At 70.6% G+C, this 55,188-nt stretch carries 50 protein-coding genes (1 of these 50 only partly in view); 18 read left to right on the top strand and 32 right to left on the bottom strand.

Annotated features, from left to right (window positions below; genetic code table 11):
* Together O9Y01_RS14580 and O9Y01_RS14575 are read right to left on the bottom strand one after the other, a co-directional pair.
* Nucleotides 1–127: the beginning of a PEP-CTERM sorting domain-containing protein gene (locus O9Y01_RS14580; RefSeq protein ID WP_269632330.1), read on the bottom strand. 500 nt of this gene lie to the left of the window's left edge; 127 of the gene's 627 nt are visible here — the first part of the coding sequence; it begins with the start codon at nt 125–127; its stop codon lies beyond the left edge, outside the window.
* Between the two features lie 244 nt (nt 128–371).
* A complete protein-coding gene (locus O9Y01_RS14575) occupies nt 372–926 on the bottom strand; it encodes a 2OG-Fe(II) oxygenase (protein WP_269632329.1) in 555 nt (184 codons plus the stop codon).
* A gap of 203 nt (nt 927–1,129) precedes the next feature.
* Here O9Y01_RS14575 and O9Y01_RS14570 point away from each other — a divergent pair, with 203 nt between their 5' ends.
* A complete protein-coding gene (locus O9Y01_RS14570) occupies nt 1,130–1,504 on the top strand; it encodes a putative quinol monooxygenase (RefSeq protein ID WP_269632328.1) in 375 nt (124 codons plus the stop codon).
* Nucleotides 1,505–1,546: 42 nt separating this feature from the next.
* Here the strand turns inward: O9Y01_RS14570 and O9Y01_RS14565 are convergent, their stop codons facing one another.
* The 12 genes from O9Y01_RS14565 to O9Y01_RS14510 all read right to left on the bottom strand — a co-directional run bounded on the left by O9Y01_RS14565 (nt 1,547) and on the right by O9Y01_RS14510 (nt 12,663).
* Nucleotides 1,547–2,017 (bottom strand): hypothetical protein, encoded by a 471-nt coding sequence (locus O9Y01_RS14565; protein WP_269632327.1) that lies wholly within the window; start codon nt 2,015–2,017, stop codon nt 1,547–1,549.
* An 11-nt stretch (nt 2,018–2,028) separates the two neighbouring features.
* On the bottom strand, nt 2,029–2,478 hold the full coding sequence (locus O9Y01_RS14560; protein WP_269632326.1) for a hypothetical protein: 450 nt from the start codon (nt 2,476–2,478) through the stop codon (nt 2,029–2,031).
* Nucleotides 2,475–2,927: a DUF3592 domain-containing protein gene (locus tag O9Y01_RS14555; RefSeq protein ID WP_269632325.1), complete on the bottom strand. Its 453-nt coding sequence runs from the start codon at nt 2,925–2,927 to the stop codon at nt 2,475–2,477. The genes O9Y01_RS14560 and O9Y01_RS14555 overlap by 4 nt, the downstream gene beginning before the upstream one ends.
* 107 nt (nt 2,928–3,034) lie before the next feature.
* A complete protein-coding gene (gene glcF / locus O9Y01_RS14550) occupies nt 3,035–4,300 on the bottom strand; it encodes a glycolate oxidase subunit GlcF (RefSeq protein ID WP_269632324.1) in 1,266 nt (421 codons plus the stop codon).
* A gap of 12 nt (nt 4,301–4,312) precedes the next feature.
* A complete protein-coding gene (glcE, locus tag O9Y01_RS14545) occupies nt 4,313–5,440 on the bottom strand; it encodes a glycolate oxidase subunit GlcE (protein ID WP_269632323.1) in 1,128 nt (375 codons plus the stop codon).
* Complete coding sequence (locus O9Y01_RS14540) at nt 5,441–6,940, bottom strand: FAD-linked oxidase C-terminal domain-containing protein (protein ID WP_269632322.1); 1,500 nt, start codon at nt 6,938–6,940, stop codon at nt 5,441–5,443.
* 73 nt (nt 6,941–7,013) lie between these two features.
* Nucleotides 7,014–8,672, bottom strand: a complete 1,659-nt coding sequence (locus tag O9Y01_RS14535; RefSeq protein ID WP_269632321.1) for an L-lactate permease — start codon at nt 8,670–8,672, stop codon at nt 7,014–7,016.
* A 207-nt stretch (nt 8,673–8,879) separates the two neighbouring features.
* Nucleotides 8,880–9,458 (bottom strand): hypothetical protein, encoded by a 579-nt coding sequence (locus tag O9Y01_RS14530; RefSeq protein WP_269632320.1) that lies wholly within the window; start codon nt 9,456–9,458, stop codon nt 8,880–8,882.
* A 19-nt stretch (nt 9,459–9,477) separates the two neighbouring features.
* Nucleotides 9,478–10,359 carry a LysR substrate-binding domain-containing protein gene (locus O9Y01_RS14525; protein ID WP_269632319.1) on the bottom strand — a complete coding sequence of 294 codons (882 nt, stop codon included), beginning with the start codon at nt 10,357–10,359 and terminating at the stop codon, nt 9,478–9,480.
* Between the two features lie 54 nt (nt 10,360–10,413).
* Nucleotides 10,414–11,169 (bottom strand): PhaM family polyhydroxyalkanoate granule multifunctional regulatory protein, encoded by a 756-nt coding sequence (locus O9Y01_RS14520; RefSeq protein ID WP_269632318.1) that lies wholly within the window; start codon nt 11,167–11,169, stop codon nt 10,414–10,416.
* Between the two features lie 55 nt (nt 11,170–11,224).
* Nucleotides 11,225–12,187 (bottom strand): TraB/GumN family protein, encoded by a 963-nt coding sequence (locus O9Y01_RS14515; RefSeq protein ID WP_269632317.1) that lies wholly within the window; start codon nt 12,185–12,187, stop codon nt 11,225–11,227.
* A complete protein-coding gene (locus O9Y01_RS14510) occupies nt 12,184–12,663 on the bottom strand; it encodes a retropepsin-like aspartic protease family protein (RefSeq protein WP_269632316.1) in 480 nt (159 codons plus the stop codon). Before O9Y01_RS14510 ends, O9Y01_RS14515 begins: the two co-directional genes overlap by 4 nt.
* Before the next feature lie 165 nt (nt 12,664–12,828).
* Between O9Y01_RS14510 and O9Y01_RS14505 the strand changes: the two genes are divergently transcribed.
* Nucleotides 12,829–13,239, top strand: a complete 411-nt coding sequence (locus O9Y01_RS14505) for a VOC family protein (RefSeq protein ID WP_269632315.1) — start codon at nt 12,829–12,831, stop codon at nt 13,237–13,239.
* Nucleotides 13,240–13,312: 73 nt separating this feature from the next.
* Here O9Y01_RS14505 and infA read toward each other — a convergent pair whose 3' ends face one another.
* The 4 genes from infA to O9Y01_RS14485 all read right to left on the bottom strand — a co-directional run bounded on the left by infA (nt 13,313) and on the right by O9Y01_RS14485 (nt 18,964).
* Nucleotides 13,313–13,573 carry a translation initiation factor IF-1 gene (gene infA / locus O9Y01_RS14500; RefSeq protein WP_269632314.1) on the bottom strand — a complete coding sequence of 87 codons (261 nt, stop codon included), beginning with the start codon at nt 13,571–13,573 and terminating at the stop codon, nt 13,313–13,315.
* Between the two features lie 552 nt (nt 13,574–14,125).
* A complete protein-coding gene (locus O9Y01_RS14495; protein ID WP_269632313.1) occupies nt 14,126–15,616 on the bottom strand; it encodes a DUF3999 family protein in 1,491 nt (496 codons plus the stop codon).
* On the bottom strand, nt 15,613–18,531 hold the full coding sequence (locus tag O9Y01_RS14490; protein WP_269632312.1) for a DUF2339 domain-containing protein: 2,919 nt from the start codon (nt 18,529–18,531) through the stop codon (nt 15,613–15,615). Before O9Y01_RS14490 ends, O9Y01_RS14495 begins: the two co-directional genes overlap by 4 nt.
* An 85-nt stretch (nt 18,532–18,616) precedes the next feature.
* Nucleotides 18,617–18,964, bottom strand: coding sequence for an antibiotic biosynthesis monooxygenase family protein (locus tag O9Y01_RS14485; RefSeq protein WP_269632311.1), 348 nt, complete (start codon nt 18,962–18,964; stop codon nt 18,617–18,619).
* 130 nt (nt 18,965–19,094) lie between these two features.
* Here O9Y01_RS14485 and O9Y01_RS14480 point away from each other — a divergent pair, with 130 nt between their 5' ends.
* Complete coding sequence (locus tag O9Y01_RS14480) at nt 19,095–19,553, top strand: nuclear transport factor 2 family protein (RefSeq protein ID WP_269632310.1); 459 nt, start codon at nt 19,095–19,097, stop codon at nt 19,551–19,553.
* Between the two features lie 21 nt (nt 19,554–19,574).
* On the opposite strand, the gene O9Y01_RS14475 is transcribed toward O9Y01_RS14480, so the two are convergent.
* From O9Y01_RS14475 to O9Y01_RS14460, 4 genes are all read right to left on the bottom strand, one after another.
* A complete protein-coding gene (locus O9Y01_RS14475; protein ID WP_269632309.1) occupies nt 19,575–19,946 on the bottom strand; it encodes a hypothetical protein in 372 nt (123 codons plus the stop codon).
* A gap of 81 nt (nt 19,947–20,027) precedes the next feature.
* On the bottom strand, nt 20,028–22,325 hold the full coding sequence (locus O9Y01_RS14470) for an ATP-binding protein (protein ID WP_269632308.1): 2,298 nt from the start codon (nt 22,323–22,325) through the stop codon (nt 20,028–20,030).
* 187 nt (nt 22,326–22,512) lie between these two features.
* Entirely contained in the window at nt 22,513–22,794 is a 282-nt protein-coding gene (locus O9Y01_RS14465) for a BTH_I0359 family protein (protein WP_269632307.1), read from the bottom strand.
* Between the two features lie 151 nt (nt 22,795–22,945).
* A complete protein-coding gene (locus tag O9Y01_RS14460) occupies nt 22,946–23,956 on the bottom strand; it encodes a hypothetical protein (RefSeq protein ID WP_269632306.1) in 1,011 nt (336 codons plus the stop codon).
* Between the two features lie 35 nt (nt 23,957–23,991).
* Here O9Y01_RS14460 and O9Y01_RS14455 point away from each other — a divergent pair, with 35 nt between their 5' ends.
* From O9Y01_RS14455 to O9Y01_RS14445, 3 genes are read left to right on the top strand one after another with little or no spacing between them, the layout of a single operon-like run.
* On the top strand, nt 23,992–25,080 hold the full coding sequence (locus O9Y01_RS14455; RefSeq protein WP_269632305.1) for a fumarylacetoacetate hydrolase family protein: 1,089 nt from the start codon (nt 23,992–23,994) through the stop codon (nt 25,078–25,080).
* Complete coding sequence (locus tag O9Y01_RS14450; protein ID WP_269632304.1) at nt 25,077–26,048, top strand: nucleoside hydrolase; 972 nt, start codon at nt 25,077–25,079, stop codon at nt 26,046–26,048. Before O9Y01_RS14455 ends, O9Y01_RS14450 begins: the two co-directional genes overlap by 4 nt.
* Nucleotides 26,048–26,686 carry a pyridoxamine 5'-phosphate oxidase family protein gene (locus tag O9Y01_RS14445; protein ID WP_269632303.1) on the top strand — a complete coding sequence of 213 codons (639 nt, stop codon included), beginning with the start codon at nt 26,048–26,050 and terminating at the stop codon, nt 26,684–26,686. Before O9Y01_RS14450 ends, O9Y01_RS14445 begins: the two co-directional genes overlap by 1 nt.
* 9 nt (nt 26,687–26,695) lie before the next feature.
* Here O9Y01_RS14445 and O9Y01_RS14440 read toward each other — a convergent pair whose 3' ends face one another.
* The gene (locus tag O9Y01_RS14440; protein ID WP_269632302.1) at nt 26,696–28,048 is read right to left on the bottom strand and encodes a hypothetical protein; all 1,353 of its coding nucleotides are present in this window, start codon (nt 28,046–28,048) and stop codon (nt 26,696–26,698) included.
* 230 nt (nt 28,049–28,278) lie between these two features.
* On the opposite strand from O9Y01_RS14440, the gene O9Y01_RS14435 reads away from it, so the two are divergent.
* Nucleotides 28,279–29,337: a homocysteine S-methyltransferase family protein gene (locus O9Y01_RS14435; protein ID WP_269632301.1), complete on the top strand. Its 1,059-nt coding sequence runs from the start codon at nt 28,279–28,281 to the stop codon at nt 29,335–29,337.
* A complete protein-coding gene (locus tag O9Y01_RS14430; protein WP_269632300.1) occupies nt 29,334–29,639 on the top strand; it encodes a hypothetical protein in 306 nt (101 codons plus the stop codon). The genes O9Y01_RS14435 and O9Y01_RS14430 overlap by 4 nt, the downstream gene beginning before the upstream one ends.
* Nucleotides 29,640–29,686: 47 nt before the next feature.
* Here the strand turns inward: O9Y01_RS14430 and O9Y01_RS14425 are convergent, their stop codons facing one another.
* The gene (locus tag O9Y01_RS14425) at nt 29,687–30,886 is read right to left on the bottom strand and encodes an HD-GYP domain-containing protein (protein WP_269632299.1); all 1,200 of its coding nucleotides are present in this window, start codon (nt 30,884–30,886) and stop codon (nt 29,687–29,689) included.
* A gap of 73 nt (nt 30,887–30,959) precedes the next feature.
* On the opposite strand from O9Y01_RS14425, the gene metH reads away from it, so the two are divergent.
* Both metH and O9Y01_RS14415 read left to right on the top strand, forming a co-directional pair.
* Nucleotides 30,960–33,914, top strand: coding sequence for a methionine synthase (gene metH / locus O9Y01_RS14420; RefSeq protein WP_269632298.1), 2,955 nt, complete (start codon nt 30,960–30,962; stop codon nt 33,912–33,914).
* A gap of 133 nt (nt 33,915–34,047) precedes the next feature.
* Complete coding sequence (locus O9Y01_RS14415) at nt 34,048–34,656, top strand: glycine zipper 2TM domain-containing protein (protein ID WP_269632297.1); 609 nt, start codon at nt 34,048–34,050, stop codon at nt 34,654–34,656.
* Nucleotides 34,657–34,740: 84 nt separating this feature from the next.
* On the opposite strand, the gene O9Y01_RS14410 is transcribed toward O9Y01_RS14415, so the two are convergent.
* The 4 genes from O9Y01_RS14410 to O9Y01_RS14395 form a co-directional block, all read right to left on the bottom strand.
* A complete protein-coding gene (locus O9Y01_RS14410; protein WP_269632296.1) occupies nt 34,741–35,562 on the bottom strand; it encodes an SPFH domain-containing protein in 822 nt (273 codons plus the stop codon).
* 9 nt (nt 35,563–35,571) lie between these two features.
* Nucleotides 35,572–35,754 (bottom strand): hypothetical protein, encoded by a 183-nt coding sequence (locus O9Y01_RS14405; RefSeq protein WP_269632294.1) that lies wholly within the window; start codon nt 35,752–35,754, stop codon nt 35,572–35,574.
* Nucleotides 35,755–35,896: 142 nt separating this feature from the next.
* On the bottom strand, nt 35,897–36,940 hold the full coding sequence (locus tag O9Y01_RS14400; protein ID WP_269632293.1) for a Gfo/Idh/MocA family protein: 1,044 nt from the start codon (nt 36,938–36,940) through the stop codon (nt 35,897–35,899).
* A gap of 181 nt (nt 36,941–37,121) precedes the next feature.
* Entirely contained in the window at nt 37,122–38,642 is a 1,521-nt protein-coding gene (locus O9Y01_RS14395; protein ID WP_269632292.1) for a YifB family Mg chelatase-like AAA ATPase, read from the bottom strand.
* A gap of 288 nt (nt 38,643–38,930) precedes the next feature.
* Between O9Y01_RS14395 and O9Y01_RS14390 the strand changes: the two genes are divergently transcribed.
* The 3 genes from O9Y01_RS14390 (at nt 38,931) to O9Y01_RS14380 (ending at nt 41,694) form a co-directional block, all read left to right on the top strand.
* Complete coding sequence (locus tag O9Y01_RS14390) at nt 38,931–39,647, top strand: TorF family putative porin (protein WP_269632291.1); 717 nt, start codon at nt 38,931–38,933, stop codon at nt 39,645–39,647.
* Nucleotides 39,648–39,670: 23 nt separating this feature from the next.
* Nucleotides 39,671–40,009, top strand: coding sequence for a P-II family nitrogen regulator (glnK, locus tag O9Y01_RS14385; protein ID WP_269632290.1), 339 nt, complete (start codon nt 39,671–39,673; stop codon nt 40,007–40,009).
* 155 nt (nt 40,010–40,164) lie between these two features.
* A complete protein-coding gene (locus tag O9Y01_RS14380; protein WP_269632289.1) occupies nt 40,165–41,694 on the top strand; it encodes an ammonium transporter in 1,530 nt (509 codons plus the stop codon).
* A gap of 81 nt (nt 41,695–41,775) precedes the next feature.
* Here the strand turns inward: O9Y01_RS14380 and O9Y01_RS14375 are convergent, their stop codons facing one another.
* Both O9Y01_RS14375 and O9Y01_RS14370 read right to left on the bottom strand, forming a co-directional pair.
* Nucleotides 41,776–43,452 (bottom strand): WD40/YVTN/BNR-like repeat-containing protein, encoded by a 1,677-nt coding sequence (locus tag O9Y01_RS14375; protein ID WP_269632288.1) that lies wholly within the window; start codon nt 43,450–43,452, stop codon nt 41,776–41,778.
* Between the two features lie 98 nt (nt 43,453–43,550).
* Nucleotides 43,551–43,922 (bottom strand): response regulator transcription factor, encoded by a 372-nt coding sequence (locus tag O9Y01_RS14370; protein WP_269632286.1) that lies wholly within the window; start codon nt 43,920–43,922, stop codon nt 43,551–43,553.
* A 159-nt stretch (nt 43,923–44,081) separates the two neighbouring features.
* On the opposite strand from O9Y01_RS14370, the gene gshA reads away from it, so the two are divergent.
* Both gshA and O9Y01_RS14360 read left to right on the top strand, forming a co-directional pair.
* Nucleotides 44,082–45,377, top strand: a complete 1,296-nt coding sequence (gshA, locus tag O9Y01_RS14365; RefSeq protein ID WP_269632285.1) for a glutamate--cysteine ligase — start codon at nt 44,082–44,084, stop codon at nt 45,375–45,377.
* Nucleotides 45,378–45,553: 176 nt separating this feature from the next.
* The gene (locus tag O9Y01_RS14360; RefSeq protein WP_269632542.1) at nt 45,554–47,392 is read left to right on the top strand and encodes a potassium transporter Kup; all 1,839 of its coding nucleotides are present in this window, start codon (nt 45,554–45,556) and stop codon (nt 47,390–47,392) included.
* A gap of 18 nt (nt 47,393–47,410) precedes the next feature.
* On the opposite strand, the gene O9Y01_RS14355 is transcribed toward O9Y01_RS14360, so the two are convergent.
* Entirely contained in the window at nt 47,411–49,774 is a 2,364-nt protein-coding gene (locus tag O9Y01_RS14355; protein ID WP_269632284.1) for an ATP-binding protein, read from the bottom strand.
* A 140-nt stretch (nt 49,775–49,914) separates the two neighbouring features.
* On the opposite strand from O9Y01_RS14355, the gene O9Y01_RS14350 reads away from it, so the two are divergent.
* The 3 genes from O9Y01_RS14350 (at nt 49,915) to O9Y01_RS14340 (ending at nt 53,667) form a co-directional block, all read left to right on the top strand.
* The gene (locus O9Y01_RS14350) at nt 49,915–51,069 is read left to right on the top strand and encodes a benzoate/H(+) symporter BenE family transporter (RefSeq protein WP_269632283.1); all 1,155 of its coding nucleotides are present in this window, start codon (nt 49,915–49,917) and stop codon (nt 51,067–51,069) included.
* A 49-nt stretch (nt 51,070–51,118) separates the two neighbouring features.
* Nucleotides 51,119–52,105 (top strand): glutathione synthase, encoded by a 987-nt coding sequence (gene gshB / locus O9Y01_RS14345; RefSeq protein WP_269632282.1) that lies wholly within the window; start codon nt 51,119–51,121, stop codon nt 52,103–52,105.
* Nucleotides 52,106–52,347: 242 nt separating this feature from the next.
* Nucleotides 52,348–53,667 (top strand): chitinase, encoded by a 1,320-nt coding sequence (locus O9Y01_RS14340; RefSeq protein WP_269632281.1) that lies wholly within the window; start codon nt 52,348–52,350, stop codon nt 53,665–53,667.
* A gap of 75 nt (nt 53,668–53,742) precedes the next feature.
* On the opposite strand, the gene O9Y01_RS14335 is transcribed toward O9Y01_RS14340, so the two are convergent.
* Nucleotides 53,743–55,137, bottom strand: coding sequence for a cytochrome P450 (locus O9Y01_RS14335; RefSeq protein ID WP_269632280.1), 1,395 nt, complete (start codon nt 55,135–55,137; stop codon nt 53,743–53,745).
* Between the last annotated feature and the right edge of the window lie 51 nt (nt 55,138–55,188).

Below are 55,188 nucleotides of genomic sequence, written 5' to 3'. Positions count from 1 at the left end.
CGATCTGATCGCTGTCGGCGGTCACGCCTTCAAAGCCCATGACCACCGGTGCGGCGCTCGCGAAGGTCGGTACCGCGCCGAGCGCGATGAGGGCTGCGGTGCTGAGGGTTGCAGTGAACTTGCGCATGAGATTCCCCTGATGTCGTGATGGCAGGCCGGAAGGGGCCCCGGGGACGATCAGCAAGGTCCGCGCCAGGAGCGGGCTTCCCGTGACACATCAATCACTTAGTATTTCCGCGGCCGGCAAGGCGCCTCGGAGTGTCAAGGCGGCCGACGGTCGGGGCTCCAGCGCTTGATCCGAAGCTGCGTCGAAGGAGTACTGGACGTGAGCCGCTGCGTGCCGGTCGCTGGGCTCGCCTGCCGCCGTCCTCTTAGGTCGCGTCACCCGCGTCATACAGCACGTCGGTGCGCAGGACGTACTTGAGGCCCGAACGCACCGCTGCCCCCTGGTGGCGCAAGCGGTGGGGAAAGCCCAGCGCCATGCCCCGGACCGGCTTCACCGACTCCCATCCGAACTCCGTGCTGCCCCCCTCGAAGTCGTCGTTGAGGTAGACCATGAAGGTCAGGACGCTCTCGCGGCTGGGGCTCAGCCGCACGGTGCCATCGAGGTGCCAGGTGAACTGCTGGTCCCTGTCATAGCGGTAGTAGCGGAAGCGCTCATTGAACCCGCTGAGCTGCCAGCCATCGAGGACCGCCGGCAGCAGGGGCCTGGCGCGTGAGAAGAGGTGATGTGCGAGGTCGGCGTCATCAAAGACGACCCGGTCATTGTTCCGGGCTTCCTTGTGCAGGCGGTCGCCGTCATCGGTCCGGACCGCCGCCTCTGAATAGCCCATGCGTTCGCTGCGCGAGATGTAGTGGGCGCATTCCTCGGGTGACAGAAAGTCGGCAATGGTGAAGACGCCGGCGCCGAGTCGGTGGAGGTTCATGGGACGGATGGACAGTGACGTTGGCGGGCCATGCTAGCCCAGAGGCATTTGGCATGCCATCCGTCACCGGTGCCGGCGGTCGCCCATCCGACCCTGCGGGGCGCGATGCACCCGGTCTCCCTGCTTGCAGGATGGGAGTGATGGACCCTGACGCAAACGTGCAGAATGCGCTGACCCATTTCGCGTGACGACGAGGAGACACGATGTTCAAGGACGACACCGACTGCACGATCGCCCCCTACTTCAAGATTCATGAGGGCAAGGTCCCGGCATTCAAGGCCTTGAGCCGGCAGCTGGTGGAGATCACCCGCCAGGAGCCTGGGTGCCGGCACTACGCCTTCTCCTTCAGCGGCCTGGACGCCCACTGCCGCGAGGGCTACGTCAACGCGGAGGCCTTGCTCGCGCACCTTCAGAACGTGGGGGAGCTGCTCGGCCAGTTGCTCCAGGTGGCTGAGCTCGTGCGGCTCGAGGTGCACGCCCCGGCGGATGAAGTCGAGAAGCTGCGCGGGCCGATGTCGGCACTGGAGCCGCAGTTCTTCGTCCTGGAGCCGGGCATCCGGCGCGCGGCAATCGGCTGAGTGCCGGCCCGGGCAGGCAAGACCTGACCCCGTGATGCCGGCTCAGGAATCGTCGCGGCCGAATCGCTGCTCGTCCGGCACGCGCCAGGGCCGGCGGTACAGCAGCCGGCCGAGAACGACCAGCATCAGCGCGAACAGTGCGAGGCGGGTCTGGTGCGGCGGCAGCAGGAACTGCGCGGCCATGGCCAGCACGATGAACGCCACCGACTCCCGGGCGGCCACCTTCGGGTAGCGGCGGTCCAGCAGCCGCGCCTGGCAGTGCGGGCAGCGCAGCGCCTGGGACTGGGGCACATACCAGCGGGCCTTGGGCGGCACCAGGGTGAAGTCCGGCCGCGCAAAGGCCTGGCTGCAGGCGGGGCAGCGGTACCTGCCGCGCCGGTGGTCCGCGTCCGGCACGGCGAGCTCGGCCTCGCAGGGCGCACAGACGGCTTCGGGCGAGGGCAGCAGGCGGCCGCAGCGCTCGCAGCGGCAGGCCAGGGAGGCGGCGTCGGGCGGGGGCGGCGGGGGCGTCATGGCATCGAATGCTAAGGCCTCGAGGGCGCGCGCTCCGGCTTGCCTTGCGAAGGGTCCGGGAGCGTGCGGTACTTGCGCCGCCAGGCCTGCAGGGACAGCGGCTGCTCGCTGGCGGCATCGTCGACGAGGATGTCGCCGCTGCCCAGGTGCACCAGGAACACGGTCCACAAGCCCAGGCGGTCGCCCATGTCCAGGTAGACCGAGACCGACCAGTAGCCGCGCCCTCCGAACCGCACCTCGCCGTCCATGGGCATGCCGAAGACGGCGGGCCGCTGATGGCTTGCGGCCCAGGCCCGGTAGTCGGGCAGCCGTTCGACGAGCGCGCTTGCCTGCCCGTAGGCGCGCGACCCTGCCGCCTTGGCGTCGCAGGCCGGCGCTGCCTGCGCCCCGCAGGCGCACGCAAGGACGAGCAGGGCCGCCGCCAGCCACTGGCTGGGGGCGGGCCGGGGTCGCGGCCTCATCCTGCCTGGCGTCTTGCGTACAGCCGTCCCAGCACGAGCAGGACCACGCCGCCGATCAGGAGATAGCGGCCGCTGGCCTTGCGCGCCTCGGGGGGATCGTCGTTGGCATCGGCGAGCACGAGCGGGTCCTCCGGCAGGTAGCGGACCGTCAGCGTCCGGGGCGCCACCTGCCGTTCCATGGCGTGACCCCGCGCCGGGGGAACGCCGACCTGGGTCCTGATCTCGCGCCCCCGTGACGTCCTGAAGCTGACCTGGGCCGTGTACTCCCCGTCCTTCTGAAGCCATCTGCGTTCGTGCGAGCTCAGGGCGATGACCTTGGCCTCGGCCTCCTCACCGTGCTGGCGCAAGGCCTCGTATTTGCTGGCGCTGCGATGGCCGGACACCATCAGAGCGGCGCCGGACAGGATCAGGCCTGCCGCGAAGAGGCGGCTGGCGAAGATGCGGAACATGGAAAGGCCCTCCCAGGGCGAGATCTTGTTGTCGTGAATCGGCGGCGCGATGGTACTGCAGCGGCCGGTCGGGAGCGCTCAGGGGGCGCCCCGGGGAGGGGGCCGAATCAGGCCGGGTTCAGCGCTTCGTCCAGCACTTCCACCCAGTGCCGCACGGGCTGCGGGGTCCCCGACTGCAGATGCTGGATGCAGCCGATATTGCCCGACACCGTGCAGTCCGCCTGCAGCGGCGCCAGGGCGGCGAGCTTGCGGTCGCGCAGCTGGTGGGAGAGCTGGGGCTGCAGCAGGGAGTAGGTCCCGGCAGAGCCACAGCACAGATGGCTTTCGGTGCGCGAGACCTGGATGTCGAAGCCGAGCGCGCGCATCAGGGCCTCCACGCCGCCCTTGAGCTGCTGGCCGTGCTGCAGGGTGCAGGGCGGGTGGTAGGCCAGGCGCGGGCGCTGGGGGGCCGCCGCCTGGGCGCGCTCCAGGGCCTGCTGCAGGGCGCTGACTTCGGGGGCCAGCAGCTCGCTGATGTCCTTGCACAGGGCGCTGATGCGGGCGGCGCGCTCGGCATAGGCCGGGTCGTGGGCCAGCAGGCGGCCGTAGTCCTTGACCATCACGCCGCAGCCGGAGGCGTTCATCACCAGGGCCTCGACCGGCGCGCTGCCGCCCAGGCCCTCGACCAGGGGCCACCAGGCGTCGACGTTGCGGCGCATGTCGTCCAGGCCGCCCGCCTCGTCATGCAGATGGGCGCGGATGGCGCCGCAGCACCCAGCGTCATCGGCCACCATGGTCTGGATGCCGATGGCGTCCAGCACGCGGGCGGTGGCGGCGTTGATGTTGGGCATCAGCGAGGGCTGCACGCAGCCCATCAGCATCAGCATCCTGCGGGGCTGCGTGCGGGTGGGCCACTGGTGGGCGCGCGGGCCGGCCTTGGGCGGCAGCTTCTCGCGCAGGGCCGCCGGCACCAGCGGACGCAGGGCCTGGCCCAGCTTCGCGGCCGCCGGGAAGACGGGCGAGGTCAAGCCCTCACGCAGCAGCCAGTGCACGGCACGCTCGGTGGCAGGCCGGGGCACCTTGCGCTCGACGATCTCGCGGCCGATCTCCAGCAGCTGCCCGTACTGCACGCCCGAGGGGCAGGTGCTCTCGCAATTGCGGCAGGTGAGGCAGCGGTCCAGATGCTCTTGCGTGGCACGGGTGGGCTCGGCGCCCTCCAGCACCTGCTTGATCAGGTAGATGCGGCCGCGCGGGCCGTCCAGCTCGTCGCCCAGCAGCTGGTAGGTGGGGCAGGTGGCGGTGCAGAAGCCGCAGTGCACGCAGCGCCGCAGGATGGCCTCGGCCGCCTCGCCGGCGGCGGTGTTGAGGAACTCGGGGGCGAGGCGGGTCTGCATGGCAAGAGGGGGTCAGAAGTCGGGGTAGAGCCGGCCGCGGTTGAAGATGCCGGAGGGGTCGAAGGCAGTCTTGAGATCGCGGTGGATGCGGGCCAGCGGCGCGCTCAGGGGGCTGAACACGCCCTCGGACTTGTCCAGCGCGCGGAACAGCGTGGCGTGGCCGCCGGCCTGGGCCGCGAGCTCGCGCAGCTGCGCCGCGGGCAGGGGCGTGGTGACCCAGCGCTGGGCGCCGCCCCATTCGATCATCTGCTCGCCGGGGATGCGCAGGCTGGGCGCCGTCTGCGGCAGCGAGAGCCGCCAGAGCTTGGCACCGCCCTGCACCGCACGGCAGGCGCCGACGAAGAACTCGTCGCTGTGGTCGCGCAGGCCGCGCCAGAAGCCGGAGGCCAGGTCCTCGGGGATCAGTTCGCCGCCCAGTTCGCGCCGGGCCGCGGCCACGGCGCGCTCGGCGCCGGCCAGCTCCAGCACCAGGGCGCCGTCCCAGGCGGCGCTCGCGCGCAGGGGCAAAGGGCGGCCGGACCAGCGGTTCATCTGCTGCAGGGCTTCGGCCTCGGGCATGTCGAAGCGCAGGGTGCAGCGCGCCACCGGCAGGGGCAGCACCTTGAGCGAGACCTCGGCGATCACGCCCAGCACGCCCAGGCCGCCGCACATGAGGCGGGGCAGGTCGTAGCCGGCCACGTTCTTCATCACCGTGCCGCCGAAGCTCAGCAGCTCGCCGCGGCCGTTGACCATGGTCAGGCCCAGCACGTGGTCCCGCAACGAGCCCTGCGTGGCGCGCGAGGGGCCGGAGAGGCCCGCCGCCACCATGCCGCCCACGGTGCCGCGGCCGTCGAAGCGGGGGGGCTCGAAGGCCAGGTGCTGGCCCTGGGCGGCCAGCTGCGCTTCCAGCTCGGCCAGCGGCGTCGCGGCCTTGGCCGTCACCACCAGCTCGGTGGGTTCATAGGCGCTGATGCCGCTGAGGCCGGGCAGCTCGCCCAGGTCCAGCAGCTCGCCCCGGGCCTCGCCGCCATAGAACTGCTTGCTGCCCTGGCCCCGGATCTGCAAGACCTGACCCCGGGCCGCGGCCTCGCGGATGCGGGCCTGCAGCAGGCCCAGGTCGGCCGGCGCGATGCGGGGGGAGGGCGTGGCTTGTGCGCTCATTCAGAACCTCGGCAGATCGGGGAAGGCCAGCAGGCCCTTACGGACGTGCATCTTGCCGTATTCCGCACATCGGGCATGGCTGGGGATGAGCTTGCCGGGGTTGAGCAGGCCTTGCGGGTCGAAGGCGGCCTTGAAGTCGCGCATCTGCTGCAGCTCCTCGGGGCTGAACTGCACGCACATGGACGAGAGCTTCTCGATGCCCACGCCATGCTCGCCGGTGATGGTGCCGCCCAGGGCCACGCTGGTCTCCAGGATCTCCGCGCCGAAGCGCTCGCAGCGGTCCAGCTGGTCCGGGTCGTTGGCATCGAAGAGGATGAGCGGGTGCAGGTTGCCGTCGCCCGCATGGAAGACGTTGGCGCAGCGCAGGCCGTACTTCTTCTCCATCTCGGCGATGGCCAGGAGGATGTCCGCCAGGCGCTTGCGCGGAATGGTCGAGTCCATGCACATGTAGTCCGGGCTCAGGCGGCCGGAGGCGGGGAAGGCGTTCTTGCGGCCGCTCCAGAAGCGCAGGCGCTGGGCCTCGTCGGCGCTCACTGAAATCTGCGTGGCGCCGCTGGCGCGCAGCACGGCGCTCATGCGCTCGATCTCCTCCTCGACCTCATCCGGCGTGCCGTCGCTCTCGCACAGCAGGATGGCCTCGGCCGTGAGGTCGTAGCCGGCGTGGACGAAGTCCTCGACCGCGGCGGTCATGGGCTTGTCCATCATCTCCAGGCCCGCGGGGATGATGCCGGCGGCGATGAGGTCGGCCACGGCCTGGCCGGCCTTGCGGATGTCGTCGAAGCTGGCCATGATGCAGCGCGCCAGCACCGGGCGCGGCAGCAGACGCACCGTCACCTCGGTCACCACGGCCAGCATGCCTTCGCTGCCGACCACGGCGGGCAGCAGGTCAAGACCTGGCACGTCCAGGGCCTCGGAGCCGAACACGACGGCCTCGCCGCGCACGGTGAAGCCCTTGACCCGCAGCACGTTGTGCAGGGTCAGGCCGTACTTCAGGCAGTGCACGCCGCCAGAGTTCTCGGCGATGTTGCCGCCGATGGTGCAGGCGATCTGGCTGCTGGGGTCGGGCGCGTAGTAGAGGCCCAGGGGCGCGGCGGCCTCCGAGATCGCCAGGTTGCGCACGCCGCACTGCACGCGGGCGGTGCGGGCGAGGGGGTCGATGTCCAGGATCTCGTTGAGCCGGGCCAGCGAGAGCACCAGGCCGTCCGGATGCGGCAGGGCGCCGCCCGAGAGGCCGGTGCCGGCGCCGCGCGCCACCACGGGGATCTCCAGCTCCAGGCAGCAGCGCAGCACCGCGGCCACCTGCGCCTCGGTCTCGGGCAGGGCCACGGCCAGTGGGCGGGCGCGGTAGGCGGAGAGGCCATCGCACTCGTAGGGCGTGGTCTCTTCCGCCTGCCACAGGAGGGCATGGGCGGGCAGCAGGCCGCGCAGGGCCTGCACCAGGCGGTGCTGGCGCTGGCTGCGCTCGGCCGGGGTGAGCGGGGCGGCGTCGTTCGCGTTCATGGCGTGGGCTTCATGCAAGGGGCGGGGCTCAGCGTCTCACTGTAGCCCCGCCGCGGGTCGCGCGCGGGCCGGCTTACCTCACCAGCCAGGTGAAGGGCGGCACATAGGCCTGCAGGGTCACGAAGATCCCCACCAGGCAGGCCAGGGCGATGCTGTGGAAGAAGACATAGCGCAGGATGTCGCCCTCGTGGTTGAACCAGCGGGTGGCCGTGGAGGCCACGACGATGGACTGCGCATCGATCATCTTGCCCATCACGCCGCCGGAGCTGTTGGCCGCGCCCATGAGGTTGGGATTCAGGCCCAGCTGCTCGGCCGCCACCTTCTGCATGCCGCCGAAGAGCACGTTGGAGGCGGTGTCCGAGCCGGTCAGCGCCACGCCCAGCCAGCCCATCAGGGTGCCGAAGAAGGGGTAGAGCACGCCGGTGCCGGCGAAGGCCAGGCCCAGGGTGGTGTCCAGGCCGCTGTAGCGCGTCAGCGTGCCCAGGGCCAGCATCAGCACGATGGTCAGCAGCGAGGTGCGCACCAGCCACACCGTCTTGAAGAAGGTGCGGACCAGGGCCGGGAGGCCGTAGCCCATCAGCAGGCCGCCGATGATCGCCGCCACCAGGATGCCGGTGCCGGTGGAGGACAGCAGGTTGAAGACGTACTCGGCGGCCTCGCTGTGCGGCGTGGGCACGACGGGGGCGACCTTCTGCACCATCTTGTGCAGGCCCTCGATGACGAACTTGGGCGCGAAGATGCCGTTGAGCCAGGTCTTGGTCACCGGCAGGCCCCAGGCGAACACGAAGACGGTCAGGATCACCCACGGCGTCCAGGCCTTGACCACGGCGCCGCGCGGGTGCACCTGCGGCTTCTGCGGCGGCAGGGCGGTGCCGCCGTCCTTCTCATGGCCCTTCAGCGAGACCGAGGTCCACAGATTCTTGGGCTGCCAGATGCGCAGGAAGCCCACCAGGCAGGTCATGGAGACCATGGCGGCGATCACGTCCACCAGCTCGGGGCCGATGAAGTTGCTGACCAGGTACTGCGGGATGGCGAAGGAGACGCCGGTCACCAGGATGGCGGGCCAGATCTCCATCATGGCCTTGCGGCCGGCGAAGGCCCAGATCAGCCAGAAGGGCACCAGCATGGAGAAGAAGGGCAGCTGGCGGCCGATCATGCCGGAGACGGCCATCAGGTCGTAGCCATGCACCTTGGCCAGCGTGATCACCGGCGTGCCGAGCGCACCGTAGGCGACGGGCGCGGTGTTGGCGATCAGCGAGAGGCCGGAGGCGGCCAGCGGCGAGAACCCGAGGCCGATCAGGATGGCCGCCGTCACCGCCACCGGCGTGCCGAAGCCGGCTGCGCCCTCGAAGAAGGCGCCGAAGGCGAAGGCGATCAGCAGCAGCTGCAGCCGCCTGTCCTGCGTGATGCCGGCGATGGAGTCCTGCAGCACCTTGAAGCTGCCGTTCTGCTCGGTCAGCTGGTGCAGGAAGATGATGTTCAGCACGATCCAGCCGATGGGCAGCAGGCCGGTGAGCCCGCCCAGCAGCGCCGCCCGCGTGGCCATGCCCGCCGGCATGCCGAAGGCCAGGATGGCGATCAGCAGCGCACTGGCCAGGCCGGCCGCCGCGGCCACATGGGCCTTGAGGTGGAACACGCCCAGGCCCAGCAGCATGACGACCACCGGAACGGCGGCCACCAGCGTGCTGAGCAGCATGTTGTCGAAGGGGTTGTAGACCTGTTGCCAGACCATGGTTGTCTCCAGTCGCTCTTTTGATCGGCCCTTGGATGAGCCGCTGGGGAGCGATGGTGCGGGGGCATGGGCGGGCGCTGCGTGAATCCTCGCGGGCGGGGCTTTGAGGAATTTTCAAAAGGGGCGACGGACACAGGGTAGATCCGGGGGCAGATCGCGACGCGGTGTCAGGGTGATGTCAAGCGAAGGACGCTGCGTCCCCGGGCCTCAAGGCGTGTCTTGCAGTCCTCGCCCGTCAGAGAACTGATGCTCCAGGGACAGGACCGGCTCCCGGCGCCCGTGCCCGTCCAGGAGGAAGGCGCGGATCTCCGTGGCCCACGCCATGGGGCAAGCCGTGGTGCGGCTGAAACGGGCGAAACTGGCGTCGCAGCGTCCGAGCGTGAGCGTGGGGAAGCGCTTGCCGCTGCGATGCTCGATGCTGACCAGCGGCCACTCGTAGACCCCTTCCGCACCGTCCGGATTGGCGTTGAGATAGCCACCGGCAAGGGTGACGGTGAAGTCGCCGCAGGTCTTGACCAGCGTGTCGGAGGCCCCTCGGAACGGGCTGCCGTCGGCGCTGGTCTGCCGGGTTCTGTGGATGAGCGGGCTGACGTCCACTCGTTCTACCTGCTGCCCGCGGGCCCGTGCCGCCTTCAGCCTGGCATCGGCCTGCGCGTCCACCCTGCTGACGGTGACCGTGGAGCTGGGGGCGTCGCAAACGTAGATCAGCTCCGAAAAGGCGTCGTCCGCACAAGCCGGCAGTGCCGCGGCGAGCAAGGAGGCGATGAAGCAGCGGGTCAGGCGCATGAGGGCGTGTGCGTGACGATCAGCCCAGCGCCTTGAACAACCAGTCCGCAAACGCCGCGCACTCCCAGCGCTCCATGGTCCCCTGCTTCCAGCACAGGTAGTGGTGGAAGGGCGAGGGCACGGTGCGGGGCGAGAGGCGCAGCAGGCGGCCGCTGTCCAGCCAGGTCAGGCCCAGCTTCATGCGCATCAGGGCCACGCCGAAGCCGGCCGCCGCGGCGTCCAGCACCAGGCCGACGTCGTTGAACTGCGCGCCGGTGCGGGGCTCGTCCAGGTGGATGCCGTGGGCCTCGAACCAGGTGCTCCAGGGATCCAGCGGGCTGCGGATGAGGCGGGCGCGGCGGATGTCCTCGGCGCTGTCGAAGCCCTCGAAGGGACCGAACTCGTGCAGGTACTCGGGGCTGCAGACGGGAGTGAGCTCGTCGCTGAGGATGCGGCGGTACTCGAGGCCGGGATAGTCGCCGGTGCCGTAGCGGATTTCGAGGTCGGCATCCTCGGACTTGGTGTTGGTCAGCGGGATGGCCACCTGCATCACCAGCTCGATCTCCGGATAGGCATGGCGGAACAGGGCCAGGCGCGGCAGCAGGATCTGGCGCGAGAAGGTGGGCGTCACCGCCAGGCGCAAACGGGCGGACTGCAGGCCGGGGCCGTCCGGGCGGGGGATCTGCTGCAGGGCCTTGAGCCCCTGGCGCACCGAGGGCAGGTAGCGCTGGCCTTCATCGGAGGGGCTGAAGTCCCGGCCGAAGAGCTTGAAGCCCAGCTGCGACTCCAGCTGGCGGATGCGGTGGCTGACGGCGCTGGGCGTCACGCTCAGTTCCTCGGCCGCCAGGCTCACGCTGCGCAGCCGCGCCACGGCCTCGAAGGCCAGCAGGCTCTGGATGGGCGGGATGCGGGGGGCGGCCATGCGCGGCGTGGGGGAGGCTGGCGCAAACAGTCTCGGGACGGCCGGGCCGGCCCCTCAGCGCACGCTGCCGCGCTTGCGGGCCGGGGCCTTGCGCGTGGACGCCTTCACGGCGGCCTTCAACGCGGGCTTGGTGGCCGCGTTCGCGGCAGCCCCGGCGGCGGCACCGGCCGCCGCGCCGGCCGCGGCGGCTGCGCTCTTGGCCACGTTCAGGGGCATGGCGGCGGCTTTCTTGATCGTCTCGCCCGCTGCGTCGAAGCTCTGCTTGACCATGGCGCCGGCCAGGTTCTTCGCGGCATCGGTCGCGCCGTCCTTCATGGCCTGGGTGGCCAGCTGTGTGAACTGGTTGCTGAGCGCCGACCACCACTGCATGGGGTCCACCGCACCCAGGCCGGGCAGGGCGGGCGCCTCGGCGGCCTTCGCGGCTTTCGTGGCCTTGGCGGCAGGCTTGTGGGCCTTGGGCGCGGCCGCCGCAGGGATGCCCGGCATCTCCGGCAGCTTGTACTCGGGCATGGGCGGCACCTTGAGCGTCTCGCCCAGCTCGGCGAGGGGCACGTTCATGGACTTCAGCGTGGACAGCGTCATGCGCTGCACCTCCAGCGCCTGGATGGTGGCGCCCAGCATGCGGGCGTTCTGCTCCAGCCAGAACTGCACGGTGCGCAGCTCCTCGATGCGCTTGGAGAGCTCCTCCGGGTTCAGCGTGGGGGCGACCCACTGCCCGATGCCCGGCAGGGCCGCGCCGGCATTCTTGACCAGGCCCTGCAGGAACTCGAAACCGGGCACGAACTTGCTGAAGCTGCTGCTGTCTGCCATGGGGCCTCCTGGGGTGATGGCGCGATGGTAGCGCCAAGGCGCGGCTGACCGCCGCTCAGCGCGGCTCCGGCCAGCGCTGCGTGACCCTGAAGCCACGCGCCTGCAAGGCCTCGAGCAGGCTGCCCTCGCCCGTCATGTGCAGGGCCCCGACGGCCACCAGCAGGCGCCGGCCCTTGCCATGCAGCCGGGCGATGCCTTCGGCCATGCCTGGGTTGCGGTCGCCGATGGTGCGCTTGAGCGCGGCGCGGTCAGCATCGGTGTGGACGCAGTCGCACCACTGCGCATAGCTCTCCAGCGTGGCCAGGTCACCCTGGGCCCAGGCCTCGGCCAGACGGCGGGTCTGGCGGCTTACCTCGGGCGACTCCAGCTGCCGCAGGCCCTCGCGCACCTCCTCCAGCACTTCCTGGCGACCCGCCGGGATCAGGGCCTGCAGCTGCAGCGTGGGGGTTTCCAGGCCGGCCATTCGCAATCCGCGCAGCTGCGCCTGGATCATCAGGCCCATCTCCTGGCCGAACTCGGCACCCAGCCCGTCGCCCCGGGCGCTCTGCACCACCAGCTGGCCCAGCTGGAGGATGGGGTGCAGGCGCGCGTAGGGCGAGAGGTCCAGGCAGTAGCGGCGGGCCACGGCCTGCATGCGGGACTGCAGCTCGGCAGGCAGCGCCAGCGTGGGCCGGCCGGGCACGGGGCGGGCCATGGTCTGCATCACCTGGGGATCGCCGAGGTCGAGCTCCAGGGCCAGGGTGTCGCTGGCATCCAGGGCCGCCTGCAGCCGCGGGCCCGGGATCAGCCACTCCGGCCGGCCCAGGTGGATGCTGGCGAAGAGCCAGGCACTGCGGCCGTCCTTCTCGAGCTGCCACAGCAGGCCGCGGTCCGGCGCGCCGGCCGGCGGCTGGGCCAGCAGGGCGGGATTGGGCGCCGACAGCGGCGGCGGGCAGTCCTGGGCCTGGGCGGCGCCCACCAGCCACAGCGCGAAGAGGGCCGCGCCGCAGCGGCGCAGGCAGTGTCGGACCAGATTCATGGGCGCTCCACGGTGAATTCTCCTGCGTGCTGGCTGAACTTCAGCCGGCCCAGCACGTCCATGCCCAGCAGGGGGGCGTCCAGTGTCGGCAGCACGACCACGCGCAGGCGCGGCGCCTGCAGGCCGCCCTCCAGGCTCAGGTCCACCTCGGCCGCGTAGCCATCGACCACGCCGCCGGCCGTGTTGCTGCGCAGGGATTCGAGGGGCCGCAACCCCAGCTGGTCTGCGAGGGCACGGGGCAGGGCCGTGGTGGTGGCGCCGGTGTCGACCAGGAAGACGGTGTCCCGGCCCGCCAGCCGGCCTGGCCAGTGGAAATGGCCGTCCGGGCCCCGCTGCAGGCGCAGCTCGCGCTCGTTGAGGGTGAAGCGCGGGCGTTCGCGCTGGTGCTGCCAGGCCAGCACCGCCAGGAAGACGGCGGTGAGGATAAGCAGCCAGATCGTCAGCAGCTTGAAGGTGGAAGGCAATTCCTGGCTCATGTGCGCACGATGCCACAGCTTTGAGGGACAGGCGTCGCATGCGCGCACGTGCGCCCCTAGGCCGGCTCGCCAGCGGCGGGCTGCTTGGCTATTCTGGGCAAGCAATGCAACAGGACGTTGCATATCCGTGTCCTCCGGTATCCAGGATTCTCGGGAGATTCAAGGATGTTCACTGCCTCCGCCGCCCCTTCCGAGCCCCGGCCCACGGCCTGGGCGATCCGCGTGCATGACCTGGGCCAGGCCCGCGCCTTCTACGGCGAGCTGCTGGGCTGCAGGGAGTCCCCGCCTGCCGAGTGCGCCCTGAGCTTCGACTTCTTCGGGACCCATCTGGCCGTGTGGCCGGACGACACCGATGCGCCTGACGTGGCCCCGGGCCCGCTGGACGCCTGCCTGGCGCTGCCGCAGTGGCGCAACCTCGCCCAGCGCCTGATGGCCGCGGGCACCCGCTTCGAGGTGCCGCCGCATTGCGAGCAGGAGGGCCGGGCGGGTGAGTGCTGGACCATGTTCATCCGCGATCCCAGCGGCAATGCCCTGGAGATCCGCGCCGTCGGTGGCGCAGCCCCTCGCTGGCATTGAGTCCGGCGCCATGAAAAAGGCCTCCGCAAGGGGAGGCCTGCTGCGCCGCGCCTGGCCGGGGCCAGGGCGATGATCAGAAGCGGCGGCGAGCCATCGGCGCACCGCCGGCGCGGGGCTCCAGGTGGCGGAAGGTGATGCGGCCCTTGTTCAGGTCGTAGGGCGACAGCTCCAGCGAGACCTGGTCGCCTGCCAGGATGCGGATGTTGTGGCGGCGCATCTTGCCACCGGTGTAGGCCACCAGCGAGTGCCCGTTCTCCAGGGTCACGCGAAAGCGCGAATCCGGCAGCACTTCGTCGACCTTGCCGCGCATCTCGATCAGTTCTTCTTTTGCCATGGATCTGTCCTTTGTTGAATCGTTGGTGCTCCGACGCCGCCGGCCGGGCCTGGCCGCTGCCCCACGCCTGAAGCAGCAGGAGGCTGCCGCGAAGGGCTGCAGGGGAGCCATCGGCTGACGGGCGCCTGCGCGGCGGGAGCGGCACGCGCGGGCTGGAGCATTTCAGGGACACGCGGGCGGAGCCACCGACCGTGTGCGTTGCGGGTGTGCAGTTCAGGATTCCGGGCTGGACAGGCAGGCCCTGCCGGTGTCAGGAATCGATGAGCCAGACGAGCTTGCCTGGGATCGCGGGCGTCCCCCGGGAAGGACGGCTGCTGGCCGTGGCGTCCGTCGGGCCGCTCGGGCCGGGGAGGGACGCACAGAATGCTGCAGAGGAAAGCGAGACGGCAGCAATGAGGCGAAGTTTAACAGCCGTCCTTGCGACCCGCTCCCGGGCGACCGCCCAGGATGCCAACTGTGGCCGCCTTCGCGGGCCCAGAAGGCCTGGATCGCCGGCCTGCGGCGCGCCCGGACGGGTGCGCGCCGGGGCACGGTGGCCGGGCGGGCGCAGGCTCAGGCGCGCGGCGGCGGGGGGCTGCCCAGCTCGCCCTTGAGCCGCCAGGCCAGACCGGCGAGGCCCAGCACGCTGACGCCCAGCACGGCCCACAGCGCCCAGCGCTTGCGGGCGGCGGGGTCCTCCCAGGCAGGTGGCGGCGCCGGCGCAGCCTGGACCTGCGCCGCACCCGGCCGGGCCTCGGGCAGCTGGTACTCGCTGCCGGGCTGGTAGCCGGGCATCAGGGTCTGCAGCGCAAGGTGGCCGGGGCCAGGCGCCGGTGCTCCCAGCTGCAGGCGCAGGCCCGCCAGCTGGGCCGGATCGGCCGGCAGCAGGGTGACCAGCTGGGGCGGGCGCCACAGCCACTCCAGGCTCAGCGCGCCCTGGGCCAGTTCCGCCGGCACCGGCCCTTGCGCCACCAGCCGCCACTGGCGGGCCGGCGCGGCCTGGACGGGCTCGGCGGGCGACTGCCCCTCCACGCCGCCACGCTGCATGCGCCAGGCGACGAACTGCTGCACCGGCTGCCAGGCCTGGCCGTCCTGCTGCCGCTGCTCCAGCCGCAGGCTCAGCAGCTGGTTGAGCGCCGGCAGCCGCACCCGCAGGGCCTCCGGGCGCAGGGGCAGGGGCAGGTCCAGGCGCCAGCGGGGCGCCTCGCCGGCCTGCGGGGCCTCGGGCCGCCAGGCCAGGCTTTCGGTGGCCAGGTCCGGGCGTTGCCGGCTCTCGGCGCTCAGCGTGACGGTGTGCAGCTGCACCGGCGTCTCGAACTGAAGCCGCAGGTAGGGGGGCAGGGGCTGGTCTGCGGGCCAGTCGATGCGCCTGAGCTGCAAAGCGGGCGCCGCGGCGGCGGCGGGCAGGTCCAGCAGCTGGGCGCTGCGCAGGGGGCGCCAGTGCAGGGCGTCGTCGCTGGCTTGCAGCTGCACGGTCAAGGCCTGCCCCCCGGACGCAGCCGCCCAGTCCAGCAGCAGGTCCAGCGGGCGTTCGCCCGGGTGGCGCAGGGCGGACAGGTCCAGCAGCCAGCGCGCACTGCCCGGCGCGGCGGCGCCCGCCGGGGGCTGGGCACGGCTGTGCGTCTGCAGGCGGCGCACGCGGCCTTGCTCGTCAAGCTCGATGTCCAGCGAGCGCGCGGCATCCGAGGGCTGCGCGCCGGCCGCCTCAGGCCAGGCCCACAGCGGCACCGTCGCCTCGCGGCGGGACTGCCCGTCGGGCGGCGGGCCTGCCCAGGCGCTGGGCAAGACCTGACCCTTCGCATCGAGCACCTGCACGGACTCCACCCCCGCTCCGGGGGCTGCACCCAGCAGCGCCCAAGGCAGGGCCAGGCGCTGCAGGCCACCGCCAGGCTGCGCCTGCAGCGGCGCCCAGACCAGGACCGGCGCCGGCGTGGCCTGGCTTGCCGCGGGGGCAGTCGGTCCGGCCTGTGCAGCACCCAGGTTCAGGCCGATGCCCAGGACGACGGCCCGGCAGGTGGCGAGGGCCAGGCCGACCGGGCCCGGCAGCTGACGCGGGGGCCTCATGCGCCCGCCTTTGCATCGGTGCCGCCGGCGACCGGCGGCAGGGGGGCGACATAGCCGATCACCAGCATCAGCAGGCCCACGACGAGGAAGCTGGCGATGCGCATGAGGCTGTTGAGCATGGCGAGGTCCAGCAGGAAGAGCTTGAGCACCACCACGCCCAGCAGGCCGGCACCCAGCATCCAGGCGCCGCGGGCCAGGCGCGGGGGCGCACGGCGGGTGGCCCAGCCCATGGTCGCCAGCGCGCAGAGCGTCCACAGCAGGCTCAGGCTGGTCTGCACCAGGCTGCTGCCCAGAGCACCGTCCAGCCACAGGGGCGTGCCGGCCCACAGGCTCAGGCTGCGCACCAGCAGGCTGTTGAGCCAGAAGAAGGCCAGGCCCGCGCCCCAGCGGAGCCAGCCGCCGCCCAGGCGGCCATCGGCTTCGCTGCGGCCCAGTCGCAGCGCATACAGCAGGGCCAGACCATGGGCGAGGTCCAGCGGGTTGAGCAGAGGCAGCGAGGGCAGCGGATCCATGCGGCCGTTGCCCAGCAGATTGGCCAGCAGGCTCCAGCCCATCAGCACCGCCAGCCAGGGACGCAGCACGGTCTGGCGCAGCCAGGTCTGATGGAGCTGCAGCGGCCAGCGTCGGGCGAGGCGCGGGCCCAGCATCGCCAGGCAGGCCAGGGTCGGCAGCACGATCAGCGCGGCGGGCGTCCAGGCCTCGTGGCGGCCGATATGGGCAACGGCCAGGGCATACGGCAGGGCCGCGGCATGCAGCAGCAGATGCCAGGCGCCCAGGGTCAGCAGGATCTGGCGGGCGGGCAGGCCCGCGCTGTCCGCGTCGGCGTCCTGGCGCCACAGCAGCCAGGCGGCGCCGAGCAGGCCCAGCAGCGCGATCTCCAGGCCGCCCTGGTGCAGCAGCAGGGTGTCGGCGCTGCCCTCCACGCGGGCGAGCGCCAGCGTCAGCCGGGCCAGGCCCAGGACCAGGCCCAGGGCCGCGAGGCCCTGCGCAGCCACGCCCAGTGCCGGCCAGCGCAGGCGGCGGCGCAGACCTTCGCCGGCCAGGGCCAGCAGCGCACTCCAGCCGGCGGCCAGCAGCGCCTCGCCGTAGCGTGCCTGCTCCCACTGGACCAGCTCCTTCACGCCACCCGCCCACAGCTGCACGAGGGCGCCGGTCAGCAGCATCCACGACATCACCGGTTCGGCGAAGCTGCGGGCCACGGTGCTGTCGCGGGGCTGGCGCTGCAGGGCATGGCTGCTGAACAGCAGGGCCGCCACCAGCAGGCTCAGGCCCAGCCAGGCGCTGTTCATGAAGAGCCAGCCGCCCGGGGCTTCGCCGGCTTGATGGCCCCAGTAGGCCAGGCAGGCCAGGACCTGCAGCAGCAGCCCCATCACCGCGGCCCAGCGGCGTTGCTGGCGCAGCGCGATCCACAGCACGCCAGCGCCCTGCACGGCCCAGGCGGCGCTGGTCCAGCGGGCATCCAGGGCCAGGGGGGTCACCAGGGCCAGGAAGATCAGGCCCAGCGCCAGCATGCCCTCCACCAGCACCAGCACGCGCTCGCCCGCCAGGCGCAGCAGACGGCGCCCCAGCACCAGGTAGAGGCCGGACAGCACGGCCGCGCTGAAGGCCAGGGCCAGGGGCTGGTGCTGCAGCATGGCGGACTGCAGGCCGAAGGCGGCGATGGGCGTGCCGAAGAGCAGGCTGCCGTCCACGAGGGCCAGGTCTTGCCCTGGCTCGCTGCGCTCGATCATGTGCAGGGTGTACTGCACGCCGATGTAGAGGTACAGCAGGAAATGGGCGATCAGGAAGGGCTCGGTACTCGCGAAGAGCTCGGGCCGGTAGGCGCCGAAGCCCCAGGCCGAGGCGATGGCCAGGGTGAAGGCGAACCCCTCCAGGTGCAGCAGCTTCCAGGGCTTGCGCCGGGCGATGGCCGCGATGCTGACGTTCAGCAGCAGGTAGTAGCTCAGCAGCGCCACATGGCTGCCCTGACCGGTGGACACAAGCACCGGCGCGAGGAAGGCCCCGCCGAAACCCAGGGCCGCGAGGGGGAGGGCGTCCTGCTTGAGGGCCAGGGCGGTGATGGCGGCGCACAGCAGGGCCATCAGGCCGAAGCTCAGGCCGGCGGGCATCAGGCCATAGAGCCGGAAGGCCGCGAACAGGGTCATGTAGGCGATGCCAACGCCCGCGCCCTGCAGGCTGAGGCCATAGCCGCGACGCTGGGGCGTGAGGCGCAGGCCGAGCGCTGTCAGGCCCAGGCCGCCCAGTGCGCTGCCGGCCAGGCGCCAGGCCAGGGGAATGACGGCGTGCTCGGCGGCATAGCGCAGCAGCAGGCCCACGCCCACCAGCAGCACCAGCACGCCCACGCGCACGATGGTGTTGCCGCCGCGGAACCAGGCCAGCACGCTGGCACCCAGGCTGCTGGTGACGGCCAGGCTGCGTTCATCGGGCTCCAGGGCGGGGTCGGGCAGGACCTTGGCGGCCGGCGCGGGCGAGCGCGGCGCCAGCGCGGGCAACGGGACTGCCGGCAGCGCGCCGGCTGGATCTTCGGCCACCTCCAGGGCAGCAGGGGCGGCGGGCGGGGCGAGCACCGAGGCGAACTGCCGCACGGTGGCTTCCGCCCGCGAGGCAGGCGCCGCAGCCGGCGCAGAGAAGGTGGCAGGGGCTGTCGGAGGTGCCGTCCCGGGCGTGCTCGCAGGCGTTCTTGTGGTGGCCGCTGCCGGACCCGTGGCCGGGGCGGTCACCGAGCGCGGCGAGGACTGCATCTGCTGCTGCAAGCCTGCGACTTGTTCCTGCAGCTGGCTCACGCGGCGATGCAGGTGGGCCGCCACGCCGCCCATCACGGCGCCCAGGGCCACGAAGCCGCCCTCGCGCCAGCCGAACCAGCTCCCCAGGATCCAGGCCACGAAAAGGCCCAGCACAGGTCCCAGCACACGCATGCAATCCTCCTTGCGCTTCGTGAGCGCTTGTCCTGCCGCTGCGGGGCGGCGTCTGCGGCGGATTGTGGCAGGGCGCCTGGGCCCTTCAGTCCCCCGCCTGGGGGTGATGGACGGGGCAGGCGGCACCGGGTGGCGCCAGGCGGCCGTCACCATAGGAGCGCAGCACCTGAGCCACATGCACCTGGTAGCCCTGCAGCCAGCGGGCCTGCTGCCGCTTGGCCTCCAGGTGGGCCGGGTGCTGCATCAGGGCCTGCAGCGCTTCCAGGGACTCCCAGTAGTAGACGTTGCTGACGAGGCCGCGCTCGGCGTTGTCCCAGCTCTCCTCGCCGAGGTAGCCGGGCAGGGCGCGTGCGGCCTCGGCAATGGTGGCATCCAGGGCATGGAACTCGGCGTCCCAGTCGCCCTTGGCGAAGATGAAGGTGGCGGTGTACATGAGGCGTCTCGGCGAGGCCGTGTTGGCAGGATCGAGGGAGACCTGCGCGGTGCAGGCATGACCGGCAGCACAGGAGGCCGCCGCGGGTTCATGAGTATGCTGGCCGCTTCCCTCTGACAAGGCCCATGCCATGCCCACGATGAAGCTGTCTCTTGCGACCTGTGCGCTGTGCGCGCTGCTGCTGGGCGCCTGCGCCAGCCCGCCCGCGCCGGGCGCTGATGCGGAGCCCGCGCTGAAGGCCCTGGCCCGCGGCTATGTCGAGGCCCAGTTCGCCTTCGACCAGGGGGCGCTGCAGCGCCTGACCTCGCCGCAGTTCGTGGAGGTCTCACCCCGGGGCGAGGTGGACGAGCGCCCCGCCGTCATCGGCTTCTATGCGGCGGACAGGAAGACCGCCTCGCCGCCCCACCGGGTGCTGGACCAGCAGGTGCGCGTCAGCGGCCCGACGGCCGTCGTCACCCAGACCCTGGAGATGGGCAGCGCCCCGCGCGTGGTTCGCATGACGCAGGCCCTGTCGGCCACCTGGGCGCAGGGGCAGTGGCTGCTCACCTCCTCGCAGACCACGCCGCTGCCGCCGCCGAAGCAGCCCTGAATCTGGCGGCCGAACTGGGGGTCAGGTCTTGCCAGCCCCCAGCCACAACAGCACGGCGATGGCCAGGAAGGCCAGCCACGACAGGTGCCGGCCGCGTGTGAACACCAGCGGAAAGAGCGCCGAGAGCGCGGCAAGGCCGCTGAAGACCTGCAGCACGAGCCGCGTCTGCAGCGGCCCCTGTGCGGCCAGCAACACCAGGGCGGCCAGGGCCCACCACACCAGGGTCAGCAGGTGCCACACGAAGCGCAGCGTGCCGGTCGTGAAGGCGGTGCTGCCCAGCAGCGCCGGCAGGTTCTCGCGCTTGAAGAGCCGGCGCAGCAGGTAACGCTCGCCCAGCCAGGAATGGGCCAGGCCGGTGAGGAAGATCAGCAGGGCGGCGAGGGTCAGCAGCATGGGATGCCAGCCTAGGGCCATTGCGCAGGCCGTGCGTCGACCGCGTTCCACGGCTGTGCGCTGTGCGGCGCTGGTCGATCCCTAGTGCCTGAAGCCGATGTTGCGCTGCTGCCGCACTTCGGGCTTGACGCGGTGCTCGGCCTCCAGCTGCTCGAGGAACTCCTCGGCGCTGGGTGTCTCGCCCAGGATCTCGCCCTGCTGGCGCACGGCGGCGAAGTCGCCGGGGGTGAGGCTGTCCAGGCGCTGCAGGCGTTCGCGCTGGGCGGCGGTGGGGGCGGCACCGGCCTCGCGCTCGAACATGGTCCAGCGCTGCTCGGCGCGCAGGGGCTTGAAGCGGATCTTGAAGGCGAAGCGGCGCAGCGCGGCCTCGTCCAGGTCCTCGAAGAGATTGGTGGTGCAGATGAAGATGCCGGGGAAGCGCTCCATGCCGGCCAGCATCTCGTTGACCTCGCTGACCTCGTAGTGGCGCTCGGCCATGCGGCGGCTGCGCAGAAAGCTGTCGGCCTCGTCCAGCAGCAGCACCGCGCCCTCCTGGCCGGCGGACTCGAACATGCGGGCCATGTTCTGCTCGGTCTCGCCGACGAATTTGCTGGAGAGGTCGCTGGCCTGGCGCACCATCAGCGGCCGGCCCAGCTGCTCGGCGATGTGCTCGGCCAGGGCGGTCTTGCCCGTGCCCGGCGGGCCGTAGAAGCAGAGGTTGCCGTGCCCGCGCTTGCGCAGGGCCTGGACGATGCGGGCGACCTCATACCGGGATTCGCAATTCAGCAGGTCCAGCTCGTACTGCGTGACGCGGCGCCGCTCCTCGCGCTCCTGCGACTGGTGGCCCAGGGCGCGGTCGGCGTTGAGCAGCTGGCGGTCGATCAGGCGTTCGTAGCTGGCGGCCGATTCCTCGTCGCAGGTCAGCTGCGCAAAGCGCACCGCGGTGCGGATCTGGGCCGGCGTGAGGCCGCGGCGCGCGGCCAGGCGCTCGCGGAACTCGGCCGTCACCGGCACCTCGGCCAGGGCGCGCTGCACCAGGCTCAGGCGTGCGCCGGGCGGCGGGGACTTGAGCTCGAGGTGGTACTGGAAGCGGCGGCGGAAGGCGGGGTCGATCTGCTCGATGCGGTTGGTGACCCAGATCACCGGCACGGGGTTGCTCTCCAGGATCTGGTTGACCCAGGCCTTGCCGCTGACCGAGTTGCCGCTGGGCATGTCCAGTGCGGAGTCGAGGCGGGCCATCAGCTGGACGGTGTCTCCCGACAGGGGCGGGAAGACGTCTTCCACCTCGTCGAAGAGCAGGGCCACATTGCTGCTGGCCTTCAGAAAGACCTGGCTGATCTGCAGGGAGCGGTAGCGGTCGCGGCCGGAGAGGGAGTTGCCGTCGCGGTCCGCGTACTCGACTTCATAGAGGTCCAGGCCGGCCGCCTGCGCCGCCACCTTGGCCAGCTCGGTCTTGCCGGTGCCCGGCGGGCCGTAGAGCAGCACGTTGACGCCCGCCTGGTGGCGCGCCACCGCATGGCGCAGCAGCTGGCCCAGCAGGGCGAGGTCCTCGGCGACGAACTGGAAGTCCTGGGCCGAGAGCTCGCTGCGCGTGGCCGGCCGGGTGAAGACGGCCATGAGGTCGTTGGGGTCGCGGTACTCGCGCATCAGCACCGGCGGGAGCTGGTCGCTGACCTTCATCAGGTCGGCCAGGTCGGTGATGTTGTGCTCGGAGATCAGGTTCTCCACCATGCCGATGCGTTCCAGGCGCGAGCCCGCGCGCAGGGCCTCGGCCACCTCGCGCTCGTCCACGCCGGCCACGGCCGCGATGGCGGCGAAGGCCTCCTGCGCGTTGTTGACCTTGAACTCCACCAGCGCCCCGCGCAGCTCGCGCTGGTATCGGGCCAGGGTGCCGTAGAGCAGGATGGCGCGCTCCGCCGGGTTGAGCTGCAGCAGGTGGCCCAGCGAGGCGATGTTCTTCTCGACCAGGGTGGACTCGCGCTTGAGCTGGCGGTCCAGGTGCTCGCAGGTGCTGGCCAGCAGGGCCATCATGTCCTTGGGCGAATCCTTGATGTATTCGTCCAGGTAAAAGAAGAGCGTGGCCTCGGCGAAGGGGCCGTTCCAGACGCCGTGGCGTTCGAGGAAGTGGGTGTCGTCGAGTTCGGTGTGGCCGGCCCAGAGTTCGTTGTGGGCGCAGCGCTGGGCGAGGTAGGCCCGCAGGCGGGTCAGCACGCGCTGCGGCCAGACGAGATGGCGGCCGGTGAAGGAGAGCAGGCCGTTGAAGTCGCGCCGCAGGTTGAAGCGGTTGGCGTGCTTGACCGTCAGCGTGAGCACGAAGTGCGAGCACATGCGGTCCATCACGGGGGCGTCCCGGAGGCCTGGCGATGCCAGGACGCGCAGCTCTGCCAAACGCTTCACCATGGGCCTCTCCTCACCGAGGATGAATGGAACGCCGGGCTGTCAGGCCCGGCGTCCGACCCATCTTGGCGCAGGGACGGCGGAAGGACAAGTCCCGTTCGGGGGCTGGTTTCGTGAACTCTCTCGCAAAAGACGCCAGGGGAGCGGGGCCGTGACGCGATGATCAAGCCCCGGAGCGGCACTCGGTGCCTCAGTGCATGACCACGGGCTGCTGGCCCATGTTGGCGTAGCGCTCGATGAAGTCGTCCAGCTCTTCCTCGCTGGGCTCCTGTTCGATGAGGGCTTCCACGCCTTCCTGGAACTGCTGGGCCAGGGCGCCCTCGATGAAGATCTCCTTGCGGGAGAACTTGTCGACGATCTCGAAGCCTCCCCGCTGCAGGGCGGGCAGCTCACGGCCGTCATGGCGCAGCTGCTCGACGGGCACGTCGAACTGCACCACGATGAAACTGGGGGAGTTGTAGAGCATGTGCATGATGGACTCCTGTGACCAGCAACTGCGGTCGGCAGGACCGGTTTCAAGGGGAACCGGCCTGCTAACGGCCTCGACCGCGATCAAATAGTGGCAGAAAGCCTGGCTGATCGGCGGATGGCGGGCCTTTTATTTGTGGCAGGCGCGTCACAAATCACACGGCCGGGCGCGGCTCGGGGCTGGCGAGCTCGTCCTGCAGCTCCATTTCCCAACCTTCCTCCTCGCCAATCTGCTGGTGCAGTCGCACGGGCAGGTACTGGCGGGCGGGATCCAGCCACACATCGAGGCGGGTGTCGTGCGGGCCCAGGCCGCCGCGCTGCAGATGCCACAGGCCGCCCTCCTGACCCAGCACGCTGAACTGCCAGCGGTGCAGGCCGCCGCGGATCAGGGCCACGGGCATCTCGAAGCGCTGCCCCGGCAGCGGCGCGCCGTGCTGGATCTGCCAGGCCTGCAGCAGGGCGGGCAGCTGCAGCCACCAGGACAGGCGGTCCTGCGTGGCCGGCGCCAGGGGCTGCAGCTCAGTGCTGGCGGAGTAGCTGATCACGCCCTGCTCCCGTCGGAAATTGAGCGCCTGCATCTCGCGCGTGCCGCGCAGCACCGCGAAGCGCAGCGGCGCCAGGCCCAGGGCATCGCGGCGACCTTCGCTGCGCCAGCCGGGCAGGGGATGGCCGGGCAGCTGGCGGCGCAGCTGCAGGGCGTAGTCCTCTCCTTGGGACTGCCAATGCAGCCAGGCCTGGCCTTCGACGCCGGCCTGGCGCAGTCGGTAGCGCCAGAGGCCCTCGCCCTGCGGCGGTAGGGCGGCCAGGTCCTGGGCCGTCATGGCGGCGTCCGCAATGTCCTCGGGCGCCGAAGCGGGCAGGGCGGGCAGGGCGAGGGCTTGCGTTGCCGCGGGCGCCGGCTCCGCCGCGGGAGGCTCCGGGCTCCTGGGCTTCGGAGCTTCGGCTGGCGCGGCGGCCTGTGGCGGTACCGTCACGGCGGGCCGGGCCGCCTCGCGCAGGCTCAGCAGCACCGGCGCGCTGTGCAGGGCCGGCGCCTCCTGGGTCGGCCAGCTCGTCAACAGCCAGGCATGGGCCAGCAGGGCCAGGCCCACGGCCGCGGCCAAGCCCCGCCCGGGCCGATGGGCCAGACGGTGGGCGGGGCTGGGCGCAGGAGAGGCTCGGCTCATTGGACAATGCGGTGCATGCAGGAGTGTCACCCACGATGAAACTAGCCACCTACCGAGACGGATCCCGCGATGGCCAGCTCGTGGTCGTCTCCCGGGACCTGAGCCAGGCGCACTACGCCAACGGCATCGCCTCGCGTCTGCAGCAGGTGCTGGACGACTGGAATTTTCTCGCGCCACAGCTGGAAGACCTCTTCCTCACCTTGAACCATGGCAAGGCCCGCCATGCCTTCGCCTTCGAGCCGGCGCGCTGCATGGCGCCCCTGCCGCGCCCGCGGGCCCTGCTGCAGGGCAATGCCTACGCCGAGTTGCAGGCCCTGCTGCAAGGCCGGGACGCGGCCTCGGAGCCCGTGCTGCTGCGCGGCCCGGCGGAGTCCCTGCAGGGGCCCACCGAGCCGGTGCGCCTGCCCAACGAGGCCCTGGGCCTGGACTTCCAGCCCGGCCTGTTCGTCGTGTGTGCGGATCTCGCCCAGGGCGCAAGCCCTGAGCAGGCCCTGGAGGCGGTGCGCCTGCTGGGCCTGTCCTGCGACTGGACCCTGCAGCAGCTGGCCCTGCGCGAGCGGGAGGCCGGCCTGGCTCAGCAGCTGAGCCAGCTGGCCTGCACGCTGGCGCCTGTGCTGGTGACGCCGGACGAGCTGGGCGAGGCCTGGCGCGAGGGCCGTCTCAAGGGCAGCCTGCAGTCCCTGCTGAACGGCCGCAAGTTCGGCCCCATCGACCTCGGCGCCGGGCTGCGATTCGGCTTTGGCGATCTCATCGCCCAGGCCGCCCGCCTCAAGCCCCTGCGCGGCAGCGTGCTGGTGGCCAGCGGCCCGCTGGGCCCGGCCCGGCCGCGCCAGGGCTGCGCCAGCCTCAGTCACCGCCGGACCCTCGAAGCCGACGAGAAGGGCGGCGTGCAGACCGGTTTCATGAAGTGGGGCGACAGCCTGCGCGTGGACCTCAAGGGCGCGGACGGCCAGAGCGTCTTCGGAGCCATCGACCTCGACGTGCTGAACCTGAGCGATCCCGATCCCCAGGACGCCGCGGCGGCCCCGCAGGCAGAGTCTGAGCCCGAGGTGGTGGCCGAGCTCGAATCCGCTGAGCCGGCCGCCGAGCCGGGCACCGAACCGGGCCAGGAGGTGGCGGAATGAGCAGCGCCGGCCGCCAGGCCATCGTCATCGACACCGACCCGGGGCAGGACGACGCCATCGCCATCCTGCTGGCCCTGGCCAGCCCCGAGCTGGAGGTGCTGGCCATCAGCACCGTGGCCGGCAACGTGCCCCTGGCCCTGACCAGCCGCAATGCCCGCATGGTGTGCGAGCTGGCGGGCCGTCCGGACCTGCCCGTGCATGCCGGCGCGGACCGCCCGCTGCTGCGCCCCCTGGTCACGGCCGAGCACGTGCACGGCAAGACCGGGCTGGACGGCCATGAGCTGCCTGCGCCCACCATGCCGCTGCAGGCCGAGCACAGCGTGGACGTCATCATCCGCAGCGTGATGGAGCGCCCTGCCGGCAGCGTCACGCTGTGCCCGCTGGGCCCGCTGACCAACATCGCCCTGGCCCTGCAGAAGGAGCCCGCGCTGGCGCAGCGCATCGGCCGCATCGTGCTGATGGGCGGGGGCTGCTTCGAGGGCGGCAACATCACGCCGGCCGCCGAATTCAACTGCTATGTCGATCCGCATGCGGCGGCCGTGGTCTTCGGCAGCGGCGTGCCCCTCACCATGGTGCCGCTGGACTGCACGCACCAGGCCCTGACCAGCCCGGCGCGCATCGCGGCAATCCGGGCCCTGGGCGGGCGCATCGGGCCGGCGGTGGCGGGCTGGCTGGCCTTTGCCGAGCGGTTTGATGAGCAGAAGTACGGCCAGCAGGGTGGCCCTTTGCACGACCCCTGCGTGATCGCCTGGTTGATCAAGCCCGAGCTGTTCCGGGGCCGGACCTGCAATGTCGAGATCGAGACCCAGAGCCCGCTGACCCTGGGCATGAGCGTGATCGACTGGTGGGGCGTGACCGAGCGTCCGCGCAATGCGCTGGTGCTGGGCGAGGTGGACGCCCAGGGCCTTTTCGATCTCATCACCGAACGCCTGGGCCGCCTGGCCCGTCACCTGGAGAATGCCTGTTGATGGCTGACCAAAGCTGGCTCGACGACTCGCACGATGTGCGCGATGCCGCCACCCTGCGCGCGCACTACGATCGCACGCCCACACCGGCCTCGATCTTCAAGGAATGCCGCGAGGTCCATCCGCTGTACCGCCGCTACATCGAGGCCGCGCCCTTCGTGGTGTTGGCCACACGCGGGCCGCAGGGGCTGGACACCTCGCCGCGCGGCGACGCCCCCGGCTTCGTGCAGGTGGCGGACGCCAAGACCCTGCTCCTGCCCGATCGCCGCGGCAATGACCGCATCGACAGCCTGCGCAACATCCTGCACGACCCGCAGGTGGCGCTGCAGTTCCTGATCCCCGGCGTACCCGAGGTGCTGCGCGTCAATGGCGAGGCCCGCATCAGCGCCTCACCCGCGCTGCTCGAGCGCTTCGAGGTGGATGGCAAGCGGCCCGCCACGGTGCTGGTGATCACCGTGAACCTGGTGTTCTTCCAGTGCGCCCGGGCCATCAAGCGCTCGCGGCTGTGGGACCCGGCGGTGCAGCGCGACCGCAGCGAGCTGCCCTCGCCGGGCGAGATCCTGCAGGCGCTGGAGGCCAGCTTCGATGGCGAGGCCTACGACGCCGCGCTGCAGGCGCGGCAGGCGGCGACGCTGTACTGAAGCTGGCGCTCAGCGAATCTCGGCCTTGGCGGCGACGCCGGAGCTCCAGAAGGTCTGGTCCTCAAAGCTGTCGGTGTAGCCGAACAGGAAATACGCCCGGTCCGGCTTGCTGGTGGCGCTCTCCTCGTGGATCACGTCCGCCTGCGAGAGGCGCGGCAGACGCCAGTGGGCCTGCCCGCCCAGCGAGGGCAGGTCCGGCGGGGCGTAGGTGACGGACTTCGCGCCCTGGAGCCAGCCGGCGGAGAACATGAAGTCCCATCGATTCGGACCACGCTCGCGCGTCGCCAGGGGGTCCGCGATGATGCGGCTCAGCAGGGCGCCCGGGGCGGTGTTCCAGCTGAGCGTCGGACGTTCGGCGCTGCCGCTCCCGGTCAGGCCGAAGCTCAGCGGGGTGACGGGAGGCTGCAGCACCAGCGCCTGGGCGGCGCCAGCGCGGGAGAGGTAGCTGGCCGTACGGAAATGGCGGAGCTCGCCTTCCTCTTGCGAGGTCCGGGCCGATGCGACATAGACATCGTCCGGCTTCAAGGCGCTGGCCGGCACCAGGGGGTAGCGGAATGTGGTCTGGTCGTTCCTGCTGGCCAGAAAGGCCAGGCCCTGGTAGCTGCCCGTGCGGCTGCCGCTGAGCAGTTGGGCCTCCACTGACAGACCTTCACCAGGCACCGTGCCAAAGCCCCGCACCTCGACGCGTTGCGAGGGTTCCAGCCGTGTCGCCTGGGCAAAGTCGAAGGTGAAGCGCTGGCCTGCGGCGACATCGATGCCGCGCTGGCTGACGAGGGCCCGGGCCGAACCTTCCGCATCCAGCTGCGTGGCGAAGGCGTCTGCGGTGCCGGAGCGGAAGGATGAGGTGACGTCGCCGGTGGCGCAGCCCGGGGCCCGCCGATGGAAGAGGCCGAGGCTCAGGACGCACAGCGAGGCGTCCGCCACCGCGCCGGTATTGGTCACGCTGGTGATGACGCGCACCCACTTGCGCTTCAGCGCGTCCTCGGAAAGGCGCAGGTCGATCACGGGCACCTCGGCCCGGGTGAAGTGGTAGCCGCGAACATTGGACGATTGCAGCTGCCTGGCCGCGTCGCTGAACTCGTCGACCAGCATCACGGCGTACTTGCCGCCGGCGTCTTCCACCTGGAATCTGTAGCCGGCCTCGGTCTTCTGCGCCACCTTCCAGGGGCTGTCACCGTCCTGGTAGGCCAGCCAGTATTGCTGCCCGGGTTCCGGCGGAGACAGCAGCACGGAGACGGGGCCTGCCTGGCTGGGCGTGGTGCCGCCAGACGAGCTGCCGCCCCCGCAGGCCGACAGCAGGGCCGCGGAAAGGGACAGGGCCAGGGTGCCAGCCTTGAAGCGCTGGGGTGTGAATCGACTCATTGGATAACCTCCCGGGGCGTCGCGGTTGAAAGCGCCCTTGCTTGTTCCTGGTTCACCGCGCCGCGAGGCGGCGGGAGCGCATTCTGGCATTGCGGCAGCGCGTTAGCAGGGGCGCCCTTCCGGTCCTCGCACAACGGCGCTGGCTGATGGCCGCCTCGGCGTGACGCAGGCTCAACCACTGACGAAGGCCGCCTGAGCAGGGATCCGGCCGGTTTTCTACAATGAGCCCCATGAACGCCCCCACCGCCCCCCGCTACACCCGTGGCAGCGCCTTGCCGGCCCTGCTGAAGCAACGCATCGTGATCCTGGACGGGGCGATGGGCACCATGATCCAGCGCTACAAGCTCACCGAGGCCGATTTCCGCGGCACGCGCTTCGCCGATCATCCCAAGGACCTCAAGGGCAACAACGACCTGCTGGTGCTGACCCGCCCGGACGTCATCAGCGAGATCCACGAGAAGTACCTGGCCGCCGGCTCGGACATCATCGAGACCAACACCTTCGGCACCACCTCGGTGGCGCAGGAAGACTACGGCCTGCAGGACTTCGCCTACGAGATGAACGTGGCCGCCGCCCGCCTGGCCCGCGCCGCCTGCGACAAGTACAGCACGCCCGACAAGCCCCGCTTCGCCGCGGGCGCCCTGGGCCCGACGCCGCGCACCGCCTCCATCAGCCCCGACGTGAACGACCCCGGCGCCCGCAACGTCGACTTCGACACCCTGCGTGCCGCCTACTACGAGCAGGCCCGCGGGCTGCTGGAGGGCGGCGTGGACCTCTTCCTGGTCGAGACCATCTTCGACACGCTCAATGCCAAGGCCGCGCTCTTCGCCCTGGACGAGCTGATGGAAGCCACGGGCGAGCGCCTGCCGGTGATCATCTCCGGCACCGTGACAGACGCCTCGGGCCGCATCCTCTCCGGCCAGACGGTGACCGCCTTCTGGCACTCGGTGCGCCATGCCAAGCCCCTGGCCATCGGCCTCAACTGCGCCCTGGGCGCCACGCTGATGCGGCCCTATATCGAGGAGCTGGCCAAGGCCGCGCCCGAGACCGCGATCAGCTGCTATCCCAATGCCGGCCTGCCCAACCCGATGAGCGACACGGGCTTCGACGAAACGCCGGACGTCACCGGTCGCCTCATGGCCGAGTTCGCCCAGGCCGGTTTCCTCAACATCGCAGGTGGCTGCTGCGGCACCACGCCCGAGCACATCGCGGCCATCGCATCCAAGGTCTCGGCCTACCAGCCGCGGGCCTGCGGGCACAAGCTCTTCAGCGAGCTGGTCGCGGCATGAAGCGCCTGTTCCTGAGCTGTCTGTTGGCGGGCCTGGGTGTCGCCGCACAGGCCGCAGGGTTCCTGCCGGTGGCAGAGGGCCTGAAGCCCCTGAAGCAGCGCCTGCAGGCGATCGCCGAGGAAATCCGCCCGCTTCGCCTGCGTCTGCAGCAGGCACCTGCCGCCGACGAGGCGAAGCTGGCCGTCCAGGAGCGCGCCCTGGCGTGGTCCCGCCTGCAGGATCTGCTGGATGAGCAGGCCCGGCTCCAGGGCGAGCTCGACGAGGCCCAGCTGGCCGCCCGTGACCCCCTGCGCCAGCACTGAGGTCCCGGCATCGCGGCCCGGCGCCGTGCACCTTCGGGGGCGACGGCTCAGCCGGCGGTCTTGAGCAGCTTTTCCATGTTGATCACGAGCTTGAGCTCATGCGGCGCCAGGCTGGCCGCGACGGCCTGCGTCTGCAGCCGGGTGTCCCGCGGCACGGGGCCGCTCAAGGGCGCGCCGCTCTTGCCGATCAGCGCCGCCACCAGGGGTTCGGTGGCGCTGTGGCCCCGCCGCACCACGATGCCCTGCTCGCCATTGGCCAGGCGCACCAGGCTGCCCGGCGGGTAGAGCCCCACGGCCTTGATCACGGCGGCGCCGGCCTCGTCGGGCTGCTGGAGTTCGTCCAGGTAGATGGCGCGCACCGCGGCGGCGCCTGACAAGGCCTTGCGGGTGCGGCGCGGGCTCAGCCGGGCGCCGAAGATGTCGATGCGGCGCAGCAGGCGCGCCAGCTGGGCCACGGCCACGCGCCCGGCCAGGGGGCCGGGGCCGGCCTCGTGGTGCAGCCGCACGGCGCCCAGCCAGAGCTCCTCCTGCACGCCCAGCTGGCGCAGCAACTGGGCGCTGCGGTCACCGTGGTCGAGGAGCTCGGCGCGTTGGCGCTCGCTGGGCCGGTCTTCCTGAGCTGCCAGCCGGTCCTGCAGCAGCGTGGTGCTGAGGTTCATCGTCAGCGCCGCGTTGTGCAGCGCCCGCGTGCCTTCCTCCGCCCAGCCCAGCTGGCGTGCCACGAGGTCCGCGACCAGCAGGCACAGCACGGCATGGCGGGCGCTGTAGCGCTGGAAATCCTGGCTCGCATCGTGGACCAGCAGGGTCAGCACGGCGTCCGGCCGCTGGCGGAATCGCTGCAGGGCCTCCTCGCGCAGCGTTTCCAATCGGCCAAGGAAGTCTTCGCGAGGGTCCTTGAGCAGGCTGTGGGCATGCAGGTGCAGGTCGTTCCAGAAGGCGGGTTCGCTGAGCTCGGCGACGGCGCGCGGGGTGCGCTCGGCGCGGAAGTCGGCCTCCACCTTCACGATATTGGCCAGCGAGGCGCCCTGCATCATCAGGGTGTCCATCTTGTGGACCAGGGCCTTCTGATATTCCTTGGTTTCATGGGCCAGAACCCAGGCGCCGCGCTGGATCAGGGCCTGGACCTGGGGGGTGTTCTGCAGGGTCTGGCCGGCGGCGAACAGCAGCTTGCCCTCGGCGTCACGCACAGAGAAGGTCAGCACCTGGCCGATGCGCAGGCTGTGAGGAGGAAGAGGGACGAGTTCCACGATCAGGAATTATTTCGGCGCGGCGCAGTATGGTCTTGAGCCAGGACGGGAAAGCCGCGCGTAAACCCTGCGAGTGCGTAAAATCCGGCACGTTCGAGGAGCGTTGCGACGCCCCGACCGGCAGCCCGCCGGTCAGCGCCAGGCTCGAACCCGGTGGCCCGCCCCTCCCCCGAGAAGCGGAGCCCCCCTGCCAACGACGCTCACCGAGTCCCCAATCCCTGGTGGCCGAGGTGAGTCCTGCGCCCGGCCGCCCTGCAGCATCGCCTGCAGCTTTCGCATCGCCGAGGTCCCTATGTCCACCACCGCAAGCACCGTCGTCCAGCCCATGAAGCTCTCGGGCCTGGAGCCCGTGGAGATCGGCCAGGGCACGCTGTTCGTCAACGTGGGCGAGCGGACCAACGTCACCGGCTCCAAGGCCTTCGCCCGCATGATCCTGGAGGGCCGCTACGAGGACGCGCTGTCCGTGGCCCGCCAGCAGGTGGAGAACGGCGCGCAGATCATCGACATCAACATGGACGAGGCCATGCTGGACAGCAAGGCCGCCATGGTGCGCTTCCTCAACCTCATCGCCTCCGAGCCCGAGATCGCGCGCGTGCCCATCATGATCGACTCCTCCAAGTGGGAGGTGATCGAGGCCGGCCTGAAGTGCATCCAGGGCAAGGGCATCGTCAACTCCATCTCGCTGAAGGAAGGCGAGGCCGAGTTCAAGCGCCAGGCCACCCTGGTGCGCCGCTACGGCGCCGCGGCCGTCGTGATGGCCTTCGATGAAAAGGGCCAGGCCGACACCTTCCAGCGCAAGATCGAGATCTGCGAGCGGGCCTACCGCGTGCTGGTGGACGACGTCGGCTTCGCGCCCGAGGACATCATCTTCGACCCCAACATCTTCGCCATCGCCACCGGCATCGAGGAGCACGACAACTACGCCGTGGACTTCATCGAGGCCACGCGCTGGATCAAGGCCAACCTGCCGGGCGCCAAGGTCTCGGGCGGGGTGTCCAACGTGTCCTTCAGCTTCCGCGGCAATGACCCGGTGCGCGAGGCGATCCACACTGTGTTCCTCTACCACGCCATCCAGGCGGGCATGGACATGGGCATCGTCAACGCCGGCATGGTGGGCGTCTACGACGACCTCGAGCCGGTGCTGCGCGAGCGCGTGGAGGACGTGGTGCTGAACCGCCGCCCGGACGCCGGCGAGCGCCTGATCGAGGTCGCCGAGAGTGCCAAGGGTGCCGCCAAGGACGACAGCGCCCGCCTGGCCTGGCGCGCCGGCAACGTCAACGAGCGTCTTTCGCACGCCCTGGTGCATGGCATCACCGACTTCATCACCGAGGACACCGAGGAATGCTGGCAAGCCATCCGCGCCAGCGGTGGCCGGCCCCTGCATGTGATCGAGGGCCCGCTGATGGCCGGCATGAACATCGTGGGCGACCTCTTCGGCCAGGGCAAGATGTTCCTGCCCCAGGTGGTCAAGAGCGCCCGTGTGATGAAGCAGGCGGTGGCCCACCTCGTGCCCTACATCGAGGAAGAGAAGCGCCAGCTGGCCGCCTCCGGGGGGGACGTCAAGCCCAAGGGCAAGATCGTCATCGCCACCGTGAAGGGCGATGTGCACGACATCGGCAAGAACATCGTCACCGTGGTCCTGCAGTGCAACAACTTCGAGGTGGTGAACATGGGCGTGATGGTGCCCTGCCAGGACATCCTCGCCCGCGCCAAGGTCGAAGGGGCGGACATCATCGGCCTCTCCGGCCTGATCACGCCGAGCCTTGAGGAAATGCAGCACGTGGCCGCCGAGATGCAGCGCGACGACTACTTCCGCATGAAGAAGATCCCCCTGCTGATCGGCGGCGCCACCTGCAGCCGCGTGCACACGGCGGTGAAGATCTCGCCGCACTACGAGGGCCCGGTGGTCTATGTGCCCGATGCCTCGCGCTCGGTGGGTGTGTGCTCGGACCTGCTGTCCGACGAGCGCGCCACCCGCTTCATCGACGAGCTCAAGGCCGACTACGACAAGGTTCGCGACCTGCATGCCAACAAGAAGCAGACGCCCCTGGTGAGCCTGGCCCAGGCCCGCGCCAACAAGCAGCGCCTGGACTTCGACGCCTACACGCCGCCGGTGCCCAAGTTCCTGGGCCGCCGCGAGCTGCGCAATGTGGACCTGGCCGAGCTGGCCGGCTGCATCGACTGGGGCCCCTTCTTCCAGACCTGGGACCTGGCCGGCGCCTTCCCCGCCATCCTCAAGGACGAGGTCGTGGGCAGCGAGGCCCAGCGTGTGTTCAGCGACGGCAAGCGCATGCTGCAGCGCCTCATCGACGGCCGCTGGCTCACCGCCAATGCCGTCTTCGGCCTCTACCCCGCCGCGCAGGTGAATGACGACGACATCGAGATCTACCGCGACGAATCCCGCAGCGAGGTGCTGATGACCTGGCGCGGCCTGCGCATGCAGTCGGAGCGGCCGGTGGTCGATGGCGTGATGCGCCCCAACCGCTGCCTGGCCGATTTCATTGCGCCGAAGGGCACGGTGCCGGACTATGTGGGCCTGTTCGCCGTCACCGCCGGCATTGGCTGCGACAAGAAGGAAGCGCAGTTCCTGGCCGACCACGACGACTACTCCGCCATCATGCTCAAGGCCCTGGCCGACCGCCTGGCCGAGGCCCTGGCCGAGCGCCTGCACCAGCGCGTGCGCACCGAGTTCTGGGGCTATGCCAGCGGCGAGCAGCTGGACAACGAGGCCCTCATCGCCGAGCAGTACCGCGGCATCCGCCCGGCGCCGGGCTATCCGGCCTGCCCGGACCACCTGGTCAAGCGCGAGCTGTTCCGCGTGCTGGACCCCGAGGCCATCGGCATGGGCCTGACCGAGTCCATGGCGATGACGCCGGCCGCCAGCGTCAGCGGCTTCTACTTCGCCCACCCCGAGGCCAGCTACTTCAACGTCGGCCGCATCGGCGAGGACCAGCTGAAGGACTGGGCGGCCCGCTGCGCCCTGGACGAGGCCGCCGCCCAGCGCGCGCTGGCGCCGCTGCTGGGCTGAGTCCGGGCCTGGCGCGTCCGGGCGCGGAACGCTCTCTTACAACTGTGACCGGTTCGGCTGTCGGCCGAATCGGGTCGCGTGGCATTCTTGGATGGCAGCCCGTCCCTTTTGTGGCGTGGCTCGCGGAGCACCAATGAAAATACCTTTCTCCTCCAGTCAAATCATTGCCGGCGTGCTGGGTGCCGGCGTCCTCCTGGCCGGCGCCTTTGCCGTGGGCCGGGCCTCGTCTCCAGCGGCGGCTCCCACGCCGGTGGCCGCGCCCGCGGTGGACGCCGATGCCGGGGCCAGCCCGCAGGTGCCCCTGAAGCAGGCGGCGGCCGACACCCGCAATGGCGGCACCGCGGCCAAGGGCAGCGAGCCCGGCCGCCAGGCCGGCGCCTCGGCCTCGGCCAGCCCCGCCCTGTGCGCCGAATGCGCCCGTGTGGTCGAGGTCCATGAGGAAACCCGCCAGGGCAAGGCCAGCGGCATCGGAGCCGTGGGCGGCGCCGTGCTGGGCGGCCTGCTGGGCAACCAGGTGGGCGGCGGCACCGGCAAGAAGATCGCCACCATCGGCGGGGCCGTGGCGGGCGGCTATGCCGGCAACGAGATCGAGAAGCGCCAGAAGTCGCACCGCGTCTGGGTCGTGCGCCTGAGCCATGCTGACGGCAGCACGCAGCGCCTGGAGCAGGGCCAGGACCCCGGCCTGCGCGCCGGTGACGTGGTCGTGGTGCGGGACGGCCGCATCGAGCGCCGCGAGCGCTGATCCTGCCTGCCCCTCAACGGCAAAGGCGGCCTGCGGGCCGCCTTTGTCTTGGGGCCTGGCTCAGCGCCTGAGCCAGCCGGCCGCTCAGCGGCTGTTGGCGTTCACGATGCCCTTGAAGTCATAGGGCACGACGATGGTGTTCACCTTGCCGGCGGCGATGCCCTCGGCGATCTTCAGCTGGGCCTGCGCGTTCATGTACTCGATGGCCTTGCTGTTGGCGTTGAGCGCGGCGATGCGCTCGGCCTCCTTCTTGGCCGTCTCCACCTCGATCTCCTTGGCCCGCAGCGCGTTCTGCGCGGTGACCACGGCATTGGCCGAGGCGATGATGTCGTCCGCCGGCATCACATTGCGCACCTGCACCAGGCTCACGGTCAGGGCCTGGTCCAGCTTCTCCGAGGCCAGGGTTTCGGTGACGATGCGCTTGATCTCCTGCTCGATCTTCTGGCGGTTGTCCGCCACCGACAGCGCCTTGTACTCGCGCACGGCCTTGTAGGCGGCGTTGTTGGCCACCGTGGTCATGTAGCTGTGCATCAGGATCCAGTCGCGCTCTTCCTTGTTGTAGGCGTGGAAGCTGCGGCTCTTGGTGCTCCAGAGGTCGGACACGCTGCTGGGGTTGACGGAGTAGACCAGGGTCAGGTCGAAGTCCTTCAGCGTGCTGTTGTCGGCGGTGAGCGGGTTCTTGTTGTCCAGGACGACGGCGATGTCGCGCACCGGGAAGGTCAGCACATCGCCGAACAGGGTCTGGTTGAAGCTGCCGGGCATCAGCTCGGCGCCGCTGATCTGCTTGTCGATGCCCACGCGCAGGCCGACCTCACCGGTCTCGATGCGGGTGCAGGCGCCCAGGGTCAGGGCGGCCAGCAGCAGGGCCAGGGTGGCGGGGCGGATCGTGGTCTTGTGTGTGCTCATGGGTCCCTCTCAGAAGAAATGAATCATCGCGGCCGCCAGGACGCCCGCCAGCACGGCGCCGATGGCCGCCCAGCGCAGCCACTGCAGCCAGGCGATGGCCTGGCGCCGGTTCAGCGATCGCAGCCAGATCAGCAGGCCCAGGCAGGCCAGCCACAGCATCAGCAGTACCAGCCACGCACGCAGCAGGCTCATGGCGATGTCCCTCGCGGTTGGGTTTGTCTGTGTTTCCGCGCGCATCATTCCACAAGCCCGTGACGCTGACCGTCTCGCGGGCGGGCCGGTGGGCGCGGTCCGGCAGGGCTGTCGGGCCGCCGCCACAGCGCCCGCCCGGGACTCAGGGCTGGGGCGCGTCCTGCTCGAAGGGGTAGCGCACGCCCAGCCGCGCACGGATGCGGTCCATCCAGCCGAGGATGGCCAGGGTCTCGGCATGGCTCATGCGCGGGCTCTCGACGAGACCGGCGCGGATGCAGGTCTGCGCTTCCTCGATCTCGCCCTCGAAGCCGTTGATGCGCCAGGGGGCGTCGACAAGCTGCTCTGCCTGGCCATGGGGGCGCAGCAGCAGCTGCTGGCTCTCCCAGAAGTTGCGCGGCAGGCTGATGGAGCCGCGCTCGCCGAGGATCGTCAGCGCATTGGGCGAGCTGGCGTCCAGACCGCAGAGGAACTGCGCCGAGATGCCGCCCTCGAAGCCCAGCAGGCCCTGCACCCGCAGGTCCACGCCCGTGGGGGCCAGCAGGCCCTGCACGTCCAGGTGTTGGAGCGCGGGGACGTGGCCCAGGGCCTGTTCCAGCACCCAACGCGTCGCGGTGAGGTTGTAGATGCCGATGTCCAGCAGTGCGCCGCCGGCCAGAGCCGGGTCGAAGAGGCGGCTCTGCGGGTCAAACGGGGCGGGAAAGCAGAAGCTCGATTCGATGGCGCGCAAGGGCCCGATGGCCTGCTCGCGCAGCCAGTTGCCCAGCACCCCATAGGCCGGCAGGAAGCGCGTCCAGACCGCCTCCATCAGGAAGACGCCGCGCTCGCGTGCCAGCGCCACCAGGGCCTCGCCCTCGGCGCGGTGCGGCACCAGGGGCTTCTCGCACAGCACGGGCTTGCCGGCCAGCAGGGCCGCGCGCACCGGCTCGCCATGCTGGGCATGCGGCGTGGCGACATAGACCGCGTCGATGGCCGGATCCGCCAGCAGGGCGGCCAGGTCCGTGCTGACGCGCGGCGCGCCGGCCGGGTCGGGCCATTGGTCCTGGCACTGCCGCGAAAAGGCGGTCGCCCGTGCCGCGTCGCGGCCATGGACGGCGGCCAGCCGGCTGCCGGGCAGGGCGCTCAGGGCGTGGGCAAAGCGCCGGGCGATCTTGCCGGGGCCGATGAGGGCCCAGTTGAAAGTCTTCATGAGCAGCGGGCGGGTGAGGCGGGGCGAAGGGCGGGCGCAGCCCTGAAGCCCGGTCGCGTGGAGTCCTTGAGCGCGGGCATTGTGGCCCTGGCCTGCCGTGGGCCGGTTTCAAGTGGGTTTCACGAAGGCTTCATGAGGGAGGCCGGGCAGTGGCGTCGGCCTTGCTGCCGCCTGGGCCAGCTCACTGCCTCACCAGCGCCCGCCTCAGCTGCACCGCCTCGGCCACATGCGCCTTCTGGATGCTGTCCTCGGCAGCCAGGTCGGCAATGCTGCGCGCCACCCGCAGCAGGCGATGCTGGGCCCGTGCCGACCATCCCAGGGCCGCGATGCTGCGCTCCAGCAGGGCCTGGGCGGCCGGGTCAGCCCGGGCGTGGCGGTCCAGCTGGGGCGGGCTCAGCTGGGCGTTGACGCAGTCCTGGCGGGCGCGCTGGCGCTCGCGGGCCTGCTGCACGCGCTGCGCCACGGTGGCCGTGTCGTCGCCATCCGGGGCGGCGGCGAGGAGTTCGGGCGGGAGGCCGGGCACCTCCACCATCATGTCGATGCGATCCAGCAGGGGGCCGCTGAGACGGCCCTGGTAGCGGGCGACCTGGTCCGGCGTGCAGCGGCACTGCCGCACGCCGGACTGGCCGTGAAAGCCGCAGGCGCAGGGGTTCATGGCCGCCACCAGATGGAAGCGGGCGGGGAACTCCGCCTGGCGCGCGGCCCGGGCAATCAGGATGCGGCCGGTCTCGAGCGGCTCGCGCAGGGCCTCCAGGGCGCTGCGCTGGAACTCGGGGAGTTCGTCCAGGAAGAGCACCCCCTGGTGGGCCAGCGAGATCTCGCCGGGACGCGGGGGCGAGCCGCCGCCCACGAGGGCCACCGCCGAGGCGCTGTGATGCGGCGCCCGCAGCGGCCGGCGGCCCCAGGCGGCGGGGCGGAACTGGCCGGCCAGGCTCAGGGTGGCGGCGCTCTCCAGGGCGGCGTCTTCGTCGAGGGCGGGCAGGAGGCCGGGCAGGCGCTGGGCCAGCATGGACTTGCCCGAGCCCGGCGGGCCGACCAGCAGCAGGCTGTGGGCGCCGGCCGCGGCGATCTCCAGCGCCCGCTTGGGCACGGCCTGGCCCTTGATGTCCCGCAGGTCAGGGGCAGGCTCCTCGGTGATGCCGGCCCGGGCGGGCCCGCGGGCCCGGGCCAGGGGTTCCTGCGACTGCGGCAGCAGGGCCCGCACCACGTCCAGCAGATGCCCGGCCTGGCGCACGTCCACCCCGCCCACCAGCGCGGCTTCGGCCGCGCTGCCCGGCGGCAGCAGCAGCTGGCGCGGCGAGGCCCGCTGGCGCAGCGCCAGGGCCATGGCCAGGGCGCCGCGCACGGGGCGCAGCTCGCCGGCCAGGGACAGCTCGCCCGCGCACTCCAGCTCGGCCAGCGGCCCGGCCTCGATCTGCCCGCTGGCGGCCAGCAGGCCCAGGGCGATGGGGAGGTCGAAGCGTGCGCCCTCCTTGGGCAGGTCTGCGGGGGCCAGATTCACCGTGATGCGCTTGTTGGCGGGAAATTCCAGCCCGCTGCTGAGCAGGGCAGCCCGCACGCGCTCGCGGGCTTCCTTCACTTCCGTGTCGGCCAGGCCGACCAGGGTGAAGCTGGGCAGGCCGTTGGCCAGGTGGACTTCGACGGTCACCGCTTCGGCGCGCAGGCCGTCCAGGGCGCGGCTGTGGATCAGGGCCAGGGTCATGAGAATCTCCTGGCGCTGGATTCTGGGCTGCCACACGCGCTCGCCACGCCGGTGCAGTCCATAAGGTGCACGATGGTGCGTCACACCAAACTGGTGCAGTTAGGGAAGCATGCCGAATATTTCGGTGCATGGCGGGCCGGGCGCGCCGCGCCGCAGGCACGAAATCGGGAGTGGCGTGCCCCAGAGGCGGGCCCGGGGCCTCGAAGTCCCGGGGCAGCAGGGCTGGCACGGAAGCTGCAAGAGGGACTGTCGAAAGTCATCACCATCCACTTTGCAGGAGTCCCCGCGATGAAGTCCCTGTTTGCGCTGCTGGCCCTCTCCGTCACCGCCACCGCCATGCCTGCCTGGGCCGACGAGCCGGCCAGCCCGCTGAGCTTCAATGCCAGCCTGACCACCGACTACCGCTACCGCGGCATCTCGCAGACCCGGCTGAAGCCCGCGCTGCAGGGCGGCGCCGACTACGACTTCGGCAACGGCTTCTACCTGGGCACCTGGGCCTCCACGATCAAGTGGGTCAAGGACGGTGGCGGCGACGCCAGCGTCGAGATCGACGTCTACGGCGGCTACAAGACCGAGATCAGCAAGGGCCTGACGCTGGACGTGGGCTTGCTGCAGTACGTCTACCCCAGCAACAAGCTGAGCCCCAGCGCCAACACCCTGGAGATCTACGGCGCGCTCACCTACGGCGTGTTCACCGCCAAGTATTCGCACAGCACCAGCAATCTCTTCGGCTTCCCCGACTCCAAGGGCTCGGGCTACCTGGACCTCAGCGCCGCCCTGGACCTGGGCGAGGGCTTCACGCTGACCCCGCACGTGGGCCACCAGCGCGTGAAGAACCTGGGCAGCGCCTCCTACACCGACTACTCGCTGACCCTGGCCAAGGACTACGCCGGCTTCACCTGGAGCGGCGCCCTGGTCCGCGCCAGCACCGATGCCTACGTGGGCCCCGGCGACAAGAACCTGGGCAAGAGCGCCCTGGTGCTGGCGGTCAAGAAGGTCTTCTGAATCCGATCGCAAGGAAGCACACCATGAAACTGATCACCGCCGTCATCAAGCCCTTCAAGCTGGACGAGGTCCGCGAGGCGCTCAGCGCCATCGGCGTGCAGGGCCTCACCGTCACCGAGGTCAAGGGCTTCGGCCGCCAGAAGGGCCACACCGAGCTCTACCGCGGCGCCGAGTACGTCGTCGACTTCCTGCCCAAGGTCAAGGTCGAGGCGGCCGTGGATGACGCGGTCGTGGACCAGGTCATCGAGGCCATCGAGACCTCGGCCCGCACCGGCAAGATCGGCGACGGGAAGATCTTCGTCTCGCCCCTGGATCAGGTCGTGCGCATCCGCACCGGTGAAACCGGCAAAGATGCACTCTGATTCACCCACCCCCTACCGGCTGCGCCGGCCCCCTCAAGGGGGCGTGCCCGTAGGCCCGGCCAAGCCGGATCCTCGGGCCCCGCTGGGCTTGATTGGCTGACTGCGGCGAGTGCACCGCGCAGCGGCACTGCAAAAGAACCGTTGGAGATTTGACGATGAAGAAACTACTTGTCGGACTGGCCCTCGCCGCGGCGGTCTTCGCGCCCGGCGCCTGGGCCCAGGACGCCGCCTCGGCGCCCGCCGCCGCTGCCTCCGTGGCCGTGGCCGCCGCCCCTGATGCGGCGGCCTCCGCCGCACCCGCGGCCGCTGCCGCTCCGGCCCCCGCCGAAGCCGCCTCGGCGCCGGCCCCCACGCCCAACAAGGGCGACACGACGTGGATGATGCTGTCCACCCTGCTGGTCATCATGATGACGGTGCCAGGTCTTGCCCTGTTCTACGGCGGCCTGGTCCGCAGCAAGAACATGCTGTCGGTGCTGATGCAGGTGATGGTCACCTTCTCGCTGATCGTGGTGCTGTGGGTGCTGTACGGCTACAGCTTCGCCTTCACCGAGGGCAATGCCTTCATCGGCGGCACGGACCGGCTCTTCATGAAGGGCATCTGGGACAACGTCGCCGGCACCTTCTCGAACGCCGCCACCTTCAGCAAGGGCGTGGTGATCCCGGAGATCGTGTTCGCCGCCTTCCAGGCCACCTTCGCCGGCATCACGGCCTGCCTGATCGTGGGCGCCTTCGCCGAGCGCATCAAGTTCTCGGCCGTGCTGGCCTTCATGACGATCTGGTTCACCTTCAGCTACCTGCCCATCGCGCACATGGTCTGGTTCTGGGCCGGCCCGGACGCCTACACCAGCGCCGCCGTCGTCGACAAGGTCAACAGCACCGCCGGCCTGATCTGGCAATGGGGCGCGCTGGACTTCGCCGGCGGCACCGTGGTGCACATCAATGCCGCCGTTGCCGGCCTGGTGGGCGCCTTCATGGTGGGCAAGCGCATCGGCTACGGCCGCGAGGCCTTCACGCCGCACAGCCTGACGCTGACCATGGTCGGTGCCTCGCTGCTGTGGGTGGGCTGGTTCGGCTTCAACGCCGGCTCCGCCCTGGAAGCCAACGGCTTCGCGGCCCTGGCCTTCATCAACACCTTCGTCGCCACGGCCGCCGCCGTGCTGGCCTGGAGCGTGGGTGAAGCCCTGCACAAGGGCAAGGCTTCGATGCTGGGCGCGGCCTCCGGTGCCGTCGCCGGCCTGGTGGCCATCACGCCGGCTGCGGGCAATGTGGGCGTCGGTGGTGCCCTGGTGATCGGCGTGGTCGCCGGCTTCGCCTGCCTGTGGGGCGTGTCCGGCCTGAAGAAGCTGCTGGGCGCGGACGACTCGCTGGACGTCTTCGGCGTGCACGGCGTGGGCGGCATCATCGGTGCCCTGCTGACCGGTGTCTTCAACTCGCCGGCCCTGGGCGGCCCCAGCGCCGTGGGCGACTGGGTCACGGCCTCCATGATCGCGCCGGATGCCTACAGCATCGCCAGCCAGGTCTGGACGCAGGCCAAGGCCGTGGGCGTGACCATCGTCTGGTCGGCCGTGGTGTCCGTGATCGCCTACAAGGTCGTGGACCTGACGATCGGGCTGCGCGTCTCCGAAGAGGAAGAGCGCGAGGGCCTGGACATCAGCTCGCACGGCGAGACGGCCTATCACAAGTGATCTCCCGCAGGCCCCTCGCACCGGCGAGGGGCGCAGCAAAAAGGCCGCCCTCGGGCGGCCTTTCTTCTTGCGGGCGGGCCGTCAGAGCGGCTTGCGCTCCAGGGTCCACTCCTTGGCACCGGCGGCACGGCCGTAGATCAGGCCTTCCGGGTTCATGAAGAGCAGGGTGTCGTTGTACTCGCTGGCGAAGAGGGCGGAGGCCGGGGTGGGGGTCTCGTCGCTGAGGGTGGTCCAGCGTCCGCCTTCGCCGCCGCGCTGCATGATGGCCGTGGAGAACACGAAGGCGCCCTGGCCGCAGACGTTGTAGGCCTGGCCCTGGTAGCCGTAGGCCGCCGTGATCATCTTCATGCAGCCCTGCTCGTCCTTGGTCCAGGTGGCACCCTGGTCGCGGCTGACGTAGACCTTGTTGCGGCTGTAGGCGACGAGGGTGCCGTCGCGCAGGGCCGTGACCTGGCGGGGTTCCTCGAACGAGGTCTTGCTGCGGGTCCAGCTGCCGTCCTTCAGGTCCATGCTGTTCACGAAGCCGTTGGCGGTGACCATCACGTAGCGCTCGCCCACGATCCAGCCGCTGGCGGCCATCGAGGCCAGGCGGATCCAGCCCATGGCCTCAGGCTTGTCCGAGCGGCTGCCGGCCTCGCGGCGCAACTCCTGCCAGGTGCCGGCCTTGAGGTCGTCGGTGGCGTACAGCACGGCGTCCAGGCCCTCGACGGCCAGCAGGTAGACGCGCTGGCCCTGGCGCGCCAGGTTGACGATGAGGCCGTGCGTGGGGGCGCTGAGCGCCTGCCAGGTCTTGCCGGCGTCGCTGGTCTGCATCAGCAGGCCTTCCTCGCCGCCGACCATGAAGCGCTGGCGGTCGTTGGCCAGCAGGGCGGTGATCTCGCGGGTGTCGCCGGTGTCCAGGCGTTCCCAGCGGCCTTCGGAGTCGCGGGCCAGGACCTGGCCCAGGTTGCTGCCGGCCAGCACGTCGCCGCTCTCCAGCATGCGCGCTGCATTGAAGGCGTAGGTGCTGCTGCGGGCCATGGCCAGGCGCTTCTGCGGGTCCTGCTCGTCCTTCCAGGCCTGGATGGCCTCGGTGGCCGAGGCCTTCTGGATCAGCGACTGGATCAGGCCCACCGTGAGCGTGCCCACCACCGCCGTCATGCCGGAGTTGCTCATCACCAGGGTGCGGCCCTGCTGAGCCTGGTTGCTGCGGGCCGCCACCTCGTTGCTGAGGCAGGGGCGCACCGGCGCATGGTCGGTCATGGCCTGGTGCAGCGCGGGGTAGCTCAGGCGCACGCGCTCGATCTGCGGGGCGTCGAAGCCGTCGCAGAGGATGGTGTAGCCCTGGCTGCCCGTCGGCTGGTAGATCAGGGTGCCCAGGCTGGTGACGGTCTGGGGCTTGACCTCGAATTCGCCGATGACGCCCTTGAGGTCACCCGTCACCCGGCCGGCCAGCTTGGGAGAGAGCATCTGCACCAGCTGGTACTTGCCGGCGGGCAGCACGGCCTCGAAGACCTGGCTGTTGTTGTTGCCGCTGCCCTTCTCGGCCTTGATCTCGATCTCGCGCTTGTCCTGGTTGACCAGCGTCAGCGTTTCCCATTGGTTGAAATACAGGAAGTTGCCGCGGTTGGTGCTGGACGCGTTGGTCACGATGCGGCTGGTGAACAGGCCCGAGTCGGCGGGCACCTCGCCGGCGGCCAGGCAGCCCAGCGGAGTCAGGGACAGGGCGGCCGCCAGGCCCAGAAGGCGCGCGGGAGCGCGCCGTGCAGTCGGATGCATGCGAAGTGGTCCATTGAAAGTCGCCTGGGGCGACGGTGGCGGCATTCTAGGAAGGCCCTCGCGAGCCCGTGGCCGGGTTTGTGCGAGGGGGGGACGCCCTAGCGGTCCTGCCGGTGCTTGAGCAAGGCGTTCAGCAGCTCGGACAGCTTGGCCGGGCTGAAGGGCTTGGGCAGGAAGTAGTCGGCGCCGGCGGTGCGGGCGGCTTCGTGGTCGGCCGAGGTGGCCTTGGCGGTGAGCATCACGATGATGGTCTTGGCGGTGCCCGGCGCCGCACGGACCTGGCGGCAGAGCTCCAGGCCGTCCATGCCGCCGGGCATCATCATGTCCAGCAGGACCATGTCGGGGTGCCAGCTGAGGATCTGTTCCAGGCCGGCGGCGCCGTTGGCGGCCTCTCGGATCTCGTAGTCGTCCTCTTCCAGGGCCCAGCGGATCAGGCGGCGGATGTCGGCCTGGTCTTCAACGATCAGCAATTTGGCAGGCATTGTGGGCAGGGCGGTGCAGCGTTGATCGGCCAAGCATAGCGCCGCCACTCGCACAAAGTGTGCGTCGAAGGGCTTGCATTCGGGCAATACGCCCTCAGTTGCGGCCTCCTAGAATCTCCCTGCCCCGTCAGCCCAGGACTCTCCACCATGGTTCCACATCTCGTCACCGCCCTGAACGGCCCCATCAAGGAACTGGAGCAGCGCATCCTGGAGTCCCTGCCGGCCATCGAGCGCTGGTTCCGCCTCGAGTGGATGGAGCACACGCCACCCTTCTACAGCTCGGTGGATGTGCGCAATGCCGGTTTCAAGCTGGTGCCGGTGGACACCAACCTCTTCCCTGGCGGCTTCAACAATCTGAATCCGGACCTGCTGCCGCTGTCGGTGCAGGCGGCCATGGCGGCCATCGAGAAGATCTGCCCCGAGGCCAAGAACCTGCTGCTGATTCCCGAGAACCACACCCGCAACAGCTTCTACCTGCAGCACCTGCAGACCCTGGTGCGCATCTTCACCCAGGCCGGCCTCAACGTGCGCCTGGGCAGCCTGGACGAGAGCCTGGCGGCGCCGGCGACCCTGGCCCTGCCCGACGGCGGCAGCCTGGCGCTGGAGCCCCTGGTGCGCAAGCGCGGCCGCCTTGGCCTGAAGGACTTCGACCCCTGCACCATCCTGCTCAACAACGACCTCTCCGCCGGCATTCCCGCCGTGCTGGAGGGGCTGCACGAGCAGTACCTGCTGCCGCCCCTGCATGCCGGCTGGACGCTGCGCCGCAAGTCGCGCCACTTCCAGGCCTACGAAGAGGTGGCCAAGAAGTTCGCCAAGCTCCTGGGCATGGACCCCTGGCTGATCAACCCCCTCACGGTGGGCGTGCAGGGCCTGGACTTCGCCGAAGGCCAGGGCATGGAGGCACTGAAGGACCAGGTCGACCAGGTCCTCACCAAGACGCGGCGCAAGTACAAGGAGTACGGCATCCAGGAGAAGCCCTTCGCCATCGTCAAGCCCGACGCCGGCACCTACGGCATGGGCATCATGACCGTGCGGGACGCCAAGGAGCTGGAGGAGCTCAACCGCCGCTGCAAGAACAAGATGTCGGTGATCAAGGACGGCCAGCCCGTCCACGAGGTCATCGTGCAGGAGGGCGTGGTGACGCACGAGCGCGTCAACGAGGCCGTGGCTGAACCGGTGGTCTGCATGATGGACCGCTACGTGGTGGGCGGCTTCTACCGCGTGCATGCCGATCGCGCCGCGGACGAGAACCTCAACGCCCCCGGCGCCAGCTACGTGCCCCTGGCCTTCGCCCAGTCCACCCAGCTGCCGCGCCCCGGCGAGACCCCCGGCGCCAGCGCGCCCAACCGCTTCTACATGTACGGCGTGATCGCCCGCCTGGGCATGCTGGCCGCCAGCTACGAGCTGGAGGCCACCGACCCCGAGGCCGAGGTCTACGCCTGAGCCTCAGCCCCCGAGGCAGGGGGGCATGCCCAGCTTGCATGGGACAGGCGCAGTCCTGAGGGCTGGCGAGCGCACAATAGCCACTTTTGACTCCTCGGCCTGACCTGCGTCAGGCCGTCGCGCCTGTGAGCTCGAGCCACGAACAACAACACCGCAGCCCCGGCATCCTCGCCGCCATGACCCTGGGCGCCCTCGGGGTGGTCTACGGCGACATCGGCACCAGCCCGCTCTACGCCCTCAAGGAAGTCTTCCACGGCGGCCATGTGCCGCTGAACTCGCAGAACATCCTGGGCGTGCTGTCCCTGCTGTTCTGGACCATGACCATCGTGGTCTCCTTCAAGTACGTCCTGCTGATCCTGCGGGCCGACAACAACGGCGAGGGCGGCCTGATCGCCATGCTGGCCCTGGCCACCCAGGCCGTGCGCGAAAAGCCCACGCTGCGGCGCGTGCTGATGGGCGTGGGCCTGTTCGGGACCGCCATCTTCTTCGGGGATGCAGTCATCACACCGGCCATGACGGTGCTCGGGGCCGTCGAGGGGATCGATGTCTACGCGCCCCAGTACCACCAGTTCATCGTCCCCATCACCCTGATCGTGCTGGCCGGGCTCTTCGCGGTGCAGCGCTTCGGCACCGGCGGGGTGGGCAAGGCCTTCGGGCCGGTGATGCTGGTCTGGTTCGCCAGCCTCACCCTGCTGGGCCTGCCCCAGATTCTTGAGAACCCCAAGGTGTTGGCGGCGGTGAATCCCGTCTATGCCGTCGAGTTCTGCCTGCACTACGGCTGGGTGGCCTTCGTGGCCCTGGGCGCCGTGGTGCTGGTGGTGACCGGTGGCGAGGCGCTCTATGCCGACCTCGGCCACTTCGGCAAGCAGCCCATCCGCATCGCCTGGTATGCCATCGTGATGCCGGCCCTCGTGATCAACTACTTCGGCCAGGGCGCCCTGCTGCTGGAAGACCCGGCGGCCATCAAGAACCCCTTCTACCTGATCGCGCCCTCCTGGGCCGAGATGCCTCTGTTCGGCCTGGCCACGCTGGCCGCCATCGTGGCCTCGCAGGCCCTGATCACTGCGGCCTTCTCCGTCACCAAGCAGGCGGTGCAGCTGGGCATCCTGCCGCGCATGCGCATCGTCCACACCTCGGTGCGCGACATCGGCCAGATCTACGTGCCCTTCATCAACTGGATGCTGTTCGGCTTCGTGGTCGTGGCCGTCGTGATGTTCGGCTCGTCCAGCAAGCTGGCCGGCGCCTACGGCGTGGCGGTGACCATCGACATGACCATCACCACGGTCATGACCTTCTTCGTGATCCGCTATGGCTGGAAGTACCCGCTGGCGCTGTGCGTGGCGGCCACCGGCTTCTTCTTCCTGATCGACGTCACCTTCCTGGCCTCCAACCTGCTGAAGGTCGCGGCCGGCGGCTGGTTCCCGCTGATGATCGGCATCTGGATGTTCACGCTGATGCTGACCTGGAAGCAGGGCCGCCAGCTGCTGTCCGACAAGCTCCGCGAGGACGCCATCGACATCAAGGGCTTCCTGGAGGCCGTGTTCCTGAGCCCGCCACTGCGGGTGCCGGGCTCGGCCGTCTTCCTCTCGGCGGAGCAGGGCATCACGCCCAATGCGCTGCTGCACAACCTCAAGCACAACAAGGTGCTGCACGAGCAGAACCTCTTCGTGACGGTCAAGCACCACGAGAAGCCCTGGATCGGCTTCGACAAGCGCGTGGAGGTCGAGAACCTGGGCAACGACTGCTGGCAGGTGATCGTGCACTTCGGCTTCAAGAACGAGCCCGACGTGCCCGAGGCGCTGAAGCTGCTGGAGGCCCGCGGCGTGCACCTGGACGACATGGAGACGAGCTACTTCCTCTCCCGCGACATCGTCATCCCCACCATCGGTTCGGGCATGGCCCTGTGGCGCGAGAAGCTCTTCGCCAGCATGCACCGCAACGCAGCCGCGGCGGCCGACTTCCTCCACCTGCCCACCAACCGCATCGTGGAGCTGGGCTCCAAGGTCGAGATCTGAGCCCCGTACCACGCCGGCTCACGGGGCCGGCGCGGACTCCTCGGGCTTGAGGGGCGGCGCCACGCGGGGCAGGCTCAGCGTGAAGACGGTGCCCGCGCCCGGCTGGCTGTGCACCTGCATCCGGCCGCCCAGCACCTTGTGCACCAGGCGGTCCACGATCACCATCCCCAGCCCCATGCCGCCCGCGTTGAGCCGGGTGCTGAAGAAGGGCTTGAAGAGCTGCTCCAGCGTGGCCTGGTCCATGCCCCGGCCGTTGTCGCTGACACGGCACTGCACCAGCTCGCCCTGCGCCTCGGCCTGGATGCGCACCTCGCCGGCCCGGCCCTCCTCGAAGGCATGGAGCAGGGCGTTGTTCACCAGGTTGATCAGCACCTGGCCCAGGGGGCCGGGGTAGCTGTCCATGCGGATGCCCTCGGGGATGTCCAGCACCACCTGGTGGATCTGCAGACGCAGGGTGGGCGCCAGCGAGCCGATCAGCTCACCCACCGTCTGGCTGAGGTCGAAGCTGCGGCGCTGGGCGCTGACCTGGTCGGCGGCGACCTGGCGCACATCGCCGATCAGGTCCACCGCGCGCCGCACATTGCGGCTGATGAGCTCGGCATGCTCGGCGCTGTGCTGGAGGAAGCTGTCCAGCTCGGCCCGGCGCAGGCTGCCCTGGGCGATGCGGGCCTGGAACTGCAGGGCCTCCGTGCGCAGGGACTCGCTGCACACCAGGGCGTTGCTCATGGGCGAGCTGAGCTCGTGGGCCACGCCGGTGACCAGGGCGTCCAGGGTGGCGCGCTGCTGGGCCTGGGCCAGGGCCTCGCGCGATTCGCGCAGCGATTCCATGGCCTCGGCCAGGGCCTCGCCGCGCTCCACCACCCGGGCCTCCAGCGTGGCGTTGAGCTCCAGCACGCGGGCCTCCGCGGCCTTGCGGTCGGCGATGTCGACCATGGTGCCGGCGATCAGCTGGGCGCGGCCCTGGGCATCCCGGCGCATGACCTGACCCCGTGCGTGGATCCAGCGCCACTCGCCGGACTTGCGGCGGTGCCGGTACTCGACGTCGTATGCCGGCGTCTCGCCGCGAAGGTGGCGGCGCAGCGCCTCGCGGACGCGGGGCAGGTCCTCGGGATGGCAGTCGTCCTTCCAGTCATAGCCGGGCCCGGGTTGGAACTCGCCCACGGCATAGCCCAGCAGGGTCTGCCAGCGCTCGTTGACATGGGTCTCGCCGCTGAAGAGGTTGTGCTCCCAGGTGGCGGCCTGGGTGCCGTCGATCACATGCTGCAGGCGCTCGCGTTCCAGGGCCAGCTGCTGGCCGGCCAGCGCGGTGCGGCGGCGCTCGGCCAGGGCGCGCCACATGGCGGCGCTGATGAGCAGGGTGCCGGCGATGCCCGCCAGCAGCCCGGCCAGCGGCTGCCGCTGCTGGCCGGCATCCAGGGTCTCGGGCAGGGGTTGCAGCAGCAGGGTCCAGGGGCGGCCGGCGATGTCCATGCCGAAGCGCTGCTGCAGGGCGCGTGCCGGTCCCTGTTCCGCAGGCTGAAGGGCGTTGCCGCTCTCGGACACCCGGCTGGTGAAGCGCACCGGCGCCTGCTCCTCGCTGCCCTCCATGGCCCACAGGCCCATGCCGCCCTGCCGCGCCCGCTCCACCGCCGGCCCCAGCAGCAGGGGCAGCTCCACCACGGCGGCCAGGTAGCCGCGCAGGCGCGGCTCGCCGCCTTCCGGTGCCGCGTCGAAGACAGGCGCGGTGATGGCAAAGCCCCAGGAGCGACGGGCCCCGATGTCGTCGCGGATCACGGCAAAGCTGTGGGAGGCCACCGGTCGGCGCTGGGCTGCGGCGGCCAGCTTGGAGGTCATGCGAGCGGCGTCCGGTGCCAGGTCGTAGCCCAGGGGCGACTGGCCGGCGGGCCAGCCGTACAGCACTGGCACATAGCTGTCGCGCTCGGGCGCCACCTGCCAGCCGCGGCCATCGGGCCGGGGCTCGCGGATCTCGAAGCCGGCCAGGCCCTCGGCCCGGGCGTCCCGTTCCAGCTGGCGGCGCTCCTCGCGCCCGGTCACCAGGGGCTGCCATTCGATCAGGGTGCGGGGAGGCAGGGAAGCCGCGAGCTCGCGGGCGAAATGCTGGAAGGCGGGCAGCCGCAGCGGCTTGTGGGTACTCACCAGCAGGCCGGCGCTGCGGCTGGCCTCCACGATGCGGGCCAGAGTCAGCTCGACCTCCAGTCGCACGGGCTCGGCCATGGCCTGCGCGTGCTTCATCGCGTGCAGCTGCTCGGCCTCGGCCAGGGCGCGGTAGACCCAGACGCTGGCGGCGAGCCCCAGCCCCAGGGCCAGCCCCAGCAGCAGCAGGTCGCTGGATCGGCCCACCGCCGGAGGCGGCGCAAGGGGGACGGAGGAAGAGTCGCTCATGAACGCGATCCCATCGCGGCAGGGAAGGAGCTTGCAGTATTTCAGCTTTCCGGCCGGAACCCAATGCCGGTGCGACGGCCAATCCCCTGCGCCTGCCGCCCGGGCCCGGCCCCGCTATGCTGCCCCCCATGCGCCGCTTCATGCAAGACCTGTCCCTGCCCTCCACCGTTGCCGGCTTCGTGGCCGTGCTCGTGGGCTTCACCAGCTCGGTGGCCATCGTCTTCCAGGGCGCGCAGGCCCTGGGCGCGACCTCGACCCAGCTCACCTCCTGGATGTGGGCCCTGGGCCTGGGCATGGGCCTGACCAGCCTGGGCCTGTCCCTGTGGACGCGCCAGCCCGTGCTGACGGCCTGGTCCACGCCCGGCGCGGCGCTGCTGGCCAGTGCGGTGGGCGTCTCCATGCCCGAGGCGGTCGGCGCCTTCATCGTCTGTGCGCTGCTGATCACGATCGCCGGCTTCAGTGGCCTCTTCGAGCGGCTGATGGACCGCATCCCCATCGCCATCGCCTCGGCCCTGCTGGCCGGCGTGCTGGCCCGTTTCGGACTGGACGCGATGCTGGCCACCCAGAGCGCGCCGCTGCTGGTGCTGAGCATGGCCGGCGCCTTCCTGCTGGGCCGGCGCTTCTGGCCTCGCTATGCCGTGCCTGTGGTGCTGCTGGTGGGCGTGGCGGTGGCCGGCGCCCAGGGCCGCCTGCACATGGATGCCGTGCAATGGGCCTGGGCGCGCCCGGAATGGGTGAGCCCGCGCTTCAGCGTGGCGGCCATGGTGGGCGTGGCCCTGCCGCTGTTCCTCGTGACCATGGCCTCGCAGAACCTGCCGGGCGTGGCGGCGCAGCGGGCCTCGGGCTACCAGACCCCCATCTCGGCCAGCATCGGCGTGACCGGGCTGGCCTCGCTGTTCCTTGCGCCCTTTGGCGGCTATGCGCTGAACCTGGCGGCCATCACCGCAGCCATCTGCATGGGCCGCGAGGCGCATGAGGACCCGGCCCGGCGCTACACCGCAGCCGTGATGGCCGGCGTGTTCTACATCGCCCTGGGGCTGGCCGGGGGCGCCGTCGTGGGCCTGCTGGCGGCCTTCCCGAAGGAGCTGGTGGCGGCCATCGCCGGCCTGGCCCTGCTGGGCACCATTGCCGGCGGTCTCAGCGCGGCGCTGAAGGACGAGGCCCATCGCGACGCCGCCATCCTGACCTTTCTCGTGACGCTGTCAGGCCTCAAGCTGGCGGGCATCGGCTCGGCCTTCTGGGGCGTGGTGGCTGGGGCCCTGGCCCTGATGGTGCAGCGCCTGCGCAGGGCCTGACGCCGCCTTCCCTCCCAAGATCCATCGCCTACTCATCCGGACCTTCGCCATGAAACTGCTTTTCGTTGCCGACCCGCTGCCCAGCTTCAAAACCTACAAGGACTCGACCTTCGCGATGATGCGCGAGGCGGCCCGCCGCGGCCATGAACTCTGGGCCTGCGAGCCCGCGGACCTCGTCTGGCAGCGCGGCGGCCTGGTGACGGCCCGCGGCGCGCAGCAGCTGCAGCTCTCGCCCGCGGCGCTGGCCAGCGGCTATGGCACGGACACGCCGGACTGGCACACCGTGAGCGCCAGGCAAGACCTGGCCCTCGCCGGGGTCGATGCCGTGCTGATGCGCAAGGATCCGCCCTTTGACAGCGAGTTCTTCTACACCACCCAGCTGCTGAGCCAGGCCGAGCGCGAGGGCGCCCGGGTCTTCAACAAGCCCTCGGCTCTGCGCGAGCACCCCGAGAAGCTGGCCATCCTGGAGTTCCCGCAGCACATCACGCCCACGCTGGTGACGCGTTCGGCCGCGGCCATCCGCGCCTTCCATGCCGAGCACCGCGACATCATCCTCAAGCCCCTGGACGGCATGGGCGGCATGGGCATCTTCCGCGTCGGGCCGGACGGCATGAACCTGGGCGCCATCATCGAGACGCTCAACAAGGATGGCGCCCAGACCGTCATGGTGCAGCGCTACCTGCCCGAGATCGCCCAGGGCGACAAGCGCATCCTGCTGATCGGCGGCGAGGTCGTGCCCTTCGCCCTGGCGCGCATTCCGCAGGGTGGCGAGGTGCGGGGCAATCTGGCGGCCGGCGGCAAGGGCGTGGCCATGCCGCTCACCGAGCGCGAGCGCGAGATCGCGCAGCACCTGGCGCCCATCCTCGCGGCGCGCGGCCTGCTGCTGGTGGGCCTGGACGTGATCGGGCCCTGCCTCACCGAGATCAACGTCACCAGCCCCACCTGCTTCCAGGAAATCGGCGCACAGACCGGCTTCGACGTGGTGGCGCTCTTCGTCGACGCGCTGCAGAAGGCGGTGGGCGCGGCCCAGGGTTGATCCGCATGCCGCACGGGCGCTTCGGGTTGTCAAATACCAGAGCAAGACCAAAAAAATACCAATAACGCCTGATCCCGGATCGGGCGCGGCACTCGTCGGGGCTTGCACGGTCAGCCCTGGCGGGCCGGGGAAAGACGGGTGCGCTGGAGGGGTCGTCAACGAACGGCCCAGCGTGGCGCCGCTGTGGGCGGTGCCTCCACCGGGCTGCTGTCCAGCCTTGCACCGATCCCCTGGAGGTTCCCATGACCGTGTCCACCCCATCCGTCCGCCGCCATGCCCTGGGCCTGGCCCTGCTGGCCGCCGGCGTCCAGCTCTCGACGTCCGCGCTGGCCGCGACCTGCTCGGCCGCCTGGGCCGAAGGCAAGACCTACACAGCCAACACCCTGGCCAGCTACCAGGGCAAGGACTACAGCGCTCTGGTGACCCACACCGCCTATGTGGGCGCCAACTGGAACCCGGCGGCCACGCCTTCGCTGTGGCGCTTCGTGGCGGACTGCACGGCCAGTCCGACGCCCACGCCGACACCGACACCGACACCGACACCCACGCCGACGCCGACGCCGACGCCGACGCCGACTCCGACACCCACCCCCACGCCATCCCCCGGCCTGCCCAAGCACGCCCTGATCGGCTACTGGCACAACTTCGCCAATGGCGCGGGCGCACCGATCCGCGTGAAGGACGTGTCCGATGACTGGGACGTGATCATGATCTCCTTCGCCAGTGATGCCGGCGACGGCGGCGTGGCCTTCCAGCTGGATCCCGGCGCCGGCTCCGAGGCGGATTTCATCGCCGACATCGCCGCCAAGCGCGCCAAGGGCAAGAAGGTGGTGCTGTCCCTGGGCGGGCAGGAGGGGCGCATGACGCTCAACACCAGCGCGCAGGTCACGAACTTCGTCAACACCCTGGCCGCGCTGATCGCCAAGTACGGCTTCGACGGCATCGACCTGGACCTGGAGAGCGGCGCCGGCGTCTCCCTGGGCTCGCCCATCATCAACAACCTGATCAGCGCGGTGAAGCAGCTCAAGGCCAAGGTGGGCCCGGGCTTCTACCTCTCGATGGCGCCCGAGCATCCCTATGTGCAGGGCGGCTACGTGGCCTACGGCAGCATCTGGGGCGCCTACCTGCCCATCATCGACGGCCTGCGGGACGAGCTGACGATGATCCACGTGCAGTACTACAACAACGGCGGCTTCACCTACTCCGACGGGCGTCAGCTCAACGAGGGCACGGTGGACGGCCTGGTGGGAGGCAGCCTGATGCTGATCGAGGGCTTCAAGGTCAGCCAGGGCACGGGCTGGGAGTTCAAGGGCCTGCGCCCTGACCAGGTGGCCTTCGGCGTGCCCTCGGGCACCCGCTCGGCCGGCCGTGGCTACGCGCCGCCCAGCGTCATCAACCAGGCGCTGACCTGCCTCACGCTGCTGCAGAACTGCGGCGCGGTGAAGCCCAAGGTGGCCTATCCGGCCTTCCGCGGCGCCATGACCTGGTCCATCAACTGGGACCGCGCGGATGGCTACAACTTCTCGGTGCCGGTGAAGGCCCAGCTGAAGACGCTGCCCTGACCACCGTGTGAAGGCAAGACCTGACCCCGGCAGCACGGACGCCAGGGGGCAGGTCTTGCCCGATTGAGCGGCAACTCAGCGCCGCTTCAGGGCCAGGTGCAGCGGCACGTCGGGACGCAGGGTGATGTCCAGGCGCGGTTGCGGCGCGCGCCGGCCGGGCACGGTCTGCAGCTCGTAGCGCTGCAGCAGCAGGGCGGCGATCACGCTCATCTCCGTCAGCGCGAAATGGCTGCCCAGGCATACGCGCGGGCCGGCGCCGAAGGGCAGCCAGGCGCCGCGCGGGATCTCCGGGTGGCCGGCCGCCGGGTCGAAGCGATCGGGGCGGAAGGCCTCCGGCTCGAGGAACCAGCGCGGATCGCGGTGCGTGAGGGCGGGCGTGATGCGCACCATGCTGCCCACCGGCAGCGTGTAGCCGGCCACCCGGACCGGCGCGGTCGTGCGCCGCGAGAACAGGGCGGCCGCCGGTGGATACAGGCGCAGGCTCTCCTTGAAGCTGCGGGCCAGGCGGGGCAACTGGGGGAGGTCGGCAGCGGTGGGCGCGCGCTCGCCCAGCACGGCCTGCAGCTCGTCGGCGACACGGCGCTGCTCCTCGGGATGTGACGCCATGCACCAGCCCCACCAGGTGAGGGCGGCCGCGGTGGTCTCGTGCCCCGCGAGGAAGGTCGTCATGCATTCGTCCCTCAGGGCATGGGCGTCGAAGCCCTGGCCCTGGGCGTCCTGGGCCGCCAGCATCAGGCCCAGCAGGTCGGTGCCGGTGTCGGCGCCGGTGTCCTCGCGGGTCTCGGTCCGGGCCAGGCGTTGATCGACTTCCGCCTCGATGAAGCGCTTGAGCAGCTGCAGGGCCCGTCGCTTGCGGGCCTTCCAGGGCATCCACAGCGGGGCGCTGACCGGCCAGTAGAACTCCTGCATGGCCTCGATGCCCAGGTCATGCACGGCGGCGGCCATGGCGCGCCCCTGCTGTTCGTCGCCGCGGGAGAAGAGGGCGCGCATGATCACCTCCATGGTGACCTGGGTCATGGCCGATTCGAAATCGAAGTCCAGTTCGAAGTTCGGCTGGCCCTGCCAGCGCTGCAGGCTCTCGCGGGCGGCGTCCACCATGCGCGGCACGAAGCTCTCGACACGCCGGGGCGCGAAAGCGGGCTGCAGCATCTGACGCTGGCGCTGCCAAGCCTCGCCTTCGGCCACCAGCACGCTGTGGCCGTGGGCGCTGGCAAACACCTCGGTGCCGCGCTCCCAACGGATTAGCTGCTCGTGCGAGGCCACCAGCACCTCGCGGATGTGGTCGGGGTGCAGGAAGCTGTAGTCCACCAGGTGGACGAAGCGCTGGCGGACGACGTCGCCATACTGCGCATGCCATTGGCGCAGCGGGCCGAGGTAGTCGCGGCTGAGGGCGCGCAGGCGGTCGAAGCCCAGGCCGGCGGGGCCTGGAGGGAGGGCGGAGGTCGTCGGGGTGAGGGTCTGGGTGTTCATGGGCCCGCATGGTGGCGAGACGCCCGCGGCGGGTCTTGAACGAAATCGACA

The organism is Pelomonas sp. BJYL3, from assembly GCF_027257975.1.
GTDB lineage: Bacteria > Pseudomonadota > Gammaproteobacteria > Burkholderiales > Burkholderiaceae_C > Roseateles_B > Roseateles_B flavus.
The sequence above is the reverse complement of the archived record's forward strand: the minus strand, read 5'-3'. Positions and strand labels throughout refer to the sequence as shown.

Excerpts from the sequence above, each read along its gene's own strand:
- O9Y01_RS14575 (WP_269632329.1), bottom strand. The coding sequence starts at position 926 with ATGAACCTCCACCGACTCGGCGCCGGCGTCTTCACCATTGCCGACTTT.
- O9Y01_RS14570 (WP_269632328.1), top strand. The coding sequence starts at position 1,130 with ATGTTCAAGGACGACACCGACTGCACGATCGCCCCCTACTTCAAGATT.
- O9Y01_RS14565 (WP_269632327.1), bottom strand. The coding sequence starts at position 2,017 with ATGACGCCCCCGCCGCCCCCGCCCGACGCCGCCTCCCTGGCCTGCCGC.
- O9Y01_RS14560 (WP_269632326.1), bottom strand. The coding sequence starts at position 2,478 with ATGAGGCCGCGACCCCGGCCCGCCCCCAGCCAGTGGCTGGCGGCGGCC.
- O9Y01_RS14555 (WP_269632325.1), bottom strand. The coding sequence starts at position 2,927 with ATGTTCCGCATCTTCGCCAGCCGCCTCTTCGCGGCAGGCCTGATCCTG.
- glcF (WP_269632324.1), bottom strand. The coding sequence starts at position 4,300 with ATGCAGACCCGCCTCGCCCCCGAGTTCCTCAACACCGCCGCCGGCGAG.
- glcE (WP_269632323.1), bottom strand. The coding sequence starts at position 5,440 with ATGAGCGCACAAGCCACGCCCTCCCCCCGCATCGCGCCGGCCGACCTG.
- O9Y01_RS14540 (WP_269632322.1), bottom strand. The coding sequence starts at position 6,940 with ATGAACGCGAACGACGCCGCCCCGCTCACCCCGGCCGAGCGCAGCCAG.
- O9Y01_RS14535 (WP_269632321.1), bottom strand. The coding sequence starts at position 8,672 with ATGGTCTGGCAACAGGTCTACAACCCCTTCGACAACATGCTGCTCAGC.
- O9Y01_RS14530 (WP_269632320.1), bottom strand. The coding sequence starts at position 9,458 with ATGCGCCTGACCCGCTGCTTCATCGCCTCCTTGCTCGCCGCGGCACTG.
- O9Y01_RS14525 (WP_269632319.1), bottom strand. The coding sequence starts at position 10,359 with ATGGCCGCCCCCCGCATCCCGCCCATCCAGAGCCTGCTGGCCTTCGAG.
- O9Y01_RS14520 (WP_269632318.1), bottom strand. The coding sequence starts at position 11,169 with ATGGCAGACAGCAGCAGCTTCAGCAAGTTCGTGCCCGGTTTCGAGTTC.
- O9Y01_RS14515 (WP_269632317.1), bottom strand. The coding sequence starts at position 12,187 with ATGAATCTGGTCCGACACTGCCTGCGCCGCTGCGGCGCGGCCCTCTTC.
- O9Y01_RS14510 (WP_269632316.1), bottom strand. The coding sequence starts at position 12,663 with ATGAGCCAGGAATTGCCTTCCACCTTCAAGCTGCTGACGATCTGGCTG.
- O9Y01_RS14505 (WP_269632315.1), top strand. The coding sequence starts at position 12,829 with ATGTTCACTGCCTCCGCCGCCCCTTCCGAGCCCCGGCCCACGGCCTGG.
- infA (WP_269632314.1), bottom strand. The coding sequence starts at position 13,573 with ATGGCAAAAGAAGAACTGATCGAGATGCGCGGCAAGGTCGACGAAGTG.
- O9Y01_RS14495 (WP_269632313.1), bottom strand. The coding sequence starts at position 15,616 with ATGAGGCCCCCGCGTCAGCTGCCGGGCCCGGTCGGCCTGGCCCTCGCC.
- O9Y01_RS14490 (WP_269632312.1), bottom strand. The coding sequence starts at position 18,531 with ATGCGTGTGCTGGGACCTGTGCTGGGCCTTTTCGTGGCCTGGATCCTG.
- O9Y01_RS14485 (WP_269632311.1), bottom strand. The coding sequence starts at position 18,964 with ATGTACACCGCCACCTTCATCTTCGCCAAGGGCGACTGGGACGCCGAG.
- O9Y01_RS14480 (WP_269632310.1), top strand. The coding sequence starts at position 19,095 with ATGCCCACGATGAAGCTGTCTCTTGCGACCTGTGCGCTGTGCGCGCTG.
- O9Y01_RS14475 (WP_269632309.1), bottom strand. The coding sequence starts at position 19,946 with ATGCTGCTGACCCTCGCCGCCCTGCTGATCTTCCTCACCGGCCTGGCC.
- O9Y01_RS14470 (WP_269632308.1), bottom strand. The coding sequence starts at position 22,325 with ATGGTGAAGCGTTTGGCAGAGCTGCGCGTCCTGGCATCGCCAGGCCTC.
- O9Y01_RS14465 (WP_269632307.1), bottom strand. The coding sequence starts at position 22,794 with ATGCACATGCTCTACAACTCCCCCAGTTTCATCGTGGTGCAGTTCGAC.
- O9Y01_RS14460 (WP_269632306.1), bottom strand. The coding sequence starts at position 23,956 with ATGAGCCGAGCCTCTCCTGCGCCCAGCCCCGCCCACCGTCTGGCCCAT.
- O9Y01_RS14455 (WP_269632305.1), top strand. The coding sequence starts at position 23,992 with ATGAAACTAGCCACCTACCGAGACGGATCCCGCGATGGCCAGCTCGTG.
- O9Y01_RS14450 (WP_269632304.1), top strand. The coding sequence starts at position 25,077 with ATGAGCAGCGCCGGCCGCCAGGCCATCGTCATCGACACCGACCCGGGG.
- O9Y01_RS14445 (WP_269632303.1), top strand. The coding sequence starts at position 26,048 with ATGGCTGACCAAAGCTGGCTCGACGACTCGCACGATGTGCGCGATGCC.
- O9Y01_RS14440 (WP_269632302.1), bottom strand. The coding sequence starts at position 28,048 with ATGAGTCGATTCACACCCCAGCGCTTCAAGGCTGGCACCCTGGCCCTG.
- O9Y01_RS14435 (WP_269632301.1), top strand. The coding sequence starts at position 28,279 with ATGAACGCCCCCACCGCCCCCCGCTACACCCGTGGCAGCGCCTTGCCG.
- O9Y01_RS14430 (WP_269632300.1), top strand. The coding sequence starts at position 29,334 with ATGAAGCGCCTGTTCCTGAGCTGTCTGTTGGCGGGCCTGGGTGTCGCC.
- O9Y01_RS14415 (WP_269632297.1), top strand. The coding sequence starts at position 34,048 with ATGAAAATACCTTTCTCCTCCAGTCAAATCATTGCCGGCGTGCTGGGT.
- O9Y01_RS14410 (WP_269632296.1), bottom strand. The coding sequence starts at position 35,562 with ATGAGCACACACAAGACCACGATCCGCCCCGCCACCCTGGCCCTGCTG.
- O9Y01_RS14405 (WP_269632294.1), bottom strand. The coding sequence starts at position 35,754 with ATGAGCCTGCTGCGTGCGTGGCTGGTACTGCTGATGCTGTGGCTGGCC.
- O9Y01_RS14400 (WP_269632293.1), bottom strand. The coding sequence starts at position 36,940 with ATGAAGACTTTCAACTGGGCCCTCATCGGCCCCGGCAAGATCGCCCGG.
- O9Y01_RS14395 (WP_269632292.1), bottom strand. The coding sequence starts at position 38,642 with ATGACCCTGGCCCTGATCCACAGCCGCGCCCTGGACGGCCTGCGCGCC.
- O9Y01_RS14390 (WP_269632291.1), top strand. The coding sequence starts at position 38,931 with ATGAAGTCCCTGTTTGCGCTGCTGGCCCTCTCCGTCACCGCCACCGCC.
- glnK (WP_269632290.1), top strand. The coding sequence starts at position 39,671 with ATGAAACTGATCACCGCCGTCATCAAGCCCTTCAAGCTGGACGAGGTC.
- O9Y01_RS14380 (WP_269632289.1), top strand. The coding sequence starts at position 40,165 with ATGAAGAAACTACTTGTCGGACTGGCCCTCGCCGCGGCGGTCTTCGCG.
- O9Y01_RS14375 (WP_269632288.1), bottom strand. The coding sequence starts at position 43,452 with ATGCATCCGACTGCACGGCGCGCTCCCGCGCGCCTTCTGGGCCTGGCG.
- gshA (WP_269632285.1), top strand. The coding sequence starts at position 44,082 with ATGGTTCCACATCTCGTCACCGCCCTGAACGGCCCCATCAAGGAACTG.
- O9Y01_RS14360 (WP_269632542.1), top strand. The coding sequence starts at position 45,554 with ATGACCCTGGGCGCCCTCGGGGTGGTCTACGGCGACATCGGCACCAGC.
- O9Y01_RS14355 (WP_269632284.1), bottom strand. The coding sequence starts at position 49,774 with ATGAGCGACTCTTCCTCCGTCCCCCTTGCGCCGCCTCCGGCGGTGGGC.
- O9Y01_RS14350 (WP_269632283.1), top strand. The coding sequence starts at position 49,915 with ATGCAAGACCTGTCCCTGCCCTCCACCGTTGCCGGCTTCGTGGCCGTG.
- gshB (WP_269632282.1), top strand. The coding sequence starts at position 51,119 with ATGAAACTGCTTTTCGTTGCCGACCCGCTGCCCAGCTTCAAAACCTAC.
- O9Y01_RS14340 (WP_269632281.1), top strand. The coding sequence starts at position 52,348 with ATGACCGTGTCCACCCCATCCGTCCGCCGCCATGCCCTGGGCCTGGCC.
- O9Y01_RS14335 (WP_269632280.1), bottom strand. The coding sequence starts at position 55,137 with ATGAACACCCAGACCCTCACCCCGACGACCTCCGCCCTCCCTCCAGGC.